General features: G+C 39.7%; 64 protein-coding genes and 1 riboswitch (1 of these 65 running past the window's edge). Of the genes, 46 read left to right on the top strand and 18 right to left on the bottom strand.

Going from position 1 to position 56069, the window contains the following annotated elements; all coding sequences use genetic code 11:
- On the bottom strand, positions 1 to 243 hold the 5' portion of the coding sequence (locus H5115_RS10510; protein WP_182755165.1) for a hypothetical protein. The gene continues 1029 nt to the left of window position 1, outside the view; the window shows 243 of its 1272 coding nt (coding positions 1-243); its start codon is at positions 241 to 243; its stop codon lies off the left edge, out of view.
- A 222-nt stretch (positions 244 to 465) separates the two neighbouring features.
- Between H5115_RS10510 and nhaD the strand changes: the two genes are divergently transcribed.
- Together nhaD and lysC are read left to right on the top strand one after the other, a co-directional pair.
- Positions 466 to 1713, top strand: a complete 1248-nt coding sequence (gene nhaD, locus H5115_RS10505; RefSeq protein ID WP_101217585.1) for a sodium:proton antiporter NhaD — start codon at positions 466 to 468, stop codon at positions 1711 to 1713.
- 101 nt (positions 1714 to 1814) lie between these two features.
- Positions 1815 to 1987: riboswitch (Lysine riboswitch) on the top strand.
- A gap of 75 nt (positions 1988 to 2062) precedes the next feature.
- Positions 2063 to 3466 (top strand): lysine-sensitive aspartokinase 3, encoded by a 1404-nt coding sequence (gene lysC, locus H5115_RS10500; protein WP_182671698.1) that lies wholly within the window; start codon positions 2063 to 2065, stop codon positions 3464 to 3466.
- A 33-nt stretch (positions 3467 to 3499) separates the two neighbouring features.
- On the opposite strand, the gene H5115_RS10495 is transcribed toward lysC, so the two are convergent.
- On the bottom strand, positions 3500 to 4258 hold the full coding sequence (locus H5115_RS10495; RefSeq protein ID WP_182671699.1) for a 4'-phosphopantetheinyl transferase superfamily protein: 759 nt from the start codon (positions 4256 to 4258) through the stop codon (positions 3500 to 3502).
- A gap of 141 nt (positions 4259 to 4399) precedes the next feature.
- Between H5115_RS10495 and H5115_RS10490 the strand changes: the two genes are divergently transcribed.
- The gene (locus tag H5115_RS10490) at positions 4400 to 5722 is read left to right on the top strand and encodes a sodium-dependent transporter (RefSeq protein ID WP_182755163.1); all 1323 of its coding nucleotides are present in this window, start codon (positions 4400 to 4402) and stop codon (positions 5720 to 5722) included.
- A 96-nt stretch (positions 5723 to 5818) separates the two neighbouring features.
- Here H5115_RS10490 and H5115_RS10485 read toward each other — a convergent pair whose 3' ends face one another.
- Together H5115_RS10485 and H5115_RS10480 are read right to left on the bottom strand one after the other, a co-directional pair.
- Positions 5819 to 6799, bottom strand: a complete 981-nt coding sequence (locus H5115_RS10485) for a 2-hydroxyacid dehydrogenase (RefSeq protein WP_182755161.1) — start codon at positions 6797 to 6799, stop codon at positions 5819 to 5821.
- An 88-nt stretch (positions 6800 to 6887) separates the two neighbouring features.
- Complete coding sequence (locus H5115_RS10480; protein WP_182755159.1) at positions 6888 to 7448, bottom strand: glutathione peroxidase; 561 nt, start codon at positions 7446 to 7448, stop codon at positions 6888 to 6890.
- Positions 7449 to 7569: 121 nt separating this feature from the next.
- Here H5115_RS10480 and H5115_RS10475 point away from each other — a divergent pair, with 121 nt between their 5' ends.
- Complete coding sequence (locus tag H5115_RS10475) at positions 7570 to 8451, top strand: NAD(P)-dependent oxidoreductase (RefSeq protein WP_182755157.1); 882 nt, start codon at positions 7570 to 7572, stop codon at positions 8449 to 8451.
- A 126-nt stretch (positions 8452 to 8577) separates the two neighbouring features.
- Here the strand turns inward: H5115_RS10475 and sbcB are convergent, their stop codons facing one another.
- The gene (gene sbcB / locus H5115_RS10470; protein ID WP_182755155.1) at positions 8578 to 10029 is read right to left on the bottom strand and encodes an exodeoxyribonuclease I; all 1452 of its coding nucleotides are present in this window, start codon (positions 10027 to 10029) and stop codon (positions 8578 to 8580) included.
- A gap of 138 nt (positions 10030 to 10167) precedes the next feature.
- Between sbcB and H5115_RS10465 the strand changes: the two genes are divergently transcribed.
- Positions 10168 to 11385 (top strand): site-specific integrase, encoded by a 1218-nt coding sequence (locus H5115_RS10465; protein WP_182755153.1) that lies wholly within the window; start codon positions 10168 to 10170, stop codon positions 11383 to 11385.
- 206 nt (positions 11386 to 11591) lie between these two features.
- Positions 11592 to 11912, top strand: coding sequence for a hypothetical protein (locus H5115_RS10460; RefSeq protein WP_182755151.1), 321 nt, complete (start codon positions 11592 to 11594; stop codon positions 11910 to 11912).
- A gap of 190 nt (positions 11913 to 12102) precedes the next feature.
- Here the strand turns inward: H5115_RS10460 and H5115_RS10455 are convergent, their stop codons facing one another.
- Complete coding sequence (locus tag H5115_RS10455; RefSeq protein ID WP_182755149.1) at positions 12103 to 12918, bottom strand: HNH endonuclease signature motif containing protein; 816 nt, start codon at positions 12916 to 12918, stop codon at positions 12103 to 12105.
- 183 nt (positions 12919 to 13101) lie between these two features.
- Between H5115_RS10455 and H5115_RS10450 the strand changes: the two genes are divergently transcribed.
- The 3 genes from H5115_RS10450 to H5115_RS10440 all read left to right on the top strand — a co-directional run bounded on the left by H5115_RS10450 (position 13102) and on the right by H5115_RS10440 (position 14875).
- Complete coding sequence (locus H5115_RS10450) at positions 13102 to 13557, top strand: hypothetical protein (RefSeq protein ID WP_259396380.1); 456 nt, start codon at positions 13102 to 13104, stop codon at positions 13555 to 13557.
- Between the two features lie 179 nt (positions 13558 to 13736).
- Positions 13737 to 13946 (top strand): hypothetical protein, encoded by a 210-nt coding sequence (locus tag H5115_RS10445; protein ID WP_182755147.1) that lies wholly within the window; start codon positions 13737 to 13739, stop codon positions 13944 to 13946.
- Between the two features lie 44 nt (positions 13947 to 13990).
- A complete protein-coding gene (locus tag H5115_RS10440; RefSeq protein WP_182755145.1) occupies positions 13991 to 14875 on the top strand; it encodes a hypothetical protein in 885 nt (294 codons plus the stop codon).
- On the opposite strand, the gene H5115_RS10435 is transcribed toward H5115_RS10440, so the two are convergent.
- The 3 genes from H5115_RS10435 to H5115_RS10425 all read right to left on the bottom strand — a co-directional run bounded on the left by H5115_RS10435 (position 14850) and on the right by H5115_RS10425 (position 19184).
- Entirely contained in the window at positions 14850 to 17015 is a 2166-nt protein-coding gene (locus tag H5115_RS10435) for a S8 family peptidase (RefSeq protein ID WP_182755143.1), read from the bottom strand. The genes H5115_RS10440 and H5115_RS10435 overlap by 26 nt on opposite strands.
- Positions 17015 to 18124, bottom strand: coding sequence for an AAA family ATPase (locus H5115_RS10430; RefSeq protein WP_182755141.1), 1110 nt, complete (start codon positions 18122 to 18124; stop codon positions 17015 to 17017). Before H5115_RS10430 ends, H5115_RS10435 begins: the two co-directional genes overlap by 1 nt.
- Before the next feature lie 439 nt (positions 18125 to 18563).
- A complete protein-coding gene (locus H5115_RS10425) occupies positions 18564 to 19184 on the bottom strand; it encodes a LexA family transcriptional regulator (protein ID WP_182755139.1) in 621 nt (206 codons plus the stop codon).
- A gap of 187 nt (positions 19185 to 19371) precedes the next feature.
- Here H5115_RS10425 and H5115_RS10420 point away from each other — a divergent pair, with 187 nt between their 5' ends.
- From H5115_RS10420 to H5115_RS10385, 8 genes are all read left to right on the top strand, one after another.
- Entirely contained in the window at positions 19372 to 19590 is a 219-nt protein-coding gene (locus H5115_RS10420; RefSeq protein WP_004587558.1) for a YdaS family helix-turn-helix protein, read from the top strand.
- A complete protein-coding gene (locus tag H5115_RS10415; protein WP_008135661.1) occupies positions 19587 to 19880 on the top strand; it encodes an AlpA family transcriptional regulator in 294 nt (97 codons plus the stop codon). The genes H5115_RS10420 and H5115_RS10415 overlap by 4 nt, the downstream gene beginning before the upstream one ends.
- A gap of 9 nt (positions 19881 to 19889) precedes the next feature.
- The gene (locus H5115_RS10410; RefSeq protein ID WP_182755137.1) at positions 19890 to 20303 is read left to right on the top strand and encodes a hypothetical protein; all 414 of its coding nucleotides are present in this window, start codon (positions 19890 to 19892) and stop codon (positions 20301 to 20303) included.
- A 9-nt stretch (positions 20304 to 20312) separates the two neighbouring features.
- A complete protein-coding gene (locus H5115_RS10405; RefSeq protein WP_182755135.1) occupies positions 20313 to 20912 on the top strand; it encodes a DNA N-6-adenine-methyltransferase in 600 nt (199 codons plus the stop codon).
- Positions 20913 to 20983: 71 nt separating this feature from the next.
- On the top strand, positions 20984 to 21268 hold the full coding sequence (locus H5115_RS10400; protein WP_182755133.1) for a hypothetical protein: 285 nt from the start codon (positions 20984 to 20986) through the stop codon (positions 21266 to 21268).
- The gene (locus H5115_RS10395) at positions 21269 to 23755 is read left to right on the top strand and encodes a replication endonuclease (RefSeq protein ID WP_182755131.1); all 2487 of its coding nucleotides are present in this window, start codon (positions 21269 to 21271) and stop codon (positions 23753 to 23755) included.
- 147 nt (positions 23756 to 23902) lie between these two features.
- Complete coding sequence (locus tag H5115_RS10390; RefSeq protein ID WP_182755129.1) at positions 23903 to 24205, top strand: hypothetical protein; 303 nt, start codon at positions 23903 to 23905, stop codon at positions 24203 to 24205.
- Positions 24206 to 24387: 182 nt separating this feature from the next.
- Positions 24388 to 25182: a hypothetical protein gene (locus H5115_RS10385; protein ID WP_182755127.1), complete on the top strand. Its 795-nt coding sequence runs from the start codon at positions 24388 to 24390 to the stop codon at positions 25180 to 25182.
- On the opposite strand, the gene H5115_RS10380 is transcribed toward H5115_RS10385, so the two are convergent.
- Positions 25168 to 25413 carry an ogr/Delta-like zinc finger family protein gene (locus H5115_RS10380; protein WP_182755125.1) on the bottom strand — a complete coding sequence of 82 codons (246 nt, stop codon included), beginning with the start codon at positions 25411 to 25413 and terminating at the stop codon, positions 25168 to 25170. The genes H5115_RS10385 and H5115_RS10380 overlap by 15 nt on opposite strands.
- A gap of 128 nt (positions 25414 to 25541) precedes the next feature.
- Between H5115_RS10380 and H5115_RS10375 the strand changes: the two genes are divergently transcribed.
- The 3 genes from H5115_RS10375 (at position 25542) to H5115_RS10365 (ending at position 27557) form a co-directional block, all read left to right on the top strand.
- Complete coding sequence (locus tag H5115_RS10375; protein ID WP_182755123.1) at positions 25542 to 26054, top strand: hypothetical protein; 513 nt, start codon at positions 25542 to 25544, stop codon at positions 26052 to 26054.
- A 423-nt stretch (positions 26055 to 26477) separates the two neighbouring features.
- A complete protein-coding gene (locus tag H5115_RS10370; protein WP_182755121.1) occupies positions 26478 to 26723 on the top strand; it encodes a hypothetical protein in 246 nt (81 codons plus the stop codon).
- A 36-nt stretch (positions 26724 to 26759) separates the two neighbouring features.
- Entirely contained in the window at positions 26760 to 27557 is a 798-nt protein-coding gene (locus H5115_RS10365; RefSeq protein WP_182755119.1) for a hypothetical protein, read from the top strand.
- 29 nt (positions 27558 to 27586) lie between these two features.
- Here H5115_RS10365 and H5115_RS10360 read toward each other — a convergent pair whose 3' ends face one another.
- The 4 genes from H5115_RS10360 to H5115_RS10345 are packed head-to-tail and all read right to left on the bottom strand — an operon-like array spanning position 27587 to position 31156.
- Entirely contained in the window at positions 27587 to 27985 is a 399-nt protein-coding gene (locus H5115_RS10360) for a 3TM-type holin (protein ID WP_007378153.1), read from the bottom strand.
- Positions 27985 to 28311, bottom strand: a complete 327-nt coding sequence (locus H5115_RS10355; RefSeq protein ID WP_033040784.1) for a phage holin family protein — start codon at positions 28309 to 28311, stop codon at positions 27985 to 27987. Before H5115_RS10355 ends, H5115_RS10360 begins: the two co-directional genes overlap by 1 nt.
- Positions 28308 to 29375, bottom strand: coding sequence for a phage portal protein (locus H5115_RS10350; RefSeq protein WP_182755117.1), 1068 nt, complete (start codon positions 29373 to 29375; stop codon positions 28308 to 28310). The genes H5115_RS10355 and H5115_RS10350 overlap by 4 nt, the downstream gene beginning before the upstream one ends.
- Positions 29375 to 31156 carry a terminase large subunit domain-containing protein gene (locus tag H5115_RS10345; protein WP_182755115.1) on the bottom strand — a complete coding sequence of 594 codons (1782 nt, stop codon included), beginning with the start codon at positions 31154 to 31156 and terminating at the stop codon, positions 29375 to 29377. Before H5115_RS10345 ends, H5115_RS10350 begins: the two co-directional genes overlap by 1 nt.
- 205 nt (positions 31157 to 31361) lie before the next feature.
- Between H5115_RS10345 and H5115_RS10340 the strand changes: the two genes are divergently transcribed.
- The 22 genes from H5115_RS10340 to H5115_RS10240 all read left to right on the top strand — a co-directional run bounded on the left by H5115_RS10340 (position 31362) and on the right by H5115_RS10240 (position 48293).
- The gene (locus H5115_RS10340; protein WP_182755113.1) at positions 31362 to 32243 is read left to right on the top strand and encodes a GPO family capsid scaffolding protein; all 882 of its coding nucleotides are present in this window, start codon (positions 31362 to 31364) and stop codon (positions 32241 to 32243) included.
- Between the two features lie 40 nt (positions 32244 to 32283).
- On the top strand, positions 32284 to 33321 hold the full coding sequence (locus tag H5115_RS10335; RefSeq protein WP_182755111.1) for a phage major capsid protein, P2 family: 1038 nt from the start codon (positions 32284 to 32286) through the stop codon (positions 33319 to 33321).
- An 84-nt stretch (positions 33322 to 33405) separates the two neighbouring features.
- Positions 33406 to 34134 (top strand): phage terminase small subunit, encoded by a 729-nt coding sequence (gene gpM / locus H5115_RS10330; protein ID WP_182755109.1) that lies wholly within the window; start codon positions 33406 to 33408, stop codon positions 34132 to 34134.
- A gap of 111 nt (positions 34135 to 34245) precedes the next feature.
- Complete coding sequence (locus H5115_RS10325) at positions 34246 to 34683, top strand: head completion/stabilization protein (RefSeq protein ID WP_182755107.1); 438 nt, start codon at positions 34246 to 34248, stop codon at positions 34681 to 34683.
- Positions 34680 to 35153 carry a phage tail protein gene (locus tag H5115_RS10320; protein WP_182755105.1) on the top strand — a complete coding sequence of 158 codons (474 nt, stop codon included), beginning with the start codon at positions 34680 to 34682 and terminating at the stop codon, positions 35151 to 35153. Before H5115_RS10325 ends, H5115_RS10320 begins: the two co-directional genes overlap by 4 nt.
- The gene (locus H5115_RS10315) at positions 35146 to 35778 is read left to right on the top strand and encodes a phage virion morphogenesis protein (protein ID WP_182755104.1); all 633 of its coding nucleotides are present in this window, start codon (positions 35146 to 35148) and stop codon (positions 35776 to 35778) included. The genes H5115_RS10320 and H5115_RS10315 overlap by 8 nt, the downstream gene beginning before the upstream one ends.
- A 21-nt stretch (positions 35779 to 35799) precedes the next feature.
- The gene (locus H5115_RS10310; RefSeq protein ID WP_182755102.1) at positions 35800 to 36900 is read left to right on the top strand and encodes a DUF2586 domain-containing protein; all 1101 of its coding nucleotides are present in this window, start codon (positions 35800 to 35802) and stop codon (positions 36898 to 36900) included.
- A 10-nt stretch (positions 36901 to 36910) separates the two neighbouring features.
- Positions 36911 to 37360: a phage protein gene (locus tag H5115_RS10305; RefSeq protein ID WP_007378142.1), complete on the top strand. Its 450-nt coding sequence runs from the start codon at positions 36911 to 36913 to the stop codon at positions 37358 to 37360.
- Positions 37360 to 37992: a hypothetical protein gene (locus H5115_RS10300; RefSeq protein WP_182755100.1), complete on the top strand. Its 633-nt coding sequence runs from the start codon at positions 37360 to 37362 to the stop codon at positions 37990 to 37992. Before H5115_RS10305 ends, H5115_RS10300 begins: the two co-directional genes overlap by 1 nt.
- Entirely contained in the window at positions 37982 to 38269 is a 288-nt protein-coding gene (locus H5115_RS10295) for a putative phage tail assembly chaperone (protein WP_182755098.1), read from the top strand. The genes H5115_RS10300 and H5115_RS10295 overlap by 11 nt, the downstream gene beginning before the upstream one ends.
- A complete protein-coding gene (locus tag H5115_RS20365) occupies positions 38245 to 38436 on the top strand; it encodes a DUF6890 family protein (RefSeq protein ID WP_404936124.1) in 192 nt (63 codons plus the stop codon). Before H5115_RS10295 ends, H5115_RS20365 begins: the two co-directional genes overlap by 25 nt.
- Before the next feature lie 3 nt (positions 38437 to 38439).
- Positions 38440 to 41121: a phage tail tape measure protein gene (locus H5115_RS10290; RefSeq protein WP_182755096.1), complete on the top strand. Its 2682-nt coding sequence runs from the start codon at positions 38440 to 38442 to the stop codon at positions 41119 to 41121.
- Complete coding sequence (locus H5115_RS10285) at positions 41121 to 41450, top strand: DUF2590 family protein (protein ID WP_007378137.1); 330 nt, start codon at positions 41121 to 41123, stop codon at positions 41448 to 41450. The genes H5115_RS10290 and H5115_RS10285 overlap by 1 nt, the downstream gene beginning before the upstream one ends.
- A complete protein-coding gene (locus H5115_RS10280) occupies positions 41440 to 42588 on the top strand; it encodes a baseplate J/gp47 family protein (RefSeq protein ID WP_182755094.1) in 1149 nt (382 codons plus the stop codon). The genes H5115_RS10285 and H5115_RS10280 overlap by 11 nt, the downstream gene beginning before the upstream one ends.
- On the top strand, positions 42581 to 43384 hold the full coding sequence (locus H5115_RS10275) for a hypothetical protein (protein WP_182755092.1): 804 nt from the start codon (positions 42581 to 42583) through the stop codon (positions 43382 to 43384). The genes H5115_RS10280 and H5115_RS10275 overlap by 8 nt, the downstream gene beginning before the upstream one ends.
- A complete protein-coding gene (locus H5115_RS10270; RefSeq protein WP_182755090.1) occupies positions 43381 to 43956 on the top strand; it encodes a phage tail protein in 576 nt (191 codons plus the stop codon). The genes H5115_RS10275 and H5115_RS10270 overlap by 4 nt, the downstream gene beginning before the upstream one ends.
- Positions 43956 to 45206: an SUMF1/EgtB/PvdO family nonheme iron enzyme gene (locus H5115_RS10265; RefSeq protein WP_182755088.1), complete on the top strand. Its 1251-nt coding sequence runs from the start codon at positions 43956 to 43958 to the stop codon at positions 45204 to 45206. Before H5115_RS10270 ends, H5115_RS10265 begins: the two co-directional genes overlap by 1 nt.
- Positions 45207 to 45271: 65 nt before the next feature.
- A complete protein-coding gene (locus H5115_RS10260; protein ID WP_182755086.1) occupies positions 45272 to 45559 on the top strand; it encodes a hypothetical protein in 288 nt (95 codons plus the stop codon).
- Positions 45552 to 46181 (top strand): hypothetical protein, encoded by a 630-nt coding sequence (locus tag H5115_RS10255; RefSeq protein ID WP_182755084.1) that lies wholly within the window; start codon positions 45552 to 45554, stop codon positions 46179 to 46181. The genes H5115_RS10260 and H5115_RS10255 overlap by 8 nt, the downstream gene beginning before the upstream one ends.
- The gene (locus H5115_RS10250; protein WP_182755082.1) at positions 46178 to 46663 is read left to right on the top strand and encodes a hypothetical protein; all 486 of its coding nucleotides are present in this window, start codon (positions 46178 to 46180) and stop codon (positions 46661 to 46663) included. The genes H5115_RS10255 and H5115_RS10250 overlap by 4 nt, the downstream gene beginning before the upstream one ends.
- Complete coding sequence (locus tag H5115_RS10245) at positions 46660 to 47364, top strand: hypothetical protein (RefSeq protein WP_182755080.1); 705 nt, start codon at positions 46660 to 46662, stop codon at positions 47362 to 47364. Before H5115_RS10250 ends, H5115_RS10245 begins: the two co-directional genes overlap by 4 nt.
- Complete coding sequence (locus H5115_RS10240) at positions 47337 to 48293, top strand: hypothetical protein (RefSeq protein ID WP_182755078.1); 957 nt, start codon at positions 47337 to 47339, stop codon at positions 48291 to 48293. The genes H5115_RS10245 and H5115_RS10240 overlap by 28 nt, the downstream gene beginning before the upstream one ends.
- Here H5115_RS10240 and H5115_RS10235 read toward each other — a convergent pair.
- From H5115_RS10235 to H5115_RS10225, 3 genes are all read right to left on the bottom strand, one after another.
- Positions 48290 to 48805: a hypothetical protein gene (locus tag H5115_RS10235; RefSeq protein WP_182755076.1), complete on the bottom strand. Its 516-nt coding sequence runs from the start codon at positions 48803 to 48805 to the stop codon at positions 48290 to 48292. The two genes, H5115_RS10240 and H5115_RS10235, sit on opposite strands and share 4 nt — an antisense overlap.
- Before the next feature lie 447 nt (positions 48806 to 49252).
- On the bottom strand, positions 49253 to 50026 hold the full coding sequence (locus tag H5115_RS10230) for a toll/interleukin-1 receptor domain-containing protein (protein ID WP_182755074.1): 774 nt from the start codon (positions 50024 to 50026) through the stop codon (positions 49253 to 49255).
- A 28-nt stretch (positions 50027 to 50054) separates the two neighbouring features.
- Positions 50055 to 51083 (bottom strand): RelA/SpoT domain-containing protein, encoded by a 1029-nt coding sequence (locus H5115_RS10225; RefSeq protein WP_182755072.1) that lies wholly within the window; start codon positions 51081 to 51083, stop codon positions 50055 to 50057.
- 363 nt (positions 51084 to 51446) lie between these two features.
- Between H5115_RS10225 and H5115_RS10220 the strand changes: the two genes are divergently transcribed.
- The 3 genes from H5115_RS10220 to H5115_RS10210 all read left to right on the top strand — a co-directional run bounded on the left by H5115_RS10220 (position 51447) and on the right by H5115_RS10210 (position 54387).
- Complete coding sequence (locus tag H5115_RS10220) at positions 51447 to 52259, top strand: alpha/beta fold hydrolase (RefSeq protein ID WP_182755070.1); 813 nt, start codon at positions 51447 to 51449, stop codon at positions 52257 to 52259.
- Between the two features lie 187 nt (positions 52260 to 52446).
- Positions 52447 to 52854: a hypothetical protein gene (locus H5115_RS10215; protein ID WP_101162764.1), complete on the top strand. Its 408-nt coding sequence runs from the start codon at positions 52447 to 52449 to the stop codon at positions 52852 to 52854.
- 282 nt (positions 52855 to 53136) lie between these two features.
- On the top strand, positions 53137 to 54387 hold the full coding sequence (locus tag H5115_RS10210) for a sodium:proton antiporter (protein ID WP_182671708.1): 1251 nt from the start codon (positions 53137 to 53139) through the stop codon (positions 54385 to 54387).
- Between the two features lie 105 nt (positions 54388 to 54492).
- Here H5115_RS10210 and H5115_RS10205 read toward each other — a convergent pair whose 3' ends face one another.
- The gene (locus H5115_RS10205) at positions 54493 to 55041 is read right to left on the bottom strand and encodes a hypothetical protein (RefSeq protein WP_182755068.1); all 549 of its coding nucleotides are present in this window, start codon (positions 55039 to 55041) and stop codon (positions 54493 to 54495) included.
- A gap of 378 nt (positions 55042 to 55419) precedes the next feature.
- Here H5115_RS10205 and H5115_RS10200 point away from each other — a divergent pair, with 378 nt between their 5' ends.
- Positions 55420 to 55827 carry a hypothetical protein gene (locus tag H5115_RS10200; RefSeq protein ID WP_002963253.1) on the top strand — a complete coding sequence of 136 codons (408 nt, stop codon included), beginning with the start codon at positions 55420 to 55422 and terminating at the stop codon, positions 55825 to 55827.
- Positions 55828 to 56069: the final 242 nt, after the last annotated feature.

Raw genomic sequence — 56069 nt, 5'->3', positions numbered from 1 at the left:
ATCAGCAATAGCACGATTTATTTCAAGCTGAGAGGATTTAGCCAGTGGAATTAAAATATCTTGGTTTAACAAACGATTTGTTTCTTTATAAATGCGTTCGTTTGACCACGTAGGCTGCTTTTGCTTAATCGCGTTTTGTACGTCTTTTAGGCTAAAGTCAGCCATTTTAAAACGTTTAAATAATAGCTCTAATACACCCCAATGTTCGGTTATGGTGTTTAGCAGCTTTTTAGCTGGGATCATAAGGGGTTACAACATCCTAGTATTTTATTATTGAGTTATTTTAGAAGACTCATTATTACGTATTTTTAATTAACCTTGTCTGTATATAGTATTCGTTTTTAAGACCATTTAATAATAGTTTTTGCATAGAGGCAGTGCTAAAATTCGCGCCGAAAATAGGCACATGAAATGGAATGTTATTTGTGTGTTCTTTAAAACTATATCAAAGGTTGTTTAACTACCATGGTTTCCTCGATTATTCTAACCCTGATAGCGATTGCATTTTTACTGATCGTTATAGAAGATATAATCCATGTCAATAAAGCTAAAACCACGCTGTTTTTTGGTACGCTTTGCTGGATTCTTCTTTTTATATACCCCCTACACGGGCAAAGCCCCGATACGATTCAACATCTTTTAAATGAAAATATTTTAGAAATTGCCTCATTATGGCTATTTTTAATGGCTGCAATGACCTTTGTCGCGTATTTAAATTCAAAGGGGTTTATAGAAAATATTGTGCACCGTGTTATGCCAAAAAGTATTAGCGAAAAAAAGCTCATGTTTTTGGTGGGTGGTTTTGCGTTTTTGTTTTCGTCGATTTCAGATAACGTAACAGCGACGCTTATATCGCTTGCGGTTGTTATGTCGTTAAAGCTTGAACCTAAAAAGCTCGTTAAATACGCCACGCTTATTGTGTTTGGAGTGAACTCAGGTGGGGTATCGCTAATAACAGGTGACGTAACCACACTAATGATATTTTTAGATGGCAAAGTAACCATTGCTCATTTATTACTACTTATAGCGCCAGCACTTGCAAGCGTTATGCTGCTTGCTGCGTTACTGTCTATAGGTATGAAAGGGCGTGTTGAGTTTGCTAGTGCAGGTAAAACCCGCATTGAAAAAACCGACATAACCATTGCTGTTATATTTTTATCTACCGTAGTGAGCACACTTACGTTGAGTGTAATTTACAGCGTACCGCCTTTATTAACCTTTTTGTTTGGCTTATCAGTGATGTTTTTAGTGGCGCAATTTTTAATGCGCAAAAAAGACATAAACAAAGACATAATCGATTTTGTTCGCGATATAGAATACGACACATTATTGTTTTTTGTAGGTGTACTTTTACTTGTTGGCGCACTTAAAGAAATTGGTATGTTGAGTAAATTTACCGACCTATACACGGTAATGGCACCAGAATACGCAAACTACTTAATGGGCATATTATCAGCAGGGGTCGATAACGTACCGCTTACCGCTGCATTATTAAAAGCCAATATAGTAATGAGCCAACAACACTGGTTGTCGTTTACGTATGCAACGGGGGTGGGCGGTTCAATGCTTATTATTGGTTCGGCTGCGGGCATTATTGCCATGAGCAAAGTTAAAGCGCTTACCTTTATGAGCTACTTGCGTTTATCGCTGCATTTATTAATTTGTTACACGGTTGGATATGCGGGCTCGTATTACATGGGCAGTTTTATTTAACTCATAAATTATTAAATGCTTGACAGCTAGACGTCTAAACGATAACTTTCAAAGCCCCGCTACTTAGTGGGGTTTTGTTTTATTAGCCACTGGTTAATAAAGCATTCAGAAGAGGTGCGATACTTAGGTACTTAATGTTAGGCGACGAAAGCCGATGATCATTAAGGAGGGAAGTACTCGCCGAGGAAAATAATGGTACGTCGTCATTGTTTTTCGGTTTATGGGGCTGAATCCTCAAAACTGTCACCAATATAGGTGGAGAGCTTCTGGCAGTGGACTTATCTTCAAGCATTCCTTTGCCAAGTTCTTCTTGTTTTATTGCGGTTTGGATACCGCGAAAGGAGACTAAATGACTACCGTATCAGCGCCACAAACAGTGCCTCAAACAGAGTTAAGCGCAAAATCAGATTACATCGTTGCCAAATTTGGCGGAACCAGTGTTGCAAATTTTGAAGCGATGAGTCGCTGTAGCGAAATTATTGTTGCAGATAAAAGCGTACGTATTGTTGCCGTGAGCGCCAGTGCCGGCGTAACTAATCACTTAGTTGCACTGTGTAAATCAAGCATTACTCCTAGTGAGCGCCAAGAACACATAAACGGCGTTCTTGCTATTCAACAAACTATTTTAGATGAATTATCGCTAGATGCCGATTTAGCGGTTGGCTTTAACGAAACCCTAAAAGCATTTCAAACATTGGCTCAAGAGCCACTAACAACCGATCAGCAACACGACGAGCTACTTAGCTTTGGTGAGCGTTTATCGTCGTATTTGTTTGCTCAGGTACTGCGTTTACAAGGTTTAAATGCCGATCGCTTTGATGTGCGCAAGGTGCTTAAAACCGACAGTCAATTTGGCAAAGCAACGCCCAATGTTGCAGCCACAGCGCAAGCCGCTAAAGAACATTTAATTCCGCTGTTAGACGCTCAAGTAATTGTAACTCAGGGATTTATTGGTAGTGACGAATACGGTCAAACCACAACGCTAGGGCGTGGTGGTTCTGACTACAGCGCTGCATTACTAGCTGAAGCAATTAACGCTAAAAGTGTGCATATTTGGACCGATGTAGTGGGTATTTTTAGCACCGACCCGCGTTTGTGCGCAAAAGCGACGCCTATTGCACGCTTAAGTTTTGACGAAGCCGCTGAAATGGCAACCTTTGGCGCAAAAGTATTACACCCAGCAACTATTTTACCAGCAAGCCGTAGCCACATTAACGTGTTTGTAGGTTCTAGCCGCGAGCCAGAGCGTGGCGGTACGTGGATTGAGCGCGAAAAATCGCAGCAACCAGGTATACGCGCAGTAACGCAACGTAAAAACCAAATATTGCTTACGCTTAAAAGCCCAGAAATGCTACTAGCAAGCGGCTTTTTAGCACGCGTATTTACACTATTAAGTGAATACAATATATCGGTAGATTTGGTAACCACATCAGAAATCAGTGTAGCTATAACGCTTGATAACGCGCAAAACGCCTCGCGCCCAGAGCTTGATCAAGAATGCCTAGATAAGCTTGCAGAGTTTTGTCATGTTTCGGTAGAAAACAACCTAACATTGGTGGCACTTATTGGCTCTGAGATTCAATTACGCCAACACGAAATGAACTTAATGAGTGTACTAAAAGACTTTAACATTCGATTAATTTGTCACGGTGCTAGTAAGCACAACCTGTGCTTTTTAGTAGAGCAAACTGAGTCAGATAACGTAGTACAGTCTATTCATAGCCGTTTATTAGAAAATGATTTTGCTGCGTAAGTAATCGTTATTCAGGGAAATTAACTAGTAAAATCAGTTAATAAAGTCATTTAATAAAAAGCATCGCCAGTCGGTGCTTTTTTTATGCACCACACTCACATCAAAACAAGCATTACTGTCACTGCTATCAACTACAGTAACGCGATTACTGCAAGCACTCAGCTTTGCACTATTTAATTCGTCAAACACATTAGGGCTAAGTAATTTTGCAATAGGGCGGCTGGTGGCTTTAGCAAGTGACTCTTTTAATGTCCAAATTCTAAAAAATGTATCTGCTTGGACTTGGGTATTAGTAGGCTCAGTGATAAGTGTAATTTCATCATTATGATAAAAATGCTTAGCGAGCTTTTCAAACGGGCGCTTTAGGCTTACTTTTTCAATATCAAAACCAAACTCACTTCTATCAAAATTTAGCGCGACCCCAACTAAACCATGCGAGTGTGAAATACAGGTATTTATAACACCACCACTTACATGTACTTGCAGCTTTGAGCTTGCTTCGTCAAATTCGGTACTCATTTTATTAAGGGCTACGTGAGCATGTTGCGGCTGCGTTACTTTAATAAGGTGTTTTAACAATAACCGCGTCGCTAAATACTCTTGCTTAGCTTGTGGGCTTTTACGGCGGTTTATAATGTTTAACTCAAACGGGCTTAAGCAATCGGGCAAATTAAAGTCACTAAGCTCAAGTGTTTTAGCATTAAATAATAAAATGCTGTTACTCGCTAAAGACAAATTTGCCAATTGAGTTGAAGTAATACTCAAGGCGTTTTTAAAATAGTGTTCAGTCATAAAAGCCCTAAAGCAAAAGAAGTCGCTGATATTGTGAGCGGTTAGCGCCACTAACAAAGGCTGGGTACAATTTTATTACTCAGCTGGCATGAAATATGGTTTAATTCACAATAATCAAAATAATAACAGATTTGTAGATGTATGGCACAAGTGCGTGATGGGTTTCAAAGCCGACTTGGTTTTGTTTTAGCCGCTGCTGGCGCAGCAGTGGGTTTGGGTAATATTTGGGGTTTTCCTACGCAAGCGGCCAACCATGGCGGCGGTGCTTTTTTACTGGTTTATTTTATTGTTATATTTTTACTTGCGCTTCCTGCGCTGTATACCGAACTTTATTTAGGTCACAAAGCACAAGCTAACCCGGTAAAAGCATTGGGCGACGCATGGCAAAACACTAGCCGTAAAGTAGGTGCAGCAGCCGGTTACATAGGCCTTGCAGGCGCAGTTGTTATGCTAAGTTTTTATTCAATAGTGGCAGGGTGGATGCTCTCGTACGCTATTGAACCCATAACAACTTTTTTAGGTTTCACAGGCGCAAGCGAATTTTTACATAGCGACTCAGTGCTGCGTAATTTTGTATTTACGCCGCTTATGCTTATTTTAACTGCCAGTATTATTTTAAAAGGGGTTAAATCGGGAATCGAAACCTGGTCGCGCCGTTTAATGCCACTGCTACTCGTATTGCTTGTTGGTTTAATTGCCTACATTGCAACACTAGAAGGCGCAAGCGAAGGTTTTGCCGCGTATTTAATTCCTGATTTTAGCCAAATACTCGACCCTAATTTAATTATTGCCGCAATGGGTCAAGCATTCTTTTCGCTCTCACTAGGTGTGGGCTGTATGATGATTTATGGCTCGTATTTACAGCCAGATGCTAATTTACCAAAGCTCACAGCAGGTGTTGCACTACTTGATACTGGCGTTGCTTTTTTAGCTGGGTTACTCATTATTCCTGCTATTTATGTGGCGCAGCACAACGGTGTTGAAGTATTTAGTGGCGGTAAATTGATTGGCGAAGGGCAGCTAATTTTTGCTATTTTACCTGAGCTATTTAGCACCATGGGCGAAATTGGCTTATTAGTTGGTTTATTGTTTTTTGTATTAATGTCTATCGCATCGGTTACGTCAACTATATCGACTACTGAAATTCCGGTAGCGTTTTTAGTCGAAAACCATAACGTTAGTCGCACCAAAGCAACATGGGCAGTGAGCGCCGTTGTACTTGTGTGTGCAAGCGCAATTATACTAAATTTTGATTGGTTATTTGGCTTAGTTATTATGCTATTTACTCAATACCAATTACCGCTTATGGGTTTATTTTACTTTATTACAGTAGGGTGGATGTGGCAGCGTGGTAATAAATTACACCAAGCAACAACAGGCGTACATTACTGGTTTGCTCAGTATATTCGTTTTGTTTGCCCATTATTAATGACCTTAGTATTTGCAAACGTTGCCTTTGGATAATTTTATCTAAACCCTAAAAATAGATTAATAAAGCGAAGTGAGTTTAAAACGCACTTCGCTTTTTTTATACCTGTAATTTAGGTATAGCTTATGTCTTTATAAAACCTCATTAGTTAAAGGTTTACCTTCACTTACTTCAAGCGCGTTAAGTAGCGTTGTGTTTGCTATTTCGGTGAGTGCTTCTTGGGTAAAAAAGCCCTGATGCCCCGTTACTAATACATTTTTAAAGCTCACTAAGCGCGAAAATATATCGTCTTGGTTTATTTCGTCACTGTGGTTTTTAAAAAATAGCTCCGACTCTTGCTCGTAAACGTCGAGCCCTAAGTAGCCTAATTTTTTAGTTTTAAGTGCATTAATGCACGCTTTGCTGTTAAGCAGTGCCCCGCGAGAGGTGTTAATAAGCATAACGCCGGTTTTCATTTTACTAAATGCCTCATCATCTATTAAATGATGAGTTTGTTCCGTTAATGGGCAATGCAAAGAAATCACATCGCTTTTGCTAAGTAAGGTGTCTATATCGGTAATTGTATAATTGCCAGGTTGTGCGTATGGGTCGCACACTAATACTTTAGCGCCAAAGCCATTTAAAATGTTACACAGCGCAAGGCCAATTTTACCGCAACCTACAATACCCACGGTTTTATTGTGCAAGTTAAAGCCTAGTAGCCCGTTTAAATCAAAGTTGTCTTCGCGTACGCGGTTATACGCTTTATGGGTTTTACGGCTAAGCGTTAGCATAAGTGCAATACAATGCTCGGCTACGGCCTCAGGGCTGTAAGCCGGTACGCGTAATACTTTAATTTTATGTGCTTTTGCTGCAGGTAAATCAACATTATTAAATCCTGCACAACGCAGTAAAATAGTATTTATGCTTTGGCTTGCCAGTTGTTCAATAACAGTGGCGTTTACGGTGTCGTTAACAAATACGCATATGGCATCAAACCCGTTTGTTAAAATAGCCGTTTGTTCGCTCAAGGATTGCTCAAAATACGTTATTTTAATATCACGGTGATCGTGTGTACTTTGTTCAAAAAAAGGCAGTTCGTACTTTTGAGTACTAAAAAAAGCAATATTCATGGTAATAGCCTCAACGCTTAATAAGTATCAATACAATAAACTACTTTATAAACCTGTGCTTTAGTAACACGCATTTTATTGATTTAAATTAAGCCTTAGCTGGCGTAAACAAAGGTATTTTTGATGCTACCTTTTTACCACCTCTTGCTGCGCTTAACTTTGCGGCTTGCAGTAGGTTGCTTTCTATTACTTGTTTAAGTGTTTCGGGCTTAGTACGTGGTGCATAGCGTGCAACAAGTTGCCCTTGTGAGTTAATTAAAAACTTAGTGAAATTCCACTTAATTGCACGGTTTTGCGAAATACCCCGCGTATGCGACTTTAAATAATTAAACAACGGATGTGTTTCTGGCCCGTTTACCATTACCTTACCAAATACCTCAAACGAGATATTAAATTGATCTTGGTAAAAGTCTTTTATGGCTAAATTATCAAGCGGCTCATTTTGGCCAAACTGGTTACACGGAAATGCCAATATTGTAAATCCGCTACTTTTATATTCTTGATATAGTTTTTCAAGCGCACTTAATTGCACCGAAAAATTACACTTACTCGCTGTATTAACAATAAGGACGGTTTTGCCCTGTAACTGGCTAAGAGGAAAATTTTCGCTGTTATAAAGTGGTGCATTAAATTGATAAATACTGTCCATAGGTTACCTACTTACCTTTCCCGTTAAGGAAATTTTATAAAGACTTTCATTCGCTTTTTTATCGACCGGTTGACATAATCGAGGTCTAGTTTCTAAGTTATCAGTTAAATAGGTCATTTTTATGTCAATGAAAGTCGCATTTATAGGTTTAGGCGTAATGGGTTACCCAATGGCGGGGCATTTAGCAAAAGCAGGGCACAGCGTATGCGTTTATAACCGCACTCAAGCTAAAGCTCAAACGTGGACTGCAGAACATTCAGGAAGCTTTGCATCAACCCCGCGCGAAGCTGCCAGCAATGCCGACATTGTATTTATGTGTGTTGGTAATGATGACGATTTACGCTCAGTAGTGTATGGCGACGACGGGGTGTTAGCGGGCATGTTACCGCACACCGTTTTGGTTGATCACACAACAACCTCAGCTGAAGTAGCACGTGAAGTGGCTGCAAAAGCGGCTCTGCAAAATATCGACTTTATAGATGCGCCTGTATCGGGCGGACAAGCTGGCGCCGAAAACGGCGTATTAACGGTTATGGCGGGTGGCAGCGAAGCCGTATTTGCTAAAGTGCAGCCAGTAATGGCGGCGTTTAGTCGTTTTAGCCAACTGTTAGGCGGCGTTGGCTCGGGACAACTTTGTAAAATGGTTAATCAAATTTGTATTGCTGGCGCAGTGCAAGGTTTAGCCGAAGGCTTACATTTTGCCAAGCAAGCTGGGCTTGATGGTGAAAAAGTAATAGAAACAATATCTAAAGGCGCAGCCGGTTCGTGGCAAATGGAAAACCGCTACAAAACAATGTGGGCGGGTGAATATGAGTTTGGTTTTGCCGTAGATTGGATGCGTAAAGATTTAGGTATTGCACTCGATGAAGCTAAAAACAACGGCGCTACTTTACCAATGACCGCAACGGTCGATCAATACTACGCCGACGTACAAGCACTTGGCGGCGGCAGATACGACACCTCAAGCTTACTAGCACGCATTGAAGCACTGCATAAAAAGTAACGCTGTAGACGCGAAGCTTGCTTGCGTGATGGGCAAAGCCCATAAAAATTCAAACAAAAAACGCGACGCTTAAATTACTATAGCGTCGCGCTTTTATATGCGTTGTATAAGTACGTCTAAACCAAATTACATGCTTTGTGCGTAGTTATACAACGCCTTTAAAATTGTAAGATTTTTTTCGCTTTCGTCATGTTCATGCGCTAGGTTTTCAAGGGTAATCATAAAGTCTTGTGCATTAATCGACGGTTGATCTTCTCCGTGCATTAACTTGTTTTGGCAATACTGGCGCCATTGGTCAAGCTCTTGCTGGTTTAGCGTTTCAGGCCAGTTACGGGCGCGGTATCTAAACAACAATGTATTAAACTTTTTATCTTCAAAGTCTAACTTCAATCCAGCCAATTCATCTGGTTTTGCATCACGAATAATCGCAAACTTAGCTTTATCAGCATGGCTTGTAAACCCATCGTAAAGTAAGTAGTCAACGTTAGTGGTTGCGCTGTAATCGCCTTGCTCGTTAAACACTTCGGTTACTTTATCACGAAGGTCGGTATTGGCTTTTAAAATAGCTAAGTTAGCTAAGCATTGCTCACGGTCAATCCCAAGGCGCGCGGCGTTTTCAGGCAATAATGTTTTAGCTGGGGCTAAAATAGGGCACTTGTTTAAATGCACTAGTTTTAAGCCAACAGGTAAATCGTCCTCGGCTAAATCTACACGTTTTGTGTATAAACGTTTGCGTAACTCTTCTACGTTTAAATCAATGAGTACTTGCGGGTTTTGAGTTAAATCAAAACAAATAACCGCGTTTTTATTTACCGGATGAAAGCTCATTGGTGCAACCCAGCTTGTACAGCCTTGTGTTGCAGGTATGCGCGACGTGGTATGCACCAGCGGCGTCATGTTAAATACATCAACCAATTCAGCAAGGGCTTTTTTGCCACGCAGCCCAAAAAAGAAGTTATACAGCTTTGGTTGTTTTTCTTTTATTAGTTTAGCTAGTGCAATAGTGGCGGTTACATCGCTTAGTGCATCGTGCGCTGCAGCGTGTTCAATACCATTGGCTACGGTTAAATGCTCTAGCTTAAAGCTTGGGCTGCCGTCTTCTTTTAACGGCCATTCAATGCCTTCAGGGCGCAGCGCATAACAAGCACGTACTAAATCTATAATATCCCATCGGCTGTTATTGTTTTTATATTCACGCTCGTATGGGTCGTAAAAGTTACGGTAAAAGCTATAGCGACTTACTTCGTCATCAAACCGAATACTGTTATAACCGGCAACACAGGTGTTTGGCACGCTAAATTCGGCATGAATTTTTGCTATAAACTCAGCTTCAACCAAGCCTTTTTTCATTGCCACTTGTGGCGTAATACCTGTAATTAAGCACGCCTCAGGATGAGGCAAGTAATCCGCTTGCGGCTTACAATATTCAATAAGCGGCTCGCCAATAATATTTAAATCAAGATCGGTACGAATACCCGCAAATTGGCTCGGCTTATCCTTTTGCGGGCTTGCCCCCCAAGTCTCGTAGTCGTGCCAGTAGATTGTTGCTTGATTCTCTTGATAGCTTTCATTATTCATTCTATGTCTTAGCCCTTTATATTTACGGGTTATTAGCGCTACTCAGTTTCTTTTTGTATTTTCGAGTTTCTTGTAATTGGCGCATGGTGTGTATAGTATTGTGTATAAATTTTTTGCTAACTGTGTATAAAAAATTAAATGGCGATCAGTGACACCAAATTAAGAAAGCTGCTAGGTAAAAATCAAACACCGTGCGTATTATCGCATAGAGATAGTTTAAGTGTAAGGGTATCAGCTAAGGGGACTATAACTTGGCAATACCGTTGTCGTGTTGATGCTAAGCAGGTAATTATTACGCTAGGGCGTTATCCTGGGCTAAGCATTAAAGAAGCACAAGACTACATACCGCTTTTTCAAAATTGGTTAAGCCAGGGTAAAGACCCACGGCTAGAACTCAAGCTTATGCGTAACAATGCCAAGGGCTTGCCTACAATGGCAGAAGTTGCTGCAACGTGGCTAGATAAAAAAGTACCCGACCTAAAAGAAAAAACACAAATTTTATACACAAACCAAGTTAGTAAATGGATTGCGCCAATCCTAAATGATAAAAACATGCCACTTGATTTAATGACCATTAAGGATTGGATAACATATTTTGATGAAGTAAAAGCACAAGGCAGTGCTAAAACAGCCGGTACTATACTAGTACGTATTAAGTCGATTATTGGTTGGGCTGAAAAGCGAGGGGAAGTAAAACCATTTAACCCTGTGCTTACATTAAATGTAAATGATATCGGTGAACAAGCATCAGTTGGCCAGCGAGTTATGCGCTTTGATGAAATTGCAAAGCTTTGGATACAAATAGAAAGCTCAAAAGCAACTCCCGCGACTAAAGCATGCTTACAGTTAATTTATATAACAGGTGCAAGGCAATCAGAAGTTCGTTTAGCTAAGTGGGAGCATTTTGACTTTGACAACAATATTTGGACTGTACCGCCCGAAAACTCAAAAACAAATAAAGCAATCCGCAGGCCAATTTCAGCCAAGATGAAAAGCATATTAGACACACTAGCAATGGTTTATGGGCGAAAAGGTTACTTAATACCAGGCGGTAATCCACACAAACCAATGACCACCCACAGTATTAATCGCTATTGCTGTCGAATGTGGGATCACTTGTTTGAAAAATACAAAATGCCTAAATTTCTACCACATGATGCGCGCCGTTCAATATCAACACTATTAAGCGAAAATGGCGTAGCACCACACGTAACCGAGAAAATGCTAGGCCATACAATGCGCGGAGTTATGGCCGTATATAATAAACACGATTGGATAAAAGAGCAGTCAGAGGGATATGAGCTTTATTGTTCACTTGTAAATACGGCAATAAAAAATGAGCTGTTAAATAGTTAATTTGAAAGTGAAAGAACAATTAACTATTCGTTCGACCAAGTGGCTACTGAAATCAAACTGAAACATTTTAATATGGAAATAGTATGTTACCTCTATTGTAAATAGATATAGTTGTATGAAGTGAATTTTTATTTATCATTATTGACTTGAATTTTGAAATACAGCTACCATAAATACTAGTTCAAATTAATAAATATAACATAGGAATGTCCATGGCTTGGTCAATAGAATGGGATGGCAAATCAGTAGAGTACGTTTACAGAGACGAGTCTTTCGAAATCAACGAGATTACTCTTAAAGAACGTGATATCAGAGATGAGCCTAGTAGTGGTTATCAAGAGCCTAATGATACTGTTATGCATGATATCTATAAAGCGAATACTGAACATGGGGATTTTGAGTGGTCCGTAACAGCTAGAACATCTGGCTATGAAACACATGCTGAAATAGACGATGTTGAATATATCAAAATACCTAACGGGTGTGAATCAGAGGCCCCTAGCTTCGAAATATCAACTGAAGACTAACACATTTTAGAAAGTTGAATCTGATTTCCTTGTTTCAACAAACACACCCGGATCAATATGAACACATGGGATTCGGGTATGTTTGAAATGGAGAATTTATTGATAGTTTTATGTTAATTATTAAGAATATAGAAACCAAAAAATTATAAATCAACCTTAGTATATAAATTTAAAAATACCCTGGCAGTTTTTAATTACCTTTACATAACTGCTGTAATTTTTGTATATCTTTTTTCTCATTTTGGATATGCATTTTTCTATGGCAGTTGGGGCAAAGAGCTACTGTATTCGCGATGGTGTCTTCACCACCTTTAGCGAGCCAAATAATATGATGAGTTTCTAGATACGGTTCATCCGATTTGTTTTTAAAAGGTGCCGGTTGATTGCATAGCTGACAAAACCCTTTCGCCAATCTTTTTGCATGCTCAGCAACCCAAGGGTTGCGTTCGTGTTGCTGGATAATCACATTTCTACTACCTACATTCTTTCTGACGTTTCTTGCTCTACGCTCAATCTCTTCGTCACTCAGTCTTTTAGCTTTTTTAGTCTTTGCTTCAAAAACTTTACTTAAATAAATTTTATTAATTGGGGGCGATTCATTACCTTTAAGCTTGAGTGGGAATACACAAACATTTCTAGATAGACCATTTTGATCTGGTTGTTTTTCAAAGTAAGGCTTTGAAGCTAATTGAACAATACCAATATAAATATATTCTTTATCAACAAAAACTTCAAAAAGGTGAACAGTGATACTGGTATCATTAGATTCAGAAAGTGTTTTGTTTTGAGCGAAATTTAAACTTTGATCACCAGTGGTACCCATTCCAGTATAATGGCAAATATCACCTTCCCAACGATCATCGTATATAGATTTAATATGGTTTGAGACAATAACTAACGTATTAGATTGATGAGAACGCCTCATCCCCCCTTGCGGAGAACAAGCAAATAGCTCACACAATTCTTTATTATTTAAAACTGAGCCCGGCTGAATTTCTAGTGTCATTAATTATCCAGTACATTATAAATTTATAATAATAAGTTAAATATAACTCTTTTCTGACCTTACCAGTAGGCTTTCATGTAAGCAATAAACCAATGAAATTATAAGTTTAGAAATACCACCTTTATGATAAGTATAGCTATAATAGAATTACTTTATGATTTTATTTATTCTTGAAGAGGGACTATGAAGATAATTATTTTTTTAATAGTTCTTGTGATATCTGTTGTTTCAACCATTTATACAAAGCAGCAAGAAATGATTCATGTCGATGTGTCAAAGGTAGACTATATATCGGGTTTAGATGAATCAGTAGTAATTTCATTTGGTAAAAACGACAACGACTTTCATGCATTTGCTATAAAAAAGAAAGATATAAAGCAGGGTGTTGAGCTTATATCAAAATCAAAGAATAATGCTAACTTTTCTATATTTGGTGATGTTGAAGGTGAAGCGCTTGTACGTTCAGTTCAGGCAGAAACATTCGCAAAGGTTAAGGTTCTGAGTGTTAATAAGCAAAACCAAAGAGCCGTGTTTGAGGTTGAAGCTACTTTATTAAACACAAATACGAATGAGCTTAACAAATTAGATAAGACAAAAGTGATTGTAAAAGATAAGCCATTTTTAAAGTTAATTAATTGAGTTACCTCAAGTAATTGGCTGTTTTAACATACACTAAAATTACGTAATAAGAACAGTAAAGACAATATAAGAATCATGTAGACACCAAATTTATTGACATATTCGTCAATAAACTATTATTATCTACTATAACTTTTAGCAGTTTAATACCATTTACTACCATAGATAGAGGGCTTATCATGAATATATTTAGCATTTTTAAGTCGTCCAATAAGACTAAAACTGAAAAAGCAGTAGATAAAGTTATCTCTGAACTAAAAAAAAATGAACTTGAAGTTGATATGATTGGAACTGATGTTTTTAGGGTCAATATGAAATCTTTAAGAAAAAGTGATGTAGTTAAAGCTCAACTCACAGCTGCTATAAAATCATCCCAAGTAGTATCTTAACAAGAGAAAAAAGCATCAAAAGGTGCTTTTTTTATGTATGAAAAATGATAAAACCTACAGTATTACTTCTATTTGTTTTAGGAATTTCAGGGTATAGCATACTAACCCATTGGCATAAAACTCACTTTTCATTACAGCGAAGTAGTGGATATCATACCTTTTTTAAATCAACCTTATTAGGTCTAATTATTTTTGGCTTAACTGCTTTGGTATATTTAGCAATAGTCATGATTGGTAAACATTTTCAAGTTACATTTGATCTTGGTTATTGGTTTTTAGAAAATGCTTTTTTGCTCAAAAATATCGATACTGAAACGGTTGCTTTATTTGATATAAGTATCCTCACATTTTTATTTAGCATAATTTTACCGCGTGTGTACTATCTATTTAAAAATCGTGCAGGACTGCTAAAAGATGAGTTTCTCAAGGATGCAGATAGCCCTGATTTTTCAAGGTTGTTTGGCTATTCAATTAAAAAAGGTTTACCTGTTTTATTTACCATGTCAGATAGGAAAGTTTATATAGGTTATATTTACGAAGCCCAAGCAAAAGTTGATACATCGGACGTTTATATTTTGCCCGTTTTGAGTGGGTATAGATCTGATACGGATTTAGCGTTGATAAAAGTGACACCATACGAGGATGTGGTTAGTTTAATAAATGAGCAGAATAAAGTGGATGCTACAAATAAGCTAATTGAGGGTGGGCTTTCCTCAGAGCAAGCAAAAACTGCTTTAGTGAAAGAGCCTGATTTATATGAGTCGTGGTATCAGTTCATTGTAGGATTACCTTTGAGGGAAATAGTGCACGCGCATCTCCACGATTTAACTCATGAAGATGCTTTCAAAAATGAAGAGTTGAAGGTCAAGCCAAAAATAATACGTGTGAAAAATATGAGTTCGGTTAAATCTGAATTCTATTCTCAATAGCTAAGTCTGATACTTCCCAGTTATATTGGTCCATTAATTGAGACATTTCATTGTAAACGGGTTTTTCTTTATCTATATCCCTAATAGTCAAGGCTATTGAGAAGGGAATTAGTACACCCTCAGCCTCATACCCATCTCTATCCATAACTGAAACTCTAAGCTTCCAATCTTTTATATTAACGCCTTGCGGGAACCGTTTTTTATATACCTTAACAGGAGACCATTTATCACCGTTTTTCACTAAATCCTTTTCAAATAAATGCTTTTCTTTTTCTCGAGGGATTTCTGATTTAAATTTACCTTTTTCGAACTTACCAAACCCAACATTTATATCAATTTGACAATATTCAAAGGCTTTTTGAGGATCAAGTTCAGGGTGGTAAACAAGTGTAATAAAAAATTCAGCTCTTACTTTATCATCAGGTGTGCGTAAGCAGTTTGGAATAGGAAAAGGCAACTTTTCAATCTCAAAGCTTTTTTGTGCTAAACCTTCAAAAATCATAGTGCTCTCGTAGTCATGTACAGAGAGTATATCAAGACTGCCTTGCGGTTTCCCCCAACCCAAATATGGTCTATATTCATTCTCTATATCATTGTTTAAATTTGCATTATGAATGATCAGAGCCTTTATCAGGCTAGGACTTGATTTTTCACCTATCTTATCGAATAAATTTGCTGCGATTGAAGATATAATAGGGGTTGAAAAGCTCGTACCAATGTCGTGATGTGCGTTACCATTTGCATCAATAGAGTTGACACCAAGTATAACTTGTTGTCCTCCATTCATTATAACATTACCACCAAAATGAACTAACTCAGGTTTTTGGACGTAATTTGAGACTGGACCTCTTCTACTAAAGTGGGATGGTTCTAAGTCTTTTACAAAGCCATTTGTATGAGCAACAGATCCAATTGTTAAAGCGCGAACTGAGTCTCCAGGACTTGATATGCCATCGTTTAGATCTTGTTCAGGTGGCCACTTTCTTAAACCGTCTTCATAGTTTCCTGCTGCAACTACACATAGACATTTAAATTTATCTTGAAATTCATCAAGCATAATGGCCATAGTCGAAATTTCAGTTTTTGAAACAGGTACGTCTCCACCTAAAGATAAATTCCAAACCTTAATTAAAGGGTTTTCACTCGCAACCTCATGCATGGCCTGAATGATCTCATGAATATCTCCAATATCGTTACCGAGTACTTCAACACTAAATATTTTTGATTGGCAAAGTGGAAATCGTTTGTCACCATCGTTTAAGTTGAAACTATTAGTTACCAAGCCACCGACAAAAGTTCCATGCCCATCATTTTTATAAGCGATAGGTACATAAATTTTTCTGTCAACAACCCAATCAGATATAGGTGCACAATTACTTATAGCACTATCAACAACAGCTACAATAGGATAATCATGATTTTGTAGTGGTGGATTCATTGTTGGACGTACAACTCCAAACCTTTCTTTTGTCATTGGCTTAAGTTGAATACATTTACTGGAAATTACACTTTGGACACCAGCAAACTCTGGTAAAGAATCTAGTATCTCTTTTGTCGCTCCGGATACTTTGTATAACCTTACTACATTAGAAGCATGCTTTTTCCACTCGCATTGGAAGTTGTTTAAAAATCGTTCAAATTCATTATCAAGCTTTCTATTTTTCTCTGCTGAGTTAAATCGGAATAATCGAATACTTAATGATTTTACATCTGGGTTAGCATTAATATCAATTTTATAAGGACTAATAGATTTTATTGCAGATATATCTTTAATTACTTGTTTAGAGTTTCGTTGAGTGATTTTTTTTTCTAAAGCTAAAAGACCATTTGGGGTTATTTGAATTAAATGTTTCGCATATCCGACATCACCAAAAAAAGGGCAAGTTTTATCATTGAATATAGATGTTGGGCGATGACTCTTTGCAACTGCTTTACTTTCCAACTCAATTACCGCAATAGTTGTACTTACTTCAAAGTTTCTAACTCTAGTTAACTCTTTAATAGAATCTAGTACTTTTGTTATAAACTTATTTGTCACTGGCTTATGTGGTTTTGAGCTACCTCCGCCATGGGTCTCAGGTTTAAAGTGATCATCTTCAGAGAAATTTATGTGTTTTATAGGATTATAATTATTCGGCATTACTTATCTTCCTTGAATATCTTTGATACGTTACTTTGTGACATACCCCATAGTAAGCTAATAAATTTTTTGGTAAATAATTTATTATCATATTCTTGTAATTTTTTCATACAAGTTAAGCGGTTTTCTATACTAAAGTTTAACCAGTTGAAACGACCTTGTAAAATTTTACGCATTAGCTCAACAGCATTGATATTATTGTTATTAATGACTGTTTGCCTCAGATAATCATAAGTGATTATCTCTATTTCAGCACCAGTTAAACCATCACTCAAAGTAACAAATGCTTCAATGTTAGTTTCATTAAATTCAAACTGCACAAGTAGGTTTGAAAAAAGTTGATATCGAACGTAATCAATGGGAGCTTTTAATTCCATTTTATAGTGAAAGCGCCTATCTATTGCAGGGTCTAATAAGTGAAAATGATTAGTTGCGGCAACTAAAATTGTATCTCCTAAGTTATCAATGTTTTGTAATAAACTTACAACAACACGTTTTAGCTCTCCAATCTCGTTTTTATCATCTCTTGCTTTTGCAATTGCATCAAACTCATCAAGGAATAATACGCATGGCTCAGAACTGGCATATTCAAGTAAAGATCTAATATTCTTAGATGTCGAACCTAAATATGATGATATTAATGCATCAGCTCTAGCTGTCACTAACGGTAAACCTAGATGAGCAGCAAGACTCCCGGCTAATTTACTTTTTCCTGTACCGGGTATTCCGTGCAGCAGTAAAGTTGGGTTAATAGGAATATTTAAAGCATTCAGTTGTTCTTTATTATTAATATACGAAATAAAAGAATCTATTGTTTTTTGGTCGTGCGCAGGTAAAAATATTATTTTATCTTGTAATGTTGGATATGTCTTATCAGCTAAAGAAAAGCGGCTGTCTTTCTCAACAGGAATAGGACGAGAAAACATAGATTGTGTACTTGTGTTGTGCGTATTGATGCTTAATAATTTCTTTTGCAACCCTTCTGAGGCATGAGTTTCACCATCACTTCGTAGTTTCTCACAAAGAAGCTCTGAGTAGGATATAACTAGTTTTCGATCACCTGATAGCGCACCCGTCACTATTTTTGATATTTCAGTGTAGTATTTCACAATTTACTCTTTTTGCTTTTTATTGCGTCATTTTATCACTAAATTTACTTTTTTGTGAGTTTTACTTGTTTTTATGTTTATGCGTGCACTTTTCATGGAGGTTATGGATTGCAAGTATAGGAAAAAAGTAAGATTCAAAGCTTATATCTTTTTCCATAAAAAGGGAGAACAGTTTTTCAATGCATCAAAAAATGCAAATACAAAAAGGCTGGACATAGGCTTAAAATGTTTACAAAATTATTAGAGGTAACGAGTATTGCTTAAAAAAGAAATAAAATGGTGCTCATCTGTTATAACAGTGAATCAAGTGATAGAGCAGCTTCATTGTATGTGTAATACCTTACGACTCTAATAATGCTCTTGAAAGCGTAAAAAATTTATTGATAAGTTATTTAAAGCCCGTAAATACGGGCTCTTTTGTGTCAGATATTCGATAATATTAAAGCGACTTACCAGTAAATATAACTTTTCCAACTAATGTACAATTACCATTGATAGGTATTAGTTGCTCTGGCCAGTTGGGGTTGGCGGCTTTTAGGAACTTGTGGCCACCTTCGATAATGAGCTGTTTAAAAGTGGCTTGGTTATCGTCGTCTAGGCGGGCTACTACGTACGAACCGTGGATGCATTCGGCTTCAGGGTCTACAAAAATTAAATCACCCTCATCAAACTTTGGTTCCATGCTAATGCCTTGCACCTTTAAAACAAAAGTTAGGTCGCTGCAATTAACAGGACACATAAAACGCTCTGCGTCATAAGCTTTAATTTCACTTATTTCTGACCAAGCACCGGCTTGCACCCAGCTGATAAGTGGGGCGGTGGCTTTGATTGTTGGCCCTGGTGAAACGTTACTACTATTGTTCTCACCAATACCAAAGCGTAAATATTCCGGTGTACATTGGAGTGCGCGCGCTAATGACTCTATATTACGTGGGTTTTTAGTATCGCCTTTCTCTAATTTTTGAATCGAATTTTGTGCAACACCAACCAATTCAGCTAATTGATGCTGAGTCAAATCTAGTGCTTTCCTTAGCTTTTTAACACGATTAGCAATGTCCATATTATCTCCAAAAGATTTATTTTTAACACTTTAAGTGTGATTAATTTAGATTATCACAACTTTAAGTGGTTTTAGTCAAATCGCTTTTATTGGTTTTATTTTCGTTAATACAACATATAGTGGTTTACAAACCAATAAAAGAGATTGTAATATAGATAAAAGTGGTTAGCAGCTATCGGAGATTAAAATGTCAGCCATAGATAAAGCAGTAAAAATAATTGGTGGGCAAACCAAGCTCGCCACAGTCCTAGGTACTAAGCAATCAGTAGTCCATCACTGGGTTAGCCGGCATGGCCAAGCTCCAGCGAAATACATTCCACGTATTTCAGAACTAACTAACGGTGAAATATCGGTAAACGATTTACTAGCCGATCATCAAAAAAGCAAAAAGGAAGATGCAGCATGAGCACTGAACAACAAATTATTTTATTAGATATTCATCCAGATGCTAAAGCTGTGCTGTTTGCACTACTACAAGAAAACAACCAACTACGCACTGAGCTTGAAGAGCAAAAAGACCGCCTAGTTAGCACCGTTGAGGCATGCGAGGTATTAGGATGTGCGCGTAAAAAGTTTTGGATTTTGTCGAAGTTGTCTGATTTTCCTAAATCAATTCAGTTTGGCAAAACTAATCATTATCGCTTAAACGAGCTAATTAAATTTAGAACACAGCACCAACAAAGCGTAAACAACTAGGAGAAAACCATGGCAAATGCAGCATTAGAAATTGCAAAAAATCGCGGTATTACAGACGTAAATAAACAGCCTGAAAAAACACAGTTAAAAGTTGTTGATGTAAAACCAACACCAAAAGGACTTACTGAGATTAAGGGGCTTTTTAACAGCGATCGTCATACCGCTGAATATGTGTATACGCACTTGAGTAAGCCGCAGCAAATAATTGTGTGTTATTCGGCAGGCCTATCTAAAAATGATTTGGAAAGGAGTTATCACCAATTTGACCGTGATAAACGCCTTAAAATACACCAAGCTATTTTGCAGCTTCAAGAAATAGTAACCGCCTTTGTTGATGCTAATGCGATGACGCCAAGCCGCTTTTTACAAAAACGAGATTTTAGCATTGCTAAAAACACTCAAAAAATAGAACAAGCACACTAAGGATCAGCCATGACACCTGATCAACTAATCAATCAAGACAGTGGCAATGTTGAGTTTTACACGCCTACTAAAGTTTTGAAGTATGTGCACCAAATGTTTTCGGTTATTGGTTTAGACCCTGCAAGTTGCGCAGTGGCTAACGAGTCAGTAAAAGCGACGTGTTACTTAACTAAAGAAGACGATGCATTAACAAGAAATTGGATAGCTAATACTGTTTGGTTAAATCACCCATTCAATAAAGGTGAAATAGCATGTAAGCCAAAGTGTGTTAAAAAAATATGTAACGACCCGACTTACAGTAAGTATCGCGGCCACTGCATTACCGAAGACATAGCCAGCAACGGCGATTGGATTGACTATTACTTAGACCAATATGCGCAAGGTAACTTTAAAGAAGCAATGAACATTACCTTTGTTAATAGCTCAGAGGCATGGTGCCAAAAGTTATTAAACGCAGGCTTAAGCTGCTTTATTGATGGTCGTACGCACTTTAATGATGCACAAGGCAATGTAAAAAAAGGCGCACCCAAAGGCTGTTTTATTACTTACCTTGGCAATAGAACCGACGAGTTCCGAAAAATATTCTCGGCGCTTGGAGTAGTGAAGTAATGAAACTACGCACACAGCCACACATTCTCAGTAACTCTACACCAATAATTTAATCCCAAAGGACTACTAAAATGAACACAATCAAAGACCAAGATCTATCTAAAAATCAGCAATTAGTTAAAAACATTGTTGAACATGCTATAGACCAAGCCAACTTTACTATTCGCAATTTAAACAAACGGTCAACTATTGCAATGCTTATGGAGTGTGAAAACTGCCTAACTGACTTAATGCCAGTGGTGCAATTAATTGCAGTTGCTCACATTGAATACGCGCCAGTTTACGACCAAATGCAAACAGCATTAGATGCCGCGCAAATTCATAGAGAACCTACGTTAATAGAGTTAACCGAATAAATGGCTAACCCTAAGCCACTCGACCTGCAAGCCCTTAGACTATCTGGTATAGCTAAGGGATTAATTTCGTCTATTAGCGATATTGACGACCGCAACTTTTTAGCGCGTGGCTTGCAAAATGTGCCGGTGCCTTTGCAAAGTCGTATGGCCCGTAAATACATAGACCGTTACAACCAAAAAAAGGCGGGTAGCCAATACCGTGCTAATACATGGTTACGCCGCACCATTGCCCGTTTAAAACCGCGCTTTGGCGTACTGTTTAGTATTACTCAAAATATGCCATTGCCATGGCATATTTTAAGCAGTATTGAAAAAACCAAAAAACACGCAGGCACACTCGCTATGGAGTGCGTGCAAATAACGCTTGATGTAAGCGAAGAAAACCAACATCTACCGTACGGAAAAATAATATCGTTAACCTACGATGCAATAGCCGCGCATGCCAAAGCCCTAGGCGCTAATGTGCCATTTTATGCCATGCGCGACGACAACTTGCCAACCGAGTGTTACGAAATTGCACTGCTAAAAATGCAGTGTGATAGATGGTGGGCTCGTCAATTAAAAACTATTCGCCGCCAGTTTTTAGAGTTACTAGAAATTGCCACAGGCCAAGTAGGCAAAGATTTATACCACGATAAAAAAAGCAAAAAGTTTAAACGCCGTGGCATTAGCCCTTACTCGTCAAAACAAGCACAGCGCGAATTTAACTTTGCCCAAGCCAGTGGCCGCCAGTTCCTAGAAATGATGGAACTGCAAAGCAGCAACGGCGACGTAATAAGTTTGATAGAAGCAGTAAAAAGTGGCATGGCAAACCCAGCCAACCGCCGTAACGAGTTAATGCTACGTATACGCGAAACCGAAGAGTTAGCTGACGAAATGGGCTATGTAGGAGTGTTTTACACCATTACGTGCCCGTCACGTTTTCATGCAAACTCAAGTAAATGGCACGGCGAAAGCCCAAAAGATGCACAAAATTACCTAACCCAAACATGGGCGCGTGCTCGTTCTAAGTTAAACCGACGAGGCCTTAAATACTTTGGTGTGCGCGTAGTTGAGCCACATGCCGACGGTTGCCCGCATTGGCACATGATGTTGTTTATGCCTAAAAATAAACTACAAGAAGTGAACGCTATTTTGCGTTGGTACTTTATTCAAGAAGACAAAACAGAGCTTTACGATTATTACGGCCCTGTGCAAACCCGCGCAAAAGTAGTAAACGAATGGGTAGATATAAACACCCACGGCACACACATTAAAACTGTAGAGAAATGTGTAAGCTACCGCGCAGGCACTAAAAAAAGTGAGCTGTTTAAAACCTACAAACAAAAGCGCCGCGAGTGGGGCCTTAAAAAAAGCCAAGGCAAAAAAGCCAAAGCACCCAGTAAGTTTTATCGCACGTTTAGCCCTCGCTTTGACGCCATAAAAATGGATAAAAGCAAGGGCAGTGCAGCCAGCTACATTGCTAAATACATCAGTAAAAATATTGATGGCTACCAATTAAGCGACCATGAAGATGCCGAAACAGGCGAAAACCTTCAAGAGCAAGCTAACCCCGTTTTAGCCTGGGCTAGCACATGGAACATTCGTCAGTTTCAATTTCAGGGTTCGCCAAGCGTTACCGTGTATCGTGAATTGCGCCGCATGCCGAAGGGTAAAGCAATAAGTGACGAAACCATAGAGCCTATTCGCCACGCTGCAGATACTGCCAACTGGAAAGACTACGTAAAACTCCAAGGCGGTATGTGCATAGGCCGTGCTGCTAATTTCAAATCAATGTACGAAGACACAATAATGGGCAACGACTACGCTGAAGTAGTGCGCCGCATAAAAGGTATTGGTACTAATGTAAGTATTGAATCAAAGCTTCATCGCATGATTAACAATGTTTATAACGTTACCACCGAGACAAGCCTAAAAACTCGCTTAGTAGAATGGACCAGGCAACTCAAAGGCACAGCCGAAAAACTTAATGCTAAGGATAACACCAACGTCGGCGCAGCCGACCTATCTTGGACTAGTGGTAATAACTGTACGCCTATAGCCGCAGTGTCTAGGGCTGAGTTGTTACTCGATATGATGGGTACCTCAAAAAATGACGTTGATGAAGTAATAAAGGATCTAAATAGCGGAAAAAGGATCAGCCGAAACGGCCAAATTTATCAAATACGAGACGGCCAACTTCAAGTTTTAAATGTTGATGAGCAAATAAAGCATGATCAGCGCTTAGCTATTGAGTCATTGGCTAAAACATATTCACAAAAAGCAGGTAGCTGGCACATAACTGAAGCCCATTGGCAACAAGCCCGCGAGTATGTAGAGCTTGCTTATAAATACGCGCAGCTTGGCGGGCGCAACACGCCAAATAATACCCATATACAAAACGGCCTAGTCACTATTGGCGATTGGGACCTAGTTACTTTAGTAAAACAAGGCAGCGCATCAGCAATCAGCGACAACGATTGGTGGGCACTGGATTTAATGGCGTAGGAGAAAAAATGACTATTCAAATTTCTTTAAGTGTTCGTATAATTTTATTTTCTTGTTAAAAAAGAGAACTAAAGCTAAATTTATCTTTATTAAAATCGTATAGAAACGATTTAAAATTTACTTAAGCTGTATTAATTAGGAGCTAAAATGTTTGATGACGAAGATGACGACTTTATGTCTGATGATGAACCTAGAATGTTTCCAGAATTTATCAATATGTTGAATAGTGGCAAATATTCTTCTATCGATGAACTATGTAATGAAGAGGGTATCAATCATGATGAATTATATATGGATGAGGATGATTTTTTTAAAAACCTTACTGAGGATGGCTCTGATAGTCTTTTAAATCTGGTGGGGGTGGTAGCAGGCGTTGCGATTACAGCTGGGACAATATACGCAACTAAAAAGATTCTTAACAAAAGAAAGAGAACTTTGAAAAGTAGATAAATGTAAGGGGAATTTTTAAATCCAAAAAGCGACTATTTTAAACCTTACTATTTAATAGCTAAAAACTTCAAATCTTAAAAAAGGCTGACATGTGATATCAGCCTTTCCTATGCCTGAAACTCATAGACTTTATATACACCTGAATGATATATATAAATAATTATAAAGATGGATTCAATGGGATGTTTAAATTTCTAGATAAATTCATGGATGATCTTGAGTCACCTTATTGGCCTATCTATGGGATGATATTAACATTTGCATTTATATTTACGGTTATTGTGGTTTTATTTTTCTTTCACATGTACGGGAAGTACAAAATGTTAAGTAGTTGGGCAAATGTAAGTAGTATTATAAGTACGATTTTGACTTTGTGTGGTTTGATATATGCGATTGCCGCATACAAAAAAAGCCGTTCAGAGCATAAAGTTAGTATCTCAATAAGTTGGGTCCTAGAGCTAGAAAATGAAGTCCTGCCCAAACTGAAATATAAAATACCTTATGTAACACATTTAACAGCCAAAATGATTGCTTTTATAAGAGGTGGGGGATATCCAACTGACCCTACTATGCTTAATGATTTTGAGGAAAGTAAAAAAGATCTCACGAAATTATCAAATGAACTTTTTAAAAGAGTCCTTATACTTAGAAGCTTAGAATGTGTAAATAAAAAACATACAGAAGAGTTTGAAGAAATAACAAAATTATTACGTTGCTTAATAGACTTCAACGAAAATATTAAATCGATCAGGGAGAGCGATAGCGGCAGAGATTCTCATAACCGTAGAGAGCTATTTATGGAAAAGGTTGACGAAAGCAAAATATATTTAAAATATATGAGACCAAGAGACTTTAGCTATATGGATATTAGCATAGTTACTACTGGGGAAGGTATAGAGGCGGCAAAACAGATAGACAATGAAATAGAGTGTTTGATACAAAACGTACAAAAATATATTACCTTACAAACCAATTAATTCTAGCTGTTGTTCTCGAGGTAAACTTTTAATAAGTGCAGCGGCTAATTGTTGTGTGTTTTGTACTGGAGGGTTTAAGAAGTGATCAAACGATTGGGTAATACGGAACGTAGCCCCGCATTCTTTTGTATTTGTACACGAGCAATATAAATTAACAACATGCGCGCTTTGCTTTTCGCGTGACGTAATTGTTGCTTTAGCTTCGCAATTTGGACAAGTAACCCGCGCCATATAATCACCGATCGTTAATAAAATTAACTGTAATTATATACAGTAGTGGTGGTTTTAACAATTAATGCTACTAAAAAAACTAAGTGTATGTTATTAATTTAATTATTTTAATTTAATTAGAGAAAAGTATGGATAGACCACTACAGATAATAATTGGTGCTATTACAATCATAATAATGGCATTCGTACAAATATATATTTCTCGCCACACTTTAAAGCGTAAAGAAAGTGAAGAAAAAAGAATAAATGCAACGAGTGCAATTGAGGCTTTGAATCTAGTAAAAGGTAAATCCGATGAATGCATAGCAAATACTTCAACTATTGCATGGGCGAATCCTTGTTTAATAGATTCAGAAAATATGTCAGAAATATTTGAAAAAATAACTCCTAAAATTGATTATAAAAGTCGAGCTAAAGCACAATCTATAATATACATACATTTTCAAGAACTAATTGATCCGCTAGGAGCTTATTTTGATAGTGAAGATAAAATATACAATAATCAAATTGAATTTATTTTTGAGCATGTAACAGAAAATGGTTTAACTGATCAACAAGTAGAAGATCTGGATACTTTGAAAAAATCAGCAAATGAAAACTTGATGATTTTAACGCAAAAATTACGAACCTACATAAATTAATTTGTAACTTCCAAATCAAAATTAAGCTGTAATTTACTGCCAATTTCAGGGTCCCGCGCTACTTCATTACTCATTGATTAAATAAGATTGCTTAGTCTCATTTTTAAAATACAGGGCATCGTACTTAGTCGGGTCGCCAAGGCCCGCCGAAAAGTGTGGGCTGAGAACCAAGAAGCCGAAAAATTCACTCCTCCTCGCCTTCCGCTTTCGTGCAAAAAACGCGTCAAATTGACAATCCCAGTGACACGCCATTGATCGCCAGCCAGCCCAGTAGAAGGATCTGTGAGCAATTTTTAAAAAGATCGCGTTGTCAAAAAGTGACAACATTTAGCAGTAAAGTGACAATAAAAAGATCAAACAGCTGGTGATTTACCTAATATTGAAATATCATTAATTTATTATCATTTAAGTGATAAATAAATTATGAAATATTTACACAAAGGCACACAAAGTCAAGAGCGGTTAGATACACTTTTATCGTTTGGTAAAAGCACCAGTGAAGATATAAAAGCAGCACTCAGTGATTACTTAGTTCGCGGTATTAGCAAAACCAATGCAGCAACATTAAATGGCGTGCCAGCGTCGAATCTTACAAGAGCACTTAAACGGCTTGAAGTTGTTGCTGGAAAAATTGAAAAGATTAAAGAACTAGATTACAGATTAAGATAAAGTGCACTTATAAAATTGTGATGGGAATTAACAATTGTGATATTTGAAAAACCGGGTACAGGAATAAAAATAACTTTTGATTTTGTTGGCATTATTATCGTAGTTATAGTTTTAACAGCGAGTTTAACTTATGGTTTTTGTATTATTACAGAGATTATAAAAGCCCCCACGGACGAAGTGAATGTAATACTGCTGGATATTGTCAAAGCTGTAGCTCAAACTTGTACAGCGTTAACATTCATTTTCGGTTTACATCAATATAGGAAAACAAGAATTCAGCAGCGACAGCTAAGTATATCAAGTGAAGCTAAACTACAAGTAGACAAAATGATAGCTGCAATTGAAACATTAGAAACAGGTGATGTGACATCAATAAAAAATATAAATAAAGTATTGCCTGTTTTAAGTAATTTGGGAACAAACTTTGAACAACTTTTCAATGCAATGGAAGAAGATATTCAAAAGGCAATAGTAAGAATGCAATGGCAGGATATGTATTTTAATTATTTGAGACCTGCTTTATATGATCTAGATATAGTCTGTATATTGAAAAGTGAGACTAAAATACCTGATTTTAAACTAGCGGAAGCAATCAAAACTGCAGAAGAGTTATCGAAAAATCAAAGAGCATTAAAGAAATATCAATTTGTAAAAGCATTACTGAATAATAAAGAAATAAGAGCAGGATACGATATTAAAAGTAAAATCAAATCTTTAGATTTATTTACTGTGTATTATTTAGATGATAAAGAATTAAATGACTTACTATTTGGCCTTATGAGTCGTATCGACATAAGAGCAATTGCCCCCGTTCTTGCAGTTGCGAGGGAATAAAAAATACTTTTATAGTAGATATACGCTAGTCACTTACTAGCGCCATTTAACTTTTCTACCGTTCTTAAACCTGCAAGCCCAAGCATGGCAAGAGTTAGTTCCATCATTGTATCAAGTGGTAGCTCAGGTTTACCAATATCAGGTATTAACCATACTAAAAGCGGGTTTATCACAAAGGCAAACAAAAAACCAAAACCACATACCCACATTAAAAACGGGCGTGCGCCTGCTACAAATGTGCTGCGGTGTTGGGCTTGCACCTTCATAATCTCGGATTGTGCTAAAGCAGGTTGCTGTGCCAAGCGTTGTTTTACAACATCAAGCGTTAATACCTCTTCGTCGCTGGTAAATAAATTATCAAGCACATTGCCTACTGCATTAATTGGCTCAGCCGCATTGCTTGTGAATAAACTCGTAACCCATCCCATTATTTAATCCCTCTGATAAATTTAATAAAGCCTTTTGGGTCTTTGCTAAACGATTTAATTAGCTTGTCGAACCCTTCTAAAATGTGTGGGGCCGCATACGCTGTTACGCCAATCACACCCGTTTTTAGGCTCTCGTCAAAGCCGCGCCATTCACAAAACATAGCGGCTAAGTACGCTGCAAAAATAGCAACGAGCACGTTCATACAGTAATGAAAAAACGTAAATTGCTTTTTGCTTAAATACATTTGAATAGCGGCTGCTAAAAAACTCAACATAAATAAACGCCCCCATTGTTTAATAAACTCTGTTACATCTATCCAGCTCATGCGGCTTCCTTGGTAGTTGGGTTTAAGTCTGAATACTCAGGCTCTTTAAATTCAATATGCTGCGCGGCGGGTAGGTAATTATTAATGCCTAATACGTCTTGCTGCAGGGGCACAACTTCGTTGTTGTAATACGCGCGGGTAATTTTGTCTAAGTCGCCAAAGCCTGGGCTGTCGCCAGATGATTGGCCGCTCAGTGCTTCTTGCGCACGGTGCATGCTGAGCATGTCGTTAAGCGTAATTTTTTTAATGCGCTCAAATTCGTCTTTTGTTGATATGTCGCCCACCGGTGTAATGTTTATCGCTTTTTCAGCATCGGCTTTATTACTGCGAAAATTAAAAAACAAACTTCTAAAGTTACCCACGCCTTTGCTGTCACGTATGGCATTTTTAAGAGCGGTTTCATCGTCAGCGCTTAAATTAGGGTCAGCCATTGAGAATATAAAGCCCATGTGCGCACCGTTCTTGTAATAACGGCGACGAAATAACGTGGCATCTTCATTAAGCAACGCCGACTGAATACCGCCGTAATATTGCGGTATGCCATAAATGCCTTGCCCGGGGTCGTATTCCTTTACGTGTATTATTTCGCCTTCATTAAAGTAAATAGGCTCATGACTGCGATTACTTAATTGCGCGTACCCCCCGCGTTTATCGGTATAACGCATAGTCAGTGCAGGCAAGTGGCGCAGTTTAATAACTTGCCCAAATGAATTTTTAATAACCTGCAAATAGGCGTTACCGCTCCACAGCAAATCAAACGCAAATTTGCTAAGCGCTTGGTGGCTTAAAAGCGGGTTAGGCTTATACCACTTTAATATCATGTTGCGCTTAAAGTAGAGTATTGGCCCATGCTGGGCATTTACACGCAGCAGTTTAACCAAGCCTTGCAAATTAATGGGCGGGGCGTAAATGCCGTTACTGTCACTAAACACCCCAACGTAATCGGTTAGCCGGTTGTCTAAGCATGGCTCAGGATCGCCAAAGCTAAACGTATCGGTTACCGCTGTGCGTTGGTTGTAGTTTGGCGCTTGGCCGTTACTTACTTGTAATCGTGGTTTACTCATTAAGCTGCAATTCCTACAGATGTTTGACGGCTATGGGCGTTACCGTCGAGTGGTTCAAATAACATAGCGTGCATAATTGCCCACGCAATATCGGCATGGCCTGTTGTGGCTGTGCGGTTTGTGGCATAGGTAATTTGGTCGCCCACCACTTTACGGCGAATATTAATGAACGAGCTGGCAATATTTACCGCGTCCTGGTCAAACTCAAAGCGGCGGTTTTGAATAACGTTAATGGCTTTAATGACCATGCGGTTTTTAATAATGGGGTTGTAATGAATCGGCTCAGCATTAGGGTAAAACTTAGTAATAAGCTCCCACACACCATAACCAATGCCAGTGGTATCTACGCCAATATGCACAACGTTGTATTTTTCGGTGAGGTGTTTTATCTCGTTTGCCATGGCTTCAAAGTCGTTGCCGCTTAAATCAAGTGCTTCTAGCAGTAAAAACTTTTCGCCTGGCTTCATGGGCGCACTTAAAATGGCAACACTGGCTTTATCGCCAAAGCGGGCAGGGTCAAAACCAATTACAACAGGGCGCAGTCCGAACGGGCGCTCGTAGGCTAAATCAAAGTCGCTCCACTTGGTTGAATCGCCCACGCAGTTCATAAGCTGTTTAAGATTAAATGCACTGTGCGCATCATCAATAAACTTACACATAAACAAGTTATTAAACTCATCTACGCTGTATTCGTTTTCAAGTACGCCAATATCTATACGGTCAAAGCCACTGGTTACTACATCGTAAACCGTGAGCATTTGTCGCCAAATACCGTCGTCACACAGTTGGCCGTTTTTTAGGTTTTTATGGCTTACATCTATGGCAAATTCAGGATCGTTACACGCTTTTGTTTTGCGGTACCATTTACCGTTCCAATGGTCGTAGGCTTCGTGGCTGGTAACCGATGGCGTACTAAAATACGTTATTCGTAAATGTTTGTGGGTTGCCATGGCCTGCGCCAAACCGCGCAGCGACTTATATTTAGGTATCCAAAATACTTCATCAATATATAAATCGCCGGATTCTGATTGTGCAGTACGGGCATTGGTTGACTTAAATATTAGTTTAACCGTTTTACCGCCGGCTAAATTAAGCACCATAGGCGAGCCGCTAAGCTCAACATTAAAATGCTCACGCACCAACGCCACAATATTGGCTTTAAATACTTCGGCCTGATCACGGCTCGCCGATATAAATATTTTATTACGGCCATTTACCACAGCATCGTAAAACGCTTCGAATGCAAAATAAAATGTAGCGCCAATCTGGCGCGGTTTTAATATAAAACGGGTGCGATGGTCTTGGTTATCAAACCAATGTTTTTGGTGAGGATAAAGTAATGTGTCTTTAAGCTCGTTGAGCATTTCAAGGGTAATGCCAGAGCAATCGTTTTTCTTTTTCTTCTTCGATTTTTTGTCATTGCCGTTATGACTGTTGCCGCTGTTATTGTTGGCGGGGTTGTCATTACTTGCGCGCTGTTTTGGGGCTGGGGCTAATTTACTTTTATTAAGTGAGCACAACTGGCGCGTGCAAAAGTCGAGCTCTTTATAGTCAGCATCGGTTTTATCGTCTTTATCGGCCAGTACATTAATGCGTTTGCTAAAGGCCATTTCGGCGTTATAGCTTGGGCACATGTCCTCCCACTTGCCAGCCTCCGACCAACGGCGAATGCTACGCGCACTGGGCATGTCGTCAAGCTCGGCTATTTCGTCCACCGTGTAGCCCTCAACAACATACAAATCTTGTGCTTTTTTGCGTATCTCTGGTCCGTAGTTCGCCATCTATTGCGCCGCTTTTATTAATCCATAGCGGCAGTGTATTCGTTATAAAACGCTTAATCTGTCAGTCAAAAACCTAGCCATACCTAAAAGTTAAATATAGGAATTTCAAAAAGTTAAACCGTTGGAAAGGAATAAAAAGAGGGTGCAAACTGCAATCACTTTAAAGCAATACGCTTAATTTGCACATATTTAAAAAGGGTTGTTTATGCCAGGTCAACTACGTACTAAACCGTTATCGATTGCCGCTGTTGGTATGACCGTTGACGGTCGCGAAATATCAGAGCAAGACGTAGCCGACATTGTAGAAACCTATAACCCGCGTAAATATGGCGCCCGCATTAATGTTGATCACGAATTTAACTGGTCAGGTTGGGCCGCTAAAAACCTGCATAACGTGGACATTCCCGGCATGTTGGGAGATGTAGAAAGCGTACAAGCCTATGAAAACGAAGAGGGCGTTGTGTGCTTATACGCAGTGCTTGCGCCCAATCAAGGGTTTGTAGAGCTGAACAAAGCAGATCAAGCTGTTTATTTTAGTATCGAAATTAGCCGCGATTTTATGGGCACAGGCAAAACCTACCTAACCGGTTTAGCAGTGACCGACTACCCAGCGAGTTGCTATACCGACCGTATCCATTTCAGTAGTAAGAGTAAGCCAGATGACACGGACGTCTCTTTATTAAAAGTTGATTTAGGATCATGTGAGCCTATCGACGCCGCACCTAAAAAACCATTTTTTAAACGACTATTCGCAAAGGAAGAACCCGACATGAACGAAACACAATTAGCCACTGCATTAAAAGATGCGCTGGGCACACCGCTTAGTGAGTTTGCTAAAAAACTAGATGGGCTTGCCACAAAGCTTGATTCGTTTTCAACCACAAAAGTGGAAGGTGAAGAAACGCCGCCAGCTGATGATGAAAACACTGAATTAGCTCAAGTAAAAGAAGAGCTATTAAAAACAAAAACAGCATTAGGTGAACTTAACGACAAGTTTACTAAAGCGTTGAAAACACCTGCGGGTGATACCACTGACGCCGACGAAGAACCCGAAGGCGATGAGGGTAAATACAGCAACTGCTTGTAATTACATCACCAACTTAACTTAGCTAAACGCAGGAAAGAATATGAAAACCAGAACTAGAGAATTATTTGTCGCCATTATGGCAGGCATGGCCGTTAATTACGGCGTTACATCAATGAGTGAGCAATTCAACGTTGAGCCTACAACCGAGCAGCGCTTATATGATGCTGTTTATGAATCGGCTGAATTTTTACAGATGATCAACACCGTACCGGTAGACGACTTAGTTGGTCAGTCAGTGATCATGAGTGTAGACGGTGGCGTAACAGGTCGTGCAGGCGTTGAAACTGACGACACCAAAGAGCGTAAAACCCGTGATGTATCAAAGCTCGATAAACGTGAATACCGTTGTTACCCAACAGAATGCGACATTCATATCACATGGGTAAAAATGGATCAGTGGTCTAAGTTTCCTGATTTTCATAATCGTTATCGTAATCACGTACGTCAGGCTATTGCGCTAGATATTATTAAAATTGGTTGGAATGGTACGCACGTAGCTGATACCACAGATATTACAGCCTATCCAATGATGAACGATGTAAACATTGGCTGGCTACAACTAATTCGCCGCGATGCACCTGAGCGCGCAATTAGTGAAGGCGCAACCGCTGGCGAAATTCGTATTGGTGCTGGCGGCGATTACGAAAACCTAGACCAAGCGGTGCACGATGCATTGCAAGGTATTCCAGAGCACAAACGTGCAAACATGGTGGCTATTATTGGCGACGAGCTTTTAGCGCAAGACAAAAACAAGCTGTACGCCAAGCAAGCACATACCCCAAGTGAAAAAACCAAGATTGAGCTGCAACAGGTGATTGATACCTATGGCGGTTTAATGACATACAAAATTCCGTTTTTCCCCGCTCGTGGCATTTTAGTCACCAGCTTTGACAACTTAAGTCACTACGTACAAACGGGATCAACGCGTACCAGTGTAGAAAACAACGCTAAGAAAAAACGCGTTGAAGACTACCTATCACGAAACGATTGCTACTACGTAGAAGACCTTGAAAAAGTAATGTATTTCGAATCAACCAGTATCAAGTTACCAAATTCAGACGGTAGCGCCTGGATTTAAATATTCGGTAAATTCCCATTTGGCCGGCTTGTTTAATCCAATTTTCGAGCCGGTCTTTTTAACCACATTAAAGAGTGTTTTTAAATGAGCTTAGTCAAAGAATCATTAGCCAAAGCAGCAAGCAGCGTACCAACAAGCACTGACAAAAAAGCGCCAACGGTCGCGGCAACAGCCACGAGTACCCATGCGCCAACCCCTATCACTACGCAAACCGAGTACCAGCTTTATGCAGCAGCCATCGAATCTGACTTAGCTCAACTAAAAACATTTACTGATATTGCAGACAAAGCGACTTACAAGTCTGAAGCGTTAGAACGCCAAGACTATTTAGGGTATATCAATCAATATCGATTAAGCGGCCAATGCCACCCGAACACGGTTTTAGCATGGGTGTTTATTTGGTTGGTTGACTTAAAACGCTGGGATGCAGCGCTAGAACTCCTGCCGTTTATGGTTGAGCAAAAACAACCACTACCAACGGTATTTAATACCAAATATTGGCCTGCATTCGTTATCGACCAACTCTACGATGACGCTAATTACTACCTAACAGAATCAAAGCAGCAAGGCTTATTTGATATTAGCTATGTACTGCGTGGCTTAATCAATACCGTAAAAAACCAAGACTGGAACGGCCTTGAAGTGGTGGGCGGTAAATTGTACGCCATTGCTGCCAAGGTTGATGCAGCCCAGCACAACTACGGTAATGCTCTGTTATTTGCAGAGCACGCCCAAGCCATTAACGACAAAGCAGGAGTTAAAGGTTTAGTCGATAAGTTAACAAAGCAATTAAAAGCAGCGGTTAACGAGTAACAGCTCCAACGCCAGCGGGCAACTTAGCACAGTGCGAGTATTAATTATGTCGCCAGTGTGACTAAGTGGCGCCCGCACCCAATTTAATGTGTGTGTTTTTACAGGTGCAATATGAATTTAAGCGGTATGCCACAAGCAGATTTACAAAGCATTAATGTTGATGTGCCAGGCAATGGCTATTACCCGACATTAAGCACGGCTTATTTTATAGAGCATTACGCCGTTGCCCAAGAATACGCCAGCAAAAGTGAGCTGCTTGTTGAAAAGCTAAAGCGCGCACAGACCGAGGTAAACCAAGAACTAGTAAGCGCTGTGCTTACTAACGGCACACCATTAAACGCACAACAAATAATTTTTTATAACGATGCAGTGTATAGCAAAGCCAAAGCTAATTTATTGGTATCCAAGCTTGGCAGTACACACCGTGAAAACGCAGCAGCACAGTCGCAATCAGCCATTGATAACTTTGAACACTGGCAACGCGAAAGCATAAACGCCATGCGCTTACTGCAAGCACTAAGCCCTAATTTATCGGTAGAGCTGTTATGAGCAAAAGCAAAATTGAAAAGCTTAAACAGCATTTAGTGAGTGTTGAGTACCAAGGCCATAAGTTGGCGCTTAATACTCAGTTTGATAGCTGGGTAGAAGGCGGGCGCATAGAGCCAAGTAGTAAAACAATGAATGGTAACGGGTTATTGGCAGCGCGATTTTATTACTCAGGTGTGATCAGCATTAATCCATGCTTTGCGCCGGTTGCGTTAATTTGTGCCTTTGCATCGTTTTGGTTGCAAAACAACGGCGGGCGTTATGACAGCACCGATATTGAATTTAGCGCCGATGTAAACGACGACAACAGCAATGAAGTAGAGCTGACTATTAACCAGCTGTGCGAAGACATAGAGCTAATACAAACAGACAATGGCCCCTTTGAATTAAACGGTAACCGTTACGACTTTGGCGAGCAAAGCCTATGGGTTGCTGAATCATTTTTACTGCAAGGCACTGTAAGCCGTGCTTAACGTTAAATTTGACGAAGGGCGCAGCAAAGACCAATTAGCGTTTTTACAACTTAAGCCTAATAAACGGCGCAATATATTACGTCGTGTTATTCGAACAACGAATAAAAGCAGTAAAGAGCGGATCACCAAGCAAACGGATTTAGCAGGCAAAACATGGCAAGGCAGAGCAAGTGGTAAAAAAAAGAAAATGCTCACCAAGCTTAAAAAGTTTATGAAGGTTCGCCACAGTGCAAACGACGCCAGTGTTTATTTTTCAGGGGGCAAAAGCGGAAAAATAGCCCGCGCCCACCAAGAGGGAATAAGCCTAGATGCAGGCAAGCCAAAAGGTAAAGCGGCTCAAAATAAAGAAGGGCCAGCCACGCGAAATTTAGCCAGGGCATTAATAGCCGAGGGTTACAAAATACCGCGTCGTAAAGGCAAGGGCAGTAAACGGCCAAGCATTAAATGGATAACAGAGAACTTAAGCATTAACCAAGCAGGGTTTTTACTTCGCGATTTAAAGGGCAGCTCAAGTAAGAGTACATGGCAAATTGACTTGCCGGCCCGCTCATTTTTAGGGCAAACGCAGGGCGAAGAAAAGCAACAAATGAATTTTATTTTAAACCAGGCTATGCACGTTGCGTAGCGCAAAGCAAAAGGAACGATCATGGCACAAGGTAAAGTAACCGTTGCCGCCATACAAACAGGCAGTGGCGCTACGAAACAGATTGAACGCAGTGTGTTGTTTATCGGTCAAGCGAGTGAGAACAACGGCAAAATTTTATCTATTAATGCACAAAGTGATTTTGATGTTGAGTTTGGCGCCGCCGACTCGCCATTAAAAATACAAGTAAAAGCATGGCAACGCAACGGTGATGACTTAGTGAGTGGTTATGCCATCCCGCATGGCGCAGGCGATAACGTAATGGCCCTTATTGATAAAGCAATGGATCAGGATGTTAGTCCTGAAATTATTGTTATTTGTACGCCAGTTACAGGCAAAGCCGACATTGAAAGCTACCAAGCCAAAGCGCTTGAAATTTTATCGAGCCTTGCTCGTCGTGTTCGTTTTTTACTTGCAGCACCTGGCTTAACGGCTGAGCAAAATTGGCCTGATTTAGTGACTTCATTGCAACCGTTAACCGATGGCGTAGTAGGCGATCGTGTGGCTGTTATCCCGCTTTTATTCGGTGACGAACTAGGCGCAGTAACAGGGCGTTTATGTAAAAGCGCAGTCACTATTGCTGATAGCCCAATGCGTGTGCTTACGGGGGCAATGTCATTGATGCCAAACCCAGAAGATGCCGCCGGCAACCCCTTAACCAACTCAACCACGGCGGCACTTGATGCGCTGCGTTTTAGTTGTACACAGTTTTATGCTGATTTTGATGGTACGTATTTTGGCGATGTAAACATGCTCGACGCTGAAGGCGGTGATTTTCAAAAAATTGAAATTGGCCGCATTGTTGATATGGCTGCACGTGCTGTGCGCATTATTGGAATTCAAAACGTTAAAAATCGTCGCTTAAACAACAGCAGCACAGGGATTGAATTTGGTAAACGCATTATGGGTAAACCGCTGCGCGACATGGCACGGTCTATCAATATTGGTGCCGATAAGTTCCCTGGTTTAATTCGCGCCCCAAAAGACGACAGTATCAACCTAACGTTTATGAATGCGACCACCTTACAAGTCGTACTTAAAGTTAAACCAATCGATTCACCCAACACCATCATTGTTGGGATCATGTTAGATAACGCAGAGTAGGAGCGCAAACATGCAAAAAGTACTAGGCGGTAAAGACTTCGATATCTTCATTGGTGATTCGATGGTTCATGTTATGGAAGCGACTTGCAAAATTACGGATGGGCGCACCGTTAAAAAAGTGCGCGGTATCCCAAAGGGCTTTATTGATGGCGATGTTGAAGGCGAAGTAACACTAAAGCTTGATCATGAAAATTGGTTAATCGTGCAAGCGCAAGCTGAAAAGGCAGGCAGTTGGAAAGGTATTGAACCGTTTGATATTGCGTTTAATGCAGAAGTAGCTGCAGGTAAAAAGAACGTTGAAGCGTTTGGTTGCCTGCCGCAGCTGGACGAAATTTTAAACATTAAAGCCGATGGTGGCGAAGAAGACACCACATCAATCAAGTGTCCAATTACTAGCCCTGATTTTGTCAAAATTAACGGTGTGCCATACCTAACTGACGATGAAGTGAGAGATTTGTAATGACTAAAGCCATTCGCACACTAACTGCCACAACATTACTAAGCACCCTGCAAGCATGTGGGCATAAAGTATTTGAGGGTGAATTAAACCTAAACATTATAGGCATTCGCCATACAAACACCCGCGCCAACACGTTTAACGATGCAATTTGTGTGTTGTATCAGCAAAACAGCGAATGGCAGTTAAAGCAGTATAAAGCCACAACAGATGCCGGTATTTACTGGCGTAAAAACCCAATGAACATAGACGGCACAGCGGTGCTAGTTGCAGGGCAGCATAAAAGCTTATGGACGTTGGGTTATCACCAGGGCAAGTATCGCGCCCTTGTACAGCATAAACCGGTTGTTGTTCTACGTGACAACAACAAAGACACCGAGTTAGACACGGACGTCACACCCCAAGCAGAGCTACAGCAAGGTTACTTTGGTATTAATTGCCACCGTGCAAACAGCAAAACCACATCAACCCAAGTTGATAAGTGGTCAGCCGGTTGCCAGGTGTTTGCAAACCCCAATGACTTTGATGAATTTATTGCTTTGTGCGAGCAATCAGCAGCCAAGTACGGCCCTTATTTTACCTACACACTGCTAGAACAAGCAGATTTAAAAGAGAGTATTGATCATGGCGTTTGAGAAAAATATCACATTAGAAACCCCCGTTGGCGAAATCACATTTAATGTAAATGGCGCTGACTACAACAAATACATTAACTCGACTCAGCCAAATAACAAAGTGCAGCCGGCAACTAACTTTTTATTAAACACAGTGGTTGAAGCCGACGCTAAAAAGCTCAAAGAGCTGGTACAGCAACCGGGTGCCGCGTTGTTTTTAGTGGGTGCCATTGTTGAAGAATACCAACCTGAGTTTAATTTTACGGTAAAAAAATCGAAAGCCGAGCCAAGCAAATAGGCAAAAGCAGGCTCGATCAGTTACTGGCATATCACGCTAAATACTTTGGCAATGTACCAGTCACTGACGAGAGCTTGGCACAGGCGCTTTACCTTGAAACATCACAGCAAGAAAACTTTGTAACAGCCGTAAATAACGGTATTTGCACAGCATTAGGCGGCGAGTAATTAATGGCAACACTCAGCAAATTAGACAAGCTTACTTATTCAATCGGGATCATCGATAAGGTGACGGGTCCGGTTAATAAAGTGATGGCTAAAATAAATCAGCTGAGTCAGCAAACCGCCGCTGCACAAGATCAAATGATGCGTGGCGCAACCACGGCCGTGGGTGGCGGTTACGCCCTTGCTAAATCGCTCGCGCCTGCAATTGACCACGTTGCTGCTTTGGGCGAGGTGCAATCACTGGGCGTTACCGACGACGCCTTGCAACAACTAACTAAAACAGCCTATAAGTTTGGTTTTCAATTTGGGGGTAACTCGGCCGAGTTCGTCCGCAGTGCTTACGATATTCAATCAGCTATTGCCGGCTTAAATGGGTTTGAGCTATCTGAATTTACCAAAACGTCAAACATACTAGCGGTAGCAACCAAAGCCGACGCAGCCACTATTACCAGCTATATGGGCACCATGTATGGCATCTTCGAAAAGACCGCCAATAAAATGGGCAAAGCGAATTGGGTAAATCAAATCGCAGGGCAAACCGCCACCGCCGTACAGCTTTACAAAACCACCGGTGCAGAAATGCAAGCCGCGTTTTCAAACCTTGGGGCGACCGCGACAAACATTGGCTTAAGTTCAGCTCAACAATTCGCGTTAGTGGGTGAACTGCAACTGGTTGCTAAATCAGGCTCTGTGGCTGGCACGCAAGCGGCCTCATTATTACAAGGCATTGGTAAAGCACAAGATGCATTAGGCATAAAATTAACCGCAGATAACGGCGACATGCTAGCAATAGATGTAGTGCTGGGACGTATTAATAGCCGCTTATCCTCTTTGGGTTCTGTAGCGCGTGGCGATGTACTCACTCAAATATTTGGTAAGCAAGGTGCAAAAGCCGTTGATGTATTGAGTACCAAAGTCGATAAGCTAAAAGACGGCATCACCGTTTTTGAAAACGTACAAGACAGCTCCAAAGCAATTGAAATGGCCAATATTATTGCCAGCCCTTGGGATAGGTTAGGCGGTTCGTTTAATGCGGCAGCTACGGCAATGGGCAGTCGTTTACTACCCGTTGTGGAACCCTTTATAGAATTACTCTCGGCAGGCTTTGCGGGTATTGTCTCGTTAACTGAGCGCTTTCCGATTTTATCCAGTGTGATTGCAACACTTGTAGTGGGTATTGTGGCGCTTATCTCTATTTATGGCGTGGTCATGTTCATGATGGGCCTTTACAAAATGGCGCTGATAACAAGTGGTGCGCTCACAATGGGTTTAACAGTGATAACTAAATTATGGCAAGGCGCACTCATTGCGTTACGTGTATTGGGTTTTTTATCACTCATTGCAACGATGGGCGCGGCGGCCATTGCCATGGGTACATTTAAAGCAGTTATGCTCGCAGGCCAAGCGGCTACATGGTTGTTTAATGCAGCGCTTTGGGCAAACCCAATTACGTGGGTAGTAGCGGGTGTTATTGCGCTCATCGCGGCGGTTGGTGCGCTTATCTATTACTGGGATGACTTAGTGGCTGCGTTTCAAAATACCGCATGGGGGAAAGTATTAATGGCGGTGTTTGATAGTGTGAAAGCGGCCTTTAATGGGGTGATTGATAGCGTAAAATGGGTGCTCGAAAAGCTCGGCCTGATTGACGATACCGAGGCAAAAATAAAAACAGAAGCGACCTCAACACACGAAAACATTAACCGTGCTCAGCCTAGCAATTTAGTCATGCAAAATGCAGATCAAGCGTTCAGCCGCGACTACGGCCAAGCTGTGATCAACAAAGCCGCCCAAGTACCAGGCAATAAAGCCAGCACTAACTATGCTGCAGTGAATGATGTTACGTATTTGAATCGAACGCAGTTAGACAAAGGTCAAACTAATAACGCTATTAACTCAACATTACAGAGCAGTAATGCCATTGAGCAAACAAATAGCGCGTTGGCACAAACGAACACATTAAATAACCGCTATCTAAGTTCAACTGTGGCGAATGGATTAACCAATATCGCGCCTGTAAACACCGCTATTAATAACAATGCTTCAGCAAATGATGCTGCTTATTTTGCAAGCGCAACAACGCATAGTGTAGTTAACCCAGCATTACAAAATAGTATTGCTACAAACCAAACAAATAAGGTTTTGGCACAAACCAGCGCAGTAACCATGGCTGCAAACGATGCTGTTTATTCAACAACGGGCAACATCAATAACACCGCTACTAACTCATTATTACAAAGCAGCCCATCTACACATAACGATGTTGGCCACAATGCACAATCAACACAGTTCGTAACACAATCAGCGATAGAAAATGGCAATACACGCACAGCTAATTATTTTACTAACGCGGCCAATTCACCTGTTTATAGTCAAAAATATGAACAACTCGCCCGCTTTAATGAAGGTGCAGCGCCATTACAACGATTGCCAATGGTCAAAACAGATCAGGCAATTACTAACACAGCGAACGCGTACAGCGTTGAGCAGTTAAATACTGAGCAACAACACACGAATAGCTATAAAGCCAAAGTACAAAAATCAGCGTTTTTACAAAGCCTAACGAGCAGCACCAGCCAGAGCAGTTCGAGCGAGAGCGATAACAGTAAGCGTGTGCACATAGACAATTTAACGATTAAATCTGACGACTTAGCGCAAAGCTTTGAACAAATGATGGAGCTAGCAAGCTGATGAACTTTGATATTGCACTGCACATAGATTTAGCCGTTGAGGATAATGATTTTGTACTTAATGACTCGCTAACACCCAGTACATTAAGTAAATCTAATGTGGTGGCGCAAGATATAAAGCATCGAATTTTAGAAAGCGGTTTACTCATAAAGCTGATTGGTCTGCGCAATAAAAACGGCATAGCGCCCATTTTAACCGAACTCGAATTACTAACCGAGCAAGACAATCGGATTAAGCCTGGCACTATAAAAGTGTACCGAAATGACGACGGCACATTAAGTATCACCGCGCAAACGCGCCAATACGGGAGCCTACAAAGTGGACTTTAAAACCCTAATGCAAAATGCAGGTTTGCCAATGGATGAGCAAACAGCGCAAGCGCAGTGGCAAGCACAGTTAAAAGAGCAAAACATACAAGTTGCCAACAATTCACCCTTTGGCCCATTTTGGCGAACCGTTGAAGCGTTGCTAACAAAGCCCGTCGTGCAGCTGTTTAATTGGCTAGCAACGCAGCTAATGCCTGACTTATTCATTATGACAGCAAGCCGAGCCGCACTGATTGAACGCCACGGGCCTGCGCGTAATGTGTTTATTCAAGCGGGCGTAAAAGCACAGGGATTATTAACGTTTACACGCGAAAGCGACGAGGGCGAAAGCTCCATTGTTGCAGGAACCGCAGTGGTAACCGATGTGCTAGGCGATAAAGTGTATAAACTTATACTTTTACAGGATGTGTATTTTGAACAAGGGCAACGCACTGCGTATGCATTGGCTGAAGCCTATGAAACCGGTGCAGCTTATAACTTACCCGCAGAAGCTTACCGATACTTTACTGAGGAACAAGAAGGGGTCACCGTAACCAACAATGATGATTGGTTAATTAAGCCAGGCTCTGATGACGAAGACACTGAGCATTATCGCCTACGCATTCGTAACGTATTTGGTACTGCTTCCCGCTGGCATATCAATGCTGTTTACAAACAAATTATTGCTAGCTTTGCTGTACCAATAGATAACATTGAAATACTAACCAATGCACCACGTGGACCAGGCACGGCTGATGCGTATATTTACTTAGATGTTGGCCCTGTACCAACAGCACTATTGAGTGCCATTAACCAACATATTCGTACCGCAGGCCACCATGGTTTAGGGGATGACTTTATGGTTTACGCTATGGCAACCAACGGGTTTGATATCACCGCAACCTATAAGTTACATGACAACAGCCACGCTATTCAAGACGACTTAACCACGTTTATACAAGCCGCATTTCGTCAAAATGCAGCGTATACACCCACACGCGTAACGCATCAAACTGTGTTCAGCATTAGTCAATTAATAACACAGTGCCATGAACAATTTAGTGAACTGCAATCAATCAAGTTTGATATTGACGACATAACCGCCGCCAACTGGTTACCGGTACTTACATCATTAACCGTTAACGAGGTGGCAAATGGCTAAAGAAATCGCCACCTGGTTAAACAAAGGTTACGCCGAAAAACTTGTAAAAGCGGCCACAGGCTACTGGGAGCAATCGCGTGACTATGTTATGTGGGCAGTGAACCAAAAAGACGAGTTAAAAAATGAAGAGCCTGTATTAGGGTTTCTGGCATGGGAGCGCTTAACAAACCGCTTAGATGATGAACCAATCGAGCTATACCGCAAGCGTGTACAGCATGCATTGGTGAATACCATTGACGCCGGTGAAGTCGCTTCAGTAAAAAGCATTTTTGATCGCCTAGGGTTAGAGGTGCTTAGCGTGCGCGAACGACTCGACGGCCGTGATTGGGACATTATCGCCATTGATATGACCGACTCAACACTCGCAGGCAATAGTGATTTATTACCCGAACTTATTCAGCTGTATGGACGAACGTGTAGGCGCTATGAATTAACCGTGCATAACAAAGCTGATTTATCACTGAGCTTAGGATTAACGCATGTACAGTGGGATAGCTGTCACATTGATCACCCACTGCATTTAGCGGCACAAAATAAAGCGCAGCAACAATACAGTTATGGTTTTACTGATTTGCAAAATGAAAGCCGTGAAGCGCCACTGTATGCAGTTACGCACGATGTAAAACACGTATTGCCATTCGAGCAGCTATATCAATTTCTAGGGTGTGACAACCTTGTAAGTAATACACATCCCCAAGCAATCACCACCGATGTACAGCATGTTATTGCCGCACATCATCACTATGGATTTTTAAGTAAAGAGGGCGGTGTAAGTATCGCCAAGGAGCCATTATGACCCAAGCGATCACCGGTATTATGACCAACGCCGGCAAAAGTTACATCACAACCCGCGCGCTGCAAAACACAGGGCTCGATGTTAAAGAATTAGTGTTAGCAAACATCCCTAATTTAAATGAAAGCGCAGAACGTAATCCCAATGAAAGCATGCCTAGTACATTGCAAATTGTGTATCGGCGCAATATTGATACGTCAGGCTATGTTGATTCAAATACCGTGGCATGGGCCGTCATACTTGAGCAAGATATCGGCGACTTTGACTACAACTGGATTGGGTTAGTAACACAAGACGGTACATTGCTAGCCATTGATTACTTGCCATTACAGCGCAAGCGCCAAGGCGTAAACAATGTACACAACCGCTCGTTTGTATTGAAGTTTGCAGCGGCTGCAGCATTAGCGCGGATCACCATTCCCGCACAATCGTGGATGTTCGATTACAGCCCACAAATTGATGCGCTGAACGCATTGTCAACCACAACAGCAACCGCACAGGTAAACAACATGTACCGCACGTTGCGTAATTTTTTCTTGATGTCAGATTTTACCGTATTTACTAAGGAACTATGATGAGCATTGAACAAATAAATGAAATTGTAAGCGCGGCCGACCGCGTAGTCACGGCGATAGAAAGCAAAGCTGCAGAAATCGATAATAAAACCGCACAACTAGCCAGCGATTACAGCAGCAAAAAAACCGCCCTTGAACAACAAATTGTAGAAAGTTCGGCAGAGCTAGCAATCGTTGCATCAGCCGGCTATCGAAAAGCAATTGAAGATGCATCAGGTGGCCGTAACACTGTAGTAATTGATGAGCAGGGAAACCCAAATGTAATGGTGCGTATCCCACGCTTTAACTACGAGGACCTCAACCAAGCAATTTTTGACCGTTTGGGGGTTGACCTAATGCTAGGCACCGGCACGCCAACTATGTTTCAGCGCAACGGCGAGCAAATGGGCGAGGTATTAATTGCGAAATACCTCGCATCAGTAGGTGCTAATGGTGGCTGCTCTGTTATTGGCGGCGTACAGCCTCGCACATCAGTTAACTACAATGTTGCAAAGGCGTTGTGCAACAACAAAGGCGACGGCTGGCACATGATGAGTATTCACGAATGGGCAGCAATTGCGCTATGGTCACTAGCGAATGATTCATTACCACGGGGAAATACTAATTTTGGTAGAAGTCACGAAAAGAAACTAGAAACAGCGCGTCGTGCTGATAACGGGATGCCAGGAGATTCATCAGGTCTGGCGAGAACAGATACAGGGAAAGGGCCAGTAACATGGGCTCACGATCATACAGAATGGGGCATTCAAGATTTAGTCGGAAATGTATGGGAATGGTTGGATCAAATGATGTTGGATGAAGGACAGATTGTAACAACACTCGATAATAATCCTGGCATTGTTGAAGAAAACTGGGTTAAACAGGCTGCATGGTTTGATTCACCTGAACCTAACTCTGTAGGCACAGCAAGTGCAGGCTCCCCGATTCTTAGTGCGAGTATAATAAACCGTAATGGTCCTATTGGAAGTGATGAGCATAACAACCCCTATCTGACGAATAATCATTTTGCAGGAATAGCAAAATCAGACACATATCAAAAGGCTGAAATACTGCGAAGGTTACTTATCGAATCTGAGTCAACGGACACTGTAAAAGGGTATCTTACTTGTCGCAATTACGGTAAGAGATTCCCCCTTCGTGGTGGTTACTGGCATGTTGGCTCAAGTGCGGGCCTAGGTGCAATTAATCTCAATCATTCACGGTTATATGAGGCAAGTAGTTTTAGTTTCCGCCCAGCTTTCTTTGCGTAATTGCGCACTGAAATTTAAGCCCCGGGCGATAGCCTGGATTAACCAAAGATTTAACAGGTAAAACTATGTTTACATATATCTATAAAGGCGTAAGCCATAGAAATACAAGTGCCGAGTACATGAAAAACTTAGGCATGGACCAAGGACAAATCGACTCAGTATTAAACCAGCAGCAGTTTGAGTTAACTCAAAATATAGCAAAACGGCAAGCTTCATACAAAGCAGAATCAGACCCTTTGTATATGGAAGCACAATTTGATGGCACGCCTGAGTCTCATCAAAACTGGCAAGACAAAGTGGCAGAAATCAAAGCTCGCTATCCGCTACCAGTAAATACAGCTGAAAATGCATAACGTAGCGCTTTGTTATCACCAAACAGCCGTCCCTTGCTCAATGCAAGCGGGCGCGCAGTTACTTGCAAGTGCGATAAAAGATGAATCAAGAGCCGATAAACCCACACGTTTTAATGGTTTGGTGCTATCTGTTAGCGCAAGCGCTCCAGCAGCATTAGCTAGCAAATTAAAAACAATAAACGAATACTGCCCAATACCTGAGTTTATTAGCTGTGCTCAATACGCACAAAGCCAAAGCGCATTAGAGCAAACTCAGCTTGTAACCTATGACGGTCAAAGCCTAGAGTGGCAAATAAACACATTGCAAAACTTAACGCCAATACGTGAGCAGCAAATAGCGGACGAAATCGCTACTGTAAACGACAATGGCAAGCAATTAATAAACACCATTGACGATGCATTAACTCAAACCGTTGAGCTAAAAATAGCACGCGACGAGCGATTAAATCAGGCGCAATTTACTGCCCAAAGTAGCGGGGTCGATATGCAATTAATAACAGCCGGCACAGCAAAGCAGCTAGCCGACTCAGTTGCTAACAAAGGCAATGAGCAGGACTATTGGGCATTGTGTTTATTTGTTGGAGAACTCGCTGAGCTAACTAAAATTAAAGAGGTGTTATGAGCATATCGTTAGATGGCTGGAATATCCCCGGGTATGAAACGCGGGTTAATGCCGGTATTAAATTAGCCGGTGGCGATATGTCAGGCATGGGAAGTTTTGCGCTCATTAGCGATCAAGGTGTTAAGCCTGGCATGTTAACTGTGAGCACTAAAATACCGCTTAATGAAGAGGGTGCTTTAGCATTACTTATTAGCAAAGCGAAAGCACTTGATGAAAACGGCGCCCGTATTATTTACACAATTAATAATGTATTGGCAGAGGCTTATAAAATACGTAAAGCCAAATTTGATGGCGAGGTAAAGGCTGTCGAACTTGAAGAAAAGCGCGCATGGCAAATCACCTTTAAACTTATTGAAGTACAGTCTGTATCAGAGCGTGAGCAACAACAGCTAGATGGTACAGCAAGCCAAAATGCACAGTCGCAAGCGGTCACTTCAAATAACGATGTACAAAGTAAATTTGCAGCGGTGGAGGGGCCATGAGTACTCGTCTATCCGATACGCTAACAATTGGGGGTAAACCAGTAACGAGCATCGTTACTAAAAGTGTACAACTTGATATAGCCAGCACTGGTCGCGCAAAGTTTGAAATAGTGACAGAGGAAGTGCCAAGCGGATTAGTCGAGCTGCATTTAGGTTACACGCTAGATAATATGGTCCCGTACTTTCTCGGCGTTATCGAATCAAAACACCAGGCAAACGGCCGTTGGTATTTAACTTGTCGCGAATTACTCGGCGCATTAAGTTTCACTGCCCCCCTTGCAGTTCGCCATGCAACAATCAAAGCGGTGCTCGATAAGTTAGCATACGTTGGCGTTGAATTTACCACTCCAAATAACGCCAGCTATTTAAATAAAACGATACCCGCGTTTTACCATAGCGGCACAGGTATTGAAGCGCTAAGGCAAATAGGTAAAGCATGGGGTATTAGTGATTTTATATTTCAACAACGCCCCGATGGCAAAATATTTGTAGGCAGTTGGCACGACTCCCGCTGGCCGCTTGCAGCAATAAATGACTTTCCAGAGCACACAATAACCGCTAAAAGCTCAACCACTGGTGAGCTAATCGCCATTCCAAAATTAAGACCAGGCATAAAGCTAAACGGGCGTCACATTACCGAAGTAACTTTAATCAATAACAGGATGCACATACGATGGTCAAACAAGCCATTAAACGCCTAATACAGCGCTACTTTCCAGAGTTAAACGAGCGTAAACACCTGCCGCAACTTGCACGTATCGAAAAAATATACGACCTACCAAGTGGCGCCGCAGCAATCAGCACCGCATTTAGACCACTAAAAGCGGCCGACGTACAGCTATTAAACCCGCTCACAAATGAGCCACTACTCGTGCCTGTATTTGAGCAAGTAACACTCGGCACAGGGCAAGCATCCGATCACGGTTTGTTGAACGAACCTATGCCAGGCATGCAGTGTTTAATACAATACATCGATGGCCTAAACAGCCATCCCGTCATCACCAGTTTATTACCATGGCAAAGTTTAGTACCCGAGCACAAACGCACCGATGTTACGCTACAGCAAAACAGCCGCAGCAAAATACAAGGCCGCGACGGGAACTGGCACACCACAACTGATGGCGATATAACCCAAACCAGCGATACCACAAAAAGAAAATCGCGCAACTGTTTAGAAAAGCATCATGAACGCAATACCAATATAGCCACGCACGACACATTAAAAATAGACGGCAACCAAATAACCGAAGTCATGGGCGCCCTGAAAACAGTAGTAGGTGAAAAAGCCTTAATTGTAGCTTTAGAAGGGCTGTTACTTGGCAGTAAAAAGCAGGTAGACATTGAAGCCACCGAAAACATAAACCTAACCACGCTCAAAACCCTACACGCCAAAGCCACCGAACTGGCAAAGGTAGAAGGCGCAACAGTGTGGCTAGGGGACAATTCAGTAAACGTGGCACAAGTACTCCTTGATTTAATAAGCCTGGTAAAAGACATAAATCAAAGCTTAGAAACTCACGGTCATAAAGATCAGGGAGCAGGGCCACCAATTATATCAGCAGAATTTACAGTGCATAAATCAACAGCAAGTGATTTGAAAAGTATATTAAAGCCAATTGTGGCTAATTAATTTTTGGTGCTGAATTTAAATTTTTCTTTAACTGTTTCATCATAGAGTGATGTGTATTCAAACTCTAGAGTCAATTTGGATGTTATTTCGCTCTCAATCTCGTTTTTACTTTGTTGGCTTGTTCTGTCATCAAACTGTAATTCCAATATAATTATTGTTTCGCCTTTAGCTATATAACTATTTTGTTTTTGTGTAGAGGTAATTGGTGGTTTTTTGTATGCACAATATCCCTGAAATTTTTCATTAATTATTTTTTCGAAGTCTTCGTATTCGATGAGTTCATCATCATAAAAAAACTTAAATTCATCTACTTTTGCTGGACCTAAACCTTTATTGGTTATTGAAAATGTAAAGGCTTCTACATGTAGGTTAAGATTACTGCATATTGCAGGTCTTACAGATAGCTCATTGTGCCGTTTATTTGACTTTGATTGCTGCCAGGTAAAGTAGATCGCAATTATCGCTATAAGTGTTGAAATTAAGGGTAAGGCGAACTTTAGAATTAGATCCATAATCGTGCAATCTCATATTAGAGCGGAGAATAAGAGTTGTGTATATATATGTGTATAAAATATTTCAAATGTTGTTTTTACTTGTTCAAAAACAGATGTTTATTGTCATTATCTCATAGTCGTGCCAATAGATTGTTGCTTGATTTTGCTCTTGATATGCCATGCTGAAAACCCTGAGTAGTTAACTTAAAAACGCCTAAATACGTGCCAAGTTACTAAAATAATGAATTATTTAGATTATGGCATATGGGCGAGGGAGTTTATAGGTTTGGGTGAGAAAACTAGTTTTATTATAAGGAGCTAGCTGTCTTATATTTGCAAGGTTATAAATATAAGAAAGCCCGTAAAAGCGGGTTTTCTTTGCTGCGGTTATTTACTTTTGAGCGGATTTAGCTTTTCGACCAATGGGGTAAGTTACTTATTACATTGCCTTCGAGCAACTAAGGTTTATGCTTTAATCCAACCCTGTTCAATTGCATATAACTTAACCTTATCGGTCAACCTGAATACATCTAACATACAACCGTAATTGGTTTTATATTCTCTATTTCTTTTGATTAAATTATCGGTAAGTAATTCATTAATGTAGATTTCAGCAAATATTTTAGAACATCCTAGCATCTGATGAAGATCCTCAAAGATAAAAAAATCTACTCCTTGATTATAAAGTTTTACCCATTCTTTGAGTAGATCGGTTTTCTTATCTGCAACGCTTTCTAATGGTCTTGCGGTTACAGACTCAAATGGATTGTTACCGATTTTAGGCTCTTTAAATAAAGGAGCTTGATGAATCTCACGTAAAAGGTTGTCAAATTGTAATTCATATTCATCTTCGCGAGAAAAGTTAATATGCAAACGGGTTTTTAAAAATGTAGGTACGTTATGAGTGCCATTTTGACGAATCAGAGGGATTACTTTATTGCTATCAATATTAGTCATATATTCAGCGGTCATAATCATTTTCTCATATCCAACGCCACCTAAACCGCTATTAGCTTTAGTAACATAATTATCAGTACATACCATAATAATACGGTCAGATTCAGCTACACTTTTTTCCATGAAGCCGCCCAAGTCATCTCCAAGGCCTACACGAAATTGATCTAAGATCGCATCGACACCAGAATTGCGTAAACGTTGAGCTAATTCTAGAACCCATTTTTTATGGGCTTGTGTGTCATGGGAATATGAAATAAATACTTTAGGGACATTAACACTCATGGAGTTTCCTTATATTTGTTATCCGGGTTTACTTCTTATTAACTGATTTATTATAAGAATTAATGAGGGCATCAGTTAGTCCATCCGTAACCCTTGCAGTATTAGAAAATTGTTCAATTGCATTATAAAGATTCGGGTGCTGTAATTGAGTTGCTACTTGCGTTAACGAACTATAATTCATAATTTCTGTTTGTAGATTAGTAACTAAGCTAGAAATATCATCTGTTGATGTTTTGTTTTTCAACTTTTCTAATAGATCATTGATTTTATTTTTGTGTTCTTGGTTCTCGTTTTCTAACCTGTCAACTTCAGTTTTATTGTGTTGGATCATCGTACTTAAGGCTTTTACAAATGAGCCCATCTCATCTGCACTACCAGATAGCCTATTAAATATATCTAAAAATGCACCAATATCTGCATTATTAGAAAAGTTTGGATATCTAATTTTATGATCAATTTCACTCCAACCTTCTTCAAAAATAGTTCTTACTTGAACTTCTACGAATACTTTTGATTTATAAGGTGATGTGGAAAAAACAAAATGTATTGAACGATAACCAGCTTTATGCTCTTTAACCTCCCAAGCATCTTGTTCTTTGTATTCTTTCTCGCTATCGCCTTTTCTGATATATGCAGTTATAGCCTCGAATTTTTCCCAAGTGTCTTCTAATTCGTTTATTACTTCGACACAATCTTGCTTAAATAAGTGTAAAGCACGTATTCCAATTAAGTCGGTTACCATTTCAATGTAGTTCTCAACAGAAATATTCAGATATTCCTTGTTGTAATAACCAGAGCGTTTTGTAGTTTTACGTACAATTTTTTCCATTAAGTGCTCTGCATTTTTGACTCTCCAACGAACAGAGTGAACTTTATCAAAGCGTTGGATTGTTTTTGTACATGACTCTGCTAAATCTTCAAGTTTATCTATATTTGATTGATGGTTCACTCCAATTGATTTTATTAATTCCCAATCAAGTTCGCATTTTTCAAAATCTTCAGCTGTAATATTGTTTCGTGACAAAAAAGCGTCTAACCCCATCTCTGCAATATTCATGTTATTTCCTTATTTTAAAGTGATTTACCGGTAAAAATAACTCTTCTAACTAACGTACAATTACCATTAATTGCTCAGACCAGTTTGGATTGGCGGCTTTTAGGAACTTGTGGCCATTTTCAATAATGAGTTGTTTAAAAGTAGCTTAGTTATCGTTTAGGTGGGGCTAGTACATACGAACCGAGAAAGTACTTTGCTTCAAGGTCTACAAACCCACATCATGCTCATTAAACTTAAGTACCATGCTCACGTATTTTAAACTCTAAAGGATCTAATTTTATTTGTACCTAATATTACTAGAAACTATACATAAAAATGCTTAATATTGTAAGATTATTTCAATGACACTTCCTATTTATAACAATGAAATCATTAATAAAAGTTATTATTTATTGCTCACTTTTCATCTCACATAGCGCCTTAGCTGAACTGGCTAAAGTTCAAGTAAATGGCTTTGACGTTGAGTACGAATTAGCTGGTAAAGGAAAGCATACTATTTTACTTGAAGCGGGTGGTTCTGCTGGTTTAAGTGATTGGGATCCTGTTTTTGAATCACTTACCAAGCACGCTAAAGTTATACGGTATTCTCGTATTGGTAATGGCGGCTCTGCACAAATAAAGAAAAACTATAGCTCAGAAGAATATGCAGCGGAGGTTGCGTTATTACTCAAAGCACTGAAAATAGATGAGCCTGTTGTGTATGTTGCGCACTCTTATGGTGCTTATATTGCGCGTGTGTTTGCTGCAACATACCCTAATCAGATTAAAGCGTTGATGTTAATTGAGCCTGCATCAGAGCACGATGTAGATATTATGCGCGCGTTTGATTTGCCACGCGCTGAAAAAGAAATTGCAGCTATAAAGCTCGACGATATGAAAAATGGAATGTCGAATCAGTATTTAGATTTTTGGGCAAAACGCCCGCTACCAGATTATCCACAAATTGCTGACATACCCGTGACAGTAATTGCCTCAGTTAAAAAGTACAAAAAGCCATCTGTATTATTTTTTACCGACAAAGCGCGTGAAATGTGGGGCGACTTACACTCAAAGTGGGCTAATGTATTTCCTCAAGGTGAAATAGTAATAACAAATAAAAGCTATCACTACCCGCAAAATGATGAGCCAGAAATGGTTGTAGCCCAAGTAGTTAAGTTGCTTGAACGTACTAAATAGGTGTGGGTTTGGTTGCTGATTGTATAAATACCAATTGCCGTAAATTAGTAGTTTGGCATTAGACTAAAGTCTATAGATTAGATTTATTCACTTATTAGGTTTGTTTTAATCGTTTGTCGGTTTTGTGTTAATTCTCTAAAGTTCAGTTGTCGGCAACAAGTACGACTAACTTAACAGGACAATAATCATGAAACTTACTCTTATCAAAACTATCGCTCTTAGCTCACTACTTACTTGTTCAGCTGCTGCAATGGCTGAGCAAAGTGATTACAAATTAATGGTTATTGAAACTGCAACAGCGCCACAGCCACTTGAGCAATCATTTAATAGCTGTGCACTGAATGTTAAGTCAAAAAATTACGCTGAGGCTGAAGCAATTTGTACTAAAGCAATCGCACTTTTAAAAGACGCAGATGGCCCTAAATTTAAAGTACGCCAACTAACGTCATTCGCATTAAGCAACCGTGGTGTTGCACGTTTAAAAGCGAATAACGACACTGCAGGCCTTGCTGATTTATACGAAGCAAACCAAATGTCGACAAGTACAATGGTATCGCACAACTTAACTCGCGCTAAAGAAGAGCTTTCTTTATAAACACTTTATAAAGTGCTTACCAAAAGCATGTTATAAAATAGCGAGAGTAAAAAAACCCATGTTAGGTTAATTCCTAACATGGGTTTTTTTTGTTTTATTTAATGCGTAAGTTAATACCTTAAATACGTTAATAGAGTAGGGTGTGTATTTATAATTAATATTTTGGGTATGCTTGTTTAGGCTACGCGAATATAATGCGAGATAACCGTATAAAAAATAATAACCCTTCTGCTTTGCTTGTTTTGAGCAAGGTATCATTAAATAAATATTGAGATTTAAACCATGGCAACAGGAACCAGCCTAAGCGTACTTGAAATAAGTGCGATATTTTTATCAATTACCGCGTTACTCACCTATGTAAACCATCGCTTTATTGGCTTGCCAACAACCATTGGCGTTATGGTTATTTCGATGCTTTTATCTATCGGCGCTATATTTTTGGGCTTTTTAGGGTTTGATGATCTTATAGATTACGAAGTGAGCTTGCTCGATCAGTTAGATTTTACTGAAGTTTTGCTTGATGGCATGCTCTCTATGCTGCTTTTTGCTGGGGCGCTACATGTAAATGTTAGCGATTTAAGGCGCTATAAATTGCCAATAGGTATTTTGGCCTGTGTTGGTACGTTGTTATCTACGGTTATTATTGCTGGTGCGCTTTATTTAGTACTTCCTTTGCTTGGTTTTGATTTAGCGTTTATTTGGTGCTTACTGTTTGGCGCATTAATTTCGCCAACTGATCCTATTGCGGTAATGGGAATTTTACAATCTGCGGGGGCGCCTAAAAGTATTGAAACCGTGATTGCGGGTGAATCGTTGTTTAACGATGGTATTGGCGTGGTTATTTTTGTGCTTTTATTGGGTGTTTTATCAAGTGGTGATATTCCTACAACTTATTATGTAGCGCACACACTGGCGGTTGAAGCCGGTGGTGGTATTATTTTTGGTTTGGTATTAGGTGGTATTTTATATTACTTACTTAAAAGTATTGATAGTTACCAAGAAGAAGTACTCCTTACTTTAGCGGGCGTTATCGGTGGTTATGCATTGGCAAGCCATTGGCATTTGTCGGGCCCACTTGCAATGGTAATGATGGGGTTAATGGTGGGCAATCATGGTCGTAGTATGGCTATGAGCGACAAAACACGCCATTACGTTGATTTATTTTGGGAGCTGATTGACGAAATTTTAAATGCCATTTTATTTGTACTCATAGGGCTTGAGGTCGTCATGATTGCATTTTCGAGTAATTTATTTATTGCTGGTGGCTTAACAATTTTAATCGCGTTACTCGCACGTTTAATCGTTGTGGGTATAACAACCACTACATTTAATAAGCAATTAGAGTTGCCATCTGGTGCATGGAAAGTTTTAACCTGGGGTGGCTTGCGCGGTGGTATTTCGGTTGCACTGGTATTGCAGTTACCTGATGGGAACGAGCGCGATATTTTGTTGGCTCTTACTTATGCGGTTGTGGTGTTTTCTATTTTAATTCAGGGTTTGAGTATTGGTAAAGTAGCCAAAACTATCCGTTAAATATAAGTTGCTTAGATCAAACCTGTTAAATGTAATTTTTTAAAAAGCGTGTGAAATAGCTGTATTTCACACGCTTTTTATTTTTCTTATAAAACAAAAGGGGAGTTAAAATGTAAAGCTGAGCTGCACACCGCTGTAAATATGTTCTTGTGCTTCCCAGTAGTCGCCATCTATTTGGCGTGCTCGAGTAAATACTTCTATTTTAAATGGCTTAAAGTGATAACCCGCACCTATACCTGCGTAGCCGTCTATATCGTTGTTCGATTTTTCTATTTGGTAGGTGTTATCGCCTCTATCGTTTTTAGAGGCAAGTTCGAACAGATCTAAGCCAAGCTCGGCGTATATAAAAAAGTCATTAAAATAACCAAGCTTCATGCCATTGTCCCACGTTATAAATTCTTCTTGCTCGCCTTGTTTATTATCGATTACAGCCGCGCCAATTGCGCTTGTAAAAACAACACCAAAGTTACTGTAATTTTGCTTAACCATCATTTCTACACCCGCAGATGTAATGCTGCTATCGCCATTAAATTCTGATTTTATAAACATACCGGTGTTAGGCATGTCATTACCGAGCAAAAGCCTTGCGTTAGCATTTTGGCTAAATGATAAAAGCGTGCTTAATAAAACAAAAAGAGGAAGTATGTGTTTCAAAAAAGTTAACCCATTAATGATGAAAAGTTACCAGAGCTGTAATTATAAATACATGACTTAGTATTGCATGTAATTAAATGTATAAATTTGTTTGATTGTTATTCAGCTACGCCAAAGTAAGGTGTTTAAAATAAAACCAACTAAAAAAAAGCATAAATAATTATATACATTTTAAAACGTAAAGTAGCGATTTTAGGCACAATTGTTGGTTCGTAAGTTATTTAAATATATAGAAAAAGTTTAAACGTATTAGACTAAGGTCTATAGGTTAATTTTCTTCACTTATTAGGTTTGTTTTAATCGTTTGTCGGGGTTGTGTTAATTCTCTAAAGTTCAGTTGTCGGCAACAAGTACGACTTAACTTACAGGAAATTAATCATGAAATTTACACTTATCAAAACTATCGCTCTTAGCTCACTATTAACATGTTCAGCTGCTGCAATGGCTGATCAAAGTGATTACAAATTAATGGTTATTGAAACTGCAACAGCGCCACAGCCACTTGAGCAATCATTTAATAGCTGCGCACTAAATGTTAAGTCAAAAAATTACGCTGAGGCTGAAGCAATTTGTACTAAAGCAATCGCACTTTTAAAAGACGCAGATGGCCCTAAATTTAAAGTACGCCAACTTACGTCATTCGCATTAAGCAACCGTGGTGTTGCACGTTTAAAAGCGCATAACGATACAGCTGCACTTGCTGATTTATACGAAGCATCAAAATTGTCTAACAGCTCAATGGTATCGCACAACTTAACTCGCGCTAAAGAAGAATTATCGTTATAAAAAACCTTTATAACGTGTTTTATAAAGTGCTTACTAAAGCATGATATAAAATTGCGAGAGTAAAAAAGCCGATGTTGGATTAAACCCCAACATCGGCTTTTTTGTGTTTATTAACTTTATATTTTTTATTAGAAAATAAAAAACTGTATTTTTCTATTTATTGTTTAGTTGTTTTTATGGTTTTTAACTGGTTGTAATTAATAAGTATTTTTACGGGTGTTAGACTAAAGTCTATAGGTTAG

This window comes from Pseudoalteromonas sp. SR44-2 (genome assembly GCF_014163745.1).
GTDB lineage: Bacteria > Pseudomonadota > Gammaproteobacteria > Enterobacterales > Alteromonadaceae > Pseudoalteromonas > Pseudoalteromonas distincta.
The sequence above is the reverse complement of the archived record's forward strand: the minus strand, read 5'-3'. Positions and strand labels throughout refer to the sequence as shown.

What these genes read in the sequence shown, in the direction of transcription:
- nhaD (WP_101217585.1), top strand. Translation starts at nt 466, where the DNA reads ATGGTTTCCTCGATTATTCTAACCCTGATAGCGATTGCATTTTTACTG.
- lysC (WP_182671698.1), top strand. Translation starts at nt 2,063, where the DNA reads ATGACTACCGTATCAGCGCCACAAACAGTGCCTCAAACAGAGTTAAGC.
- H5115_RS10495 (WP_182671699.1), bottom strand. Translation starts at nt 4,258, where the DNA reads ATGACTGAACACTATTTTAAAAACGCCTTGAGTATTACTTCAACTCAA.
- H5115_RS10490 (WP_182755163.1), top strand. Translation starts at nt 4,400, where the DNA reads ATGGCACAAGTGCGTGATGGGTTTCAAAGCCGACTTGGTTTTGTTTTA.
- H5115_RS10485 (WP_182755161.1), bottom strand. Translation starts at nt 6,799, where the DNA reads ATGAATATTGCTTTTTTTAGTACTCAAAAGTACGAACTGCCTTTTTTT.
- H5115_RS10480 (WP_182755159.1), bottom strand. Translation starts at nt 7,448, where the DNA reads ATGGACAGTATTTATCAATTTAATGCACCACTTTATAACAGCGAAAAT.
- H5115_RS10475 (WP_182755157.1), top strand. Translation starts at nt 7,570, where the DNA reads ATGTCAATGAAAGTCGCATTTATAGGTTTAGGCGTAATGGGTTACCCA.
- sbcB (WP_182755155.1), bottom strand. Translation starts at nt 10,029, where the DNA reads ATGAATAATGAAAGCTATCAAGAGAATCAAGCAACAATCTACTGGCAC.
- H5115_RS10465 (WP_182755153.1), top strand. Translation starts at nt 10,168, where the DNA reads ATGGCGATCAGTGACACCAAATTAAGAAAGCTGCTAGGTAAAAATCAA.
- H5115_RS10460 (WP_182755151.1), top strand. Translation starts at nt 11,592, where the DNA reads ATGTCCATGGCTTGGTCAATAGAATGGGATGGCAAATCAGTAGAGTAC.
- H5115_RS10455 (WP_182755149.1), bottom strand. Translation starts at nt 12,918, where the DNA reads ATGACACTAGAAATTCAGCCGGGCTCAGTTTTAAATAATAAAGAATTG.
- H5115_RS10450 (WP_259396380.1), top strand. Translation starts at nt 13,102, where the DNA reads ATGAAGATAATTATTTTTTTAATAGTTCTTGTGATATCTGTTGTTTCA.
- H5115_RS10445 (WP_182755147.1), top strand. Translation starts at nt 13,737, where the DNA reads ATGAATATATTTAGCATTTTTAAGTCGTCCAATAAGACTAAAACTGAA.
- H5115_RS10440 (WP_182755145.1), top strand. Translation starts at nt 13,991, where the DNA reads ATGATAAAACCTACAGTATTACTTCTATTTGTTTTAGGAATTTCAGGG.
- H5115_RS10435 (WP_182755143.1), bottom strand. Translation starts at nt 17,015, where the DNA reads ATGCCGAATAATTATAATCCTATAAAACACATAAATTTCTCTGAAGAT.
- H5115_RS10425 (WP_182755139.1), bottom strand. Translation starts at nt 19,184, where the DNA reads ATGGACATTGCTAATCGTGTTAAAAAGCTAAGGAAAGCACTAGATTTG.
- H5115_RS10420 (WP_004587558.1), top strand. Translation starts at nt 19,372, where the DNA reads ATGTCAGCCATAGATAAAGCAGTAAAAATAATTGGTGGGCAAACCAAG.
- H5115_RS10415 (WP_008135661.1), top strand. Translation starts at nt 19,587, where the DNA reads ATGAGCACTGAACAACAAATTATTTTATTAGATATTCATCCAGATGCT.
- H5115_RS10410 (WP_182755137.1), top strand. Translation starts at nt 19,890, where the DNA reads ATGGCAAATGCAGCATTAGAAATTGCAAAAAATCGCGGTATTACAGAC.
- H5115_RS10405 (WP_182755135.1), top strand. Translation starts at nt 20,313, where the DNA reads ATGACACCTGATCAACTAATCAATCAAGACAGTGGCAATGTTGAGTTT.
- H5115_RS10400 (WP_182755133.1), top strand. Translation starts at nt 20,984, where the DNA reads ATGAACACAATCAAAGACCAAGATCTATCTAAAAATCAGCAATTAGTT.
- H5115_RS10395 (WP_182755131.1), top strand. Translation starts at nt 21,269, where the DNA reads ATGGCTAACCCTAAGCCACTCGACCTGCAAGCCCTTAGACTATCTGGT.
- H5115_RS10390 (WP_182755129.1), top strand. Translation starts at nt 23,903, where the DNA reads ATGTTTGATGACGAAGATGACGACTTTATGTCTGATGATGAACCTAGA.
- H5115_RS10385 (WP_182755127.1), top strand. Translation starts at nt 24,388, where the DNA reads ATGTTTAAATTTCTAGATAAATTCATGGATGATCTTGAGTCACCTTAT.
- H5115_RS10380 (WP_182755125.1), bottom strand. Translation starts at nt 25,413, where the DNA reads ATGGCGCGGGTTACTTGTCCAAATTGCGAAGCTAAAGCAACAATTACG.
- H5115_RS10375 (WP_182755123.1), top strand. Translation starts at nt 25,542, where the DNA reads ATGGATAGACCACTACAGATAATAATTGGTGCTATTACAATCATAATA.
- H5115_RS10370 (WP_182755121.1), top strand. Translation starts at nt 26,478, where the DNA reads ATGAAATATTTACACAAAGGCACACAAAGTCAAGAGCGGTTAGATACA.
- H5115_RS10360 (WP_007378153.1), bottom strand. Translation starts at nt 27,985, where the DNA reads ATGGGATGGGTTACGAGTTTATTCACAAGCAATGCGGCTGAGCCAATT.
- H5115_RS10355 (WP_033040784.1), bottom strand. Translation starts at nt 28,311, where the DNA reads ATGAGCTGGATAGATGTAACAGAGTTTATTAAACAATGGGGGCGTTTA.
- H5115_RS10350 (WP_182755117.1), bottom strand. Translation starts at nt 29,375, where the DNA reads ATGAGTAAACCACGATTACAAGTAAGTAACGGCCAAGCGCCAAACTAC.
- H5115_RS10345 (WP_182755115.1), bottom strand. Translation starts at nt 31,156, where the DNA reads ATGGCGAACTACGGACCAGAGATACGCAAAAAAGCACAAGATTTGTAT.
- H5115_RS10340 (WP_182755113.1), top strand. Translation starts at nt 31,362, where the DNA reads ATGCCAGGTCAACTACGTACTAAACCGTTATCGATTGCCGCTGTTGGT.
- H5115_RS10335 (WP_182755111.1), top strand. Translation starts at nt 32,284, where the DNA reads ATGAAAACCAGAACTAGAGAATTATTTGTCGCCATTATGGCAGGCATG.
- gpM (WP_182755109.1), top strand. Translation starts at nt 33,406, where the DNA reads ATGAGCTTAGTCAAAGAATCATTAGCCAAAGCAGCAAGCAGCGTACCA.
- H5115_RS10325 (WP_182755107.1), top strand. Translation starts at nt 34,246, where the DNA reads ATGAATTTAAGCGGTATGCCACAAGCAGATTTACAAAGCATTAATGTT.
- H5115_RS10320 (WP_182755105.1), top strand. Translation starts at nt 34,680, where the DNA reads ATGAGCAAAAGCAAAATTGAAAAGCTTAAACAGCATTTAGTGAGTGTT.
- H5115_RS10310 (WP_182755102.1), top strand. Translation starts at nt 35,800, where the DNA reads ATGGCACAAGGTAAAGTAACCGTTGCCGCCATACAAACAGGCAGTGGC.
- H5115_RS10305 (WP_007378142.1), top strand. Translation starts at nt 36,911, where the DNA reads ATGCAAAAAGTACTAGGCGGTAAAGACTTCGATATCTTCATTGGTGAT.
- H5115_RS10300 (WP_182755100.1), top strand. Translation starts at nt 37,360, where the DNA reads ATGACTAAAGCCATTCGCACACTAACTGCCACAACATTACTAAGCACC.
- H5115_RS10295 (WP_182755098.1), top strand. Translation starts at nt 37,982, where the DNA reads ATGGCGTTTGAGAAAAATATCACATTAGAAACCCCCGTTGGCGAAATC.
- H5115_RS10290 (WP_182755096.1), top strand. Translation starts at nt 38,440, where the DNA reads ATGGCAACACTCAGCAAATTAGACAAGCTTACTTATTCAATCGGGATC.
- H5115_RS10285 (WP_007378137.1), top strand. Translation starts at nt 41,121, where the DNA reads ATGAACTTTGATATTGCACTGCACATAGATTTAGCCGTTGAGGATAAT.
- H5115_RS10275 (WP_182755092.1), top strand. Translation starts at nt 42,581, where the DNA reads ATGGCTAAAGAAATCGCCACCTGGTTAAACAAAGGTTACGCCGAAAAA.
- H5115_RS10270 (WP_182755090.1), top strand. Translation starts at nt 43,381, where the DNA reads ATGACCCAAGCGATCACCGGTATTATGACCAACGCCGGCAAAAGTTAC.
- H5115_RS10265 (WP_182755088.1), top strand. Translation starts at nt 43,956, where the DNA reads ATGAGCATTGAACAAATAAATGAAATTGTAAGCGCGGCCGACCGCGTA.
- H5115_RS10260 (WP_182755086.1), top strand. Translation starts at nt 45,272, where the DNA reads ATGTTTACATATATCTATAAAGGCGTAAGCCATAGAAATACAAGTGCC.
- H5115_RS10255 (WP_182755084.1), top strand. Translation starts at nt 45,552, where the DNA reads ATGCATAACGTAGCGCTTTGTTATCACCAAACAGCCGTCCCTTGCTCA.
- H5115_RS10250 (WP_182755082.1), top strand. Translation starts at nt 46,178, where the DNA reads ATGAGCATATCGTTAGATGGCTGGAATATCCCCGGGTATGAAACGCGG.
- H5115_RS10245 (WP_182755080.1), top strand. Translation starts at nt 46,660, where the DNA reads ATGAGTACTCGTCTATCCGATACGCTAACAATTGGGGGTAAACCAGTA.
- H5115_RS10240 (WP_182755078.1), top strand. Translation starts at nt 47,337, where the DNA reads ATGGTCAAACAAGCCATTAAACGCCTAATACAGCGCTACTTTCCAGAG.
- H5115_RS10235 (WP_182755076.1), bottom strand. Translation starts at nt 48,805, where the DNA reads ATGGATCTAATTCTAAAGTTCGCCTTACCCTTAATTTCAACACTTATA.
- H5115_RS10230 (WP_182755074.1), bottom strand. Translation starts at nt 50,026, where the DNA reads ATGAGTGTTAATGTCCCTAAAGTATTTATTTCATATTCCCATGACACA.
- H5115_RS10225 (WP_182755072.1), bottom strand. Translation starts at nt 51,083, where the DNA reads ATGAATATTGCAGAGATGGGGTTAGACGCTTTTTTGTCACGAAACAAT.
- H5115_RS10220 (WP_182755070.1), top strand. Translation starts at nt 51,447, where the DNA reads ATGAAATCATTAATAAAAGTTATTATTTATTGCTCACTTTTCATCTCA.
- H5115_RS10215 (WP_101162764.1), top strand. Translation starts at nt 52,447, where the DNA reads ATGAAACTTACTCTTATCAAAACTATCGCTCTTAGCTCACTACTTACT.
- H5115_RS10210 (WP_182671708.1), top strand. Translation starts at nt 53,137, where the DNA reads ATGGCAACAGGAACCAGCCTAAGCGTACTTGAAATAAGTGCGATATTT.
- H5115_RS10200 (WP_002963253.1), top strand. Translation starts at nt 55,420, where the DNA reads ATGAAATTTACACTTATCAAAACTATCGCTCTTAGCTCACTATTAACA.